The organism is Flavobacterium algoritolerans (genome assembly GCF_030010385.1).
In the GTDB taxonomy this organism is placed as follows: domain Bacteria; phylum Bacteroidota; class Bacteroidia; order Flavobacteriales; family Flavobacteriaceae; genus Flavobacterium; species Flavobacterium algoritolerans.
Window position 1 is genome coordinate 288,358 of record NZ_JASCRZ010000001.1, and the last position, 57,671, is coordinate 346,028.

The following is a 57,671-nucleotide window of genomic DNA, read 5'->3' on the forward strand; positions in this document are numbered from 1 at the left end:
CTGCAGAGCGACCAAAGGAAGCTCCTGCGGGAACTGTAGAAAAACTAACGGGTTTGCAAAAACTTGCAATGAAAAGCGGGAAATAGCTCCTGAAATTCGTACTTTTGCAGTAGAACTACAACGTTTTCGATATGAACTCAACTATAGAAAGCAATCCGTTATTAGACCGATTGCCAAAGCACTTAAAACAATTCATTAAGCCTCAGGATTATAGCGATTATACGCCCATAAATCAAGCGGTTTGGCGTTATGTGATGCGCAAAAATGTAGATTACTTATCAAAAGTGGCGCATAGTTCCTACTTGGAAGGCTTGAAAAAAACGGGAATCGAAATTGACAATATACCGAGCATGTATGGCATGAACCGTATTTTGACCGAAATAGGTTGGACTGCAGTTGCCGTGGATGGATTTATTCCGCCTAATGCTTTTATGGAATTTCAGGCCTATAATGTGCTTGTAATTGCTTCTGACATTCGCCAACTTGAACATATAGAATACACGCCTGCGCCGGATATTATTCACGAAGGTGCCGGTCATGCGCCCATTATTGCCAATCCGGAATATGCGGAATACCTGCGTCGTTTTGGTGAAATAGGCTGTAAAGCGATTTCTTCGCATCAAGATTACCAAATGTATGAAGCTATCAGACTGCTTTCAATCTTGAAAGAAGCTGAAGATACATCGCAAGCCGATATTGATGCTGCTGAAAAAGCAGTGGAAGATTTGCAGAATAATATGGGTGAATTATCAGAAATGGCGCAAATTAGAAACCTTCATTGGTGGACTGTGGAATATGGTTTGATTGGAACTATCGACAATCCAAAAATTTACGGTGCCGGACTCCTTTCGTCTATTGGAGAAAGTGCGTGGTGCATGACGGATAATGTAAAGAAAATACCTTACGATATATCAGCGGCGAACCAAAGTTTTGACATTACAAAACTGCAACCGCAACTTTACGTTACTCCAGATTTTGCTTATTTAAGTTTGGTTTTGGAAGAGTTTGCCAATAAAATGGCGTTGCGTACAGGAGGATTATCCGGAATTAATAAACTGATTCATTCCAATGCTTTAGGAACAATTGAATTGAGTACCGGAATTCAGATTTCGGGCGTTTTCACCAATGTTATTGAAGAAGAAGGAAAACCCGTTTATATCCAAACAACCGGAAAAACAGCATTATCTTACCGTGAAAAAGAATTAGTAGGCCATGGAACAATTAAACATGCCGAAGGTTTTGGAAGTCCTATTGGAAAACTTAAAGGTATAAATCTAGCGATTGAAGACATGAGTCCAAGAGATTTAAGTGCTTATTCTATCACTGAAAGTAAAACTGTAACCTTAGAATTTGAAGGTGATATCACCGTAAAAGGGGAAATTATTACCGGATCCAGAAACTTACACGGAGAGATTATTCTAATCAGTTTAAAGAATTGTACCGTGACACACGGAGAAACTATTTTGTTTCAACCGGAATGGGGAATTTACGATATGGCTGTTGGTAAAAAAGTGATTTCAGCATTTTCAGGACCTGCTGATGTGAATAGTTTTGATTTGATTTCGCATATTCCAACAAGCAAAACCATCAAAGCGAAACATACCGCGGAACGTGATGATTTAGAGGTTTTATACCAAACGATTCGAAACATAAGAGAAACAAAGGATACCGAAGCTTCTTTAGCTCCAATTTTTGATAAATTACACACCAATCATCCAAACGACTGGTTGTTATCTGTTGAAATCGCAGAGCTTTTGAAGGACCGAAACGAACCTCAATTGCTACAGGAAATAATGGTTTATCTGGATCAATTGAAAGTAAAAAGACCCGAAGTAGCCCATTTGATTGCTGGTGGTTTGGACTTGATTTTCGATAAAGAGAAAGCTTAGGTTTTTTCTCGGAAAACATAAAAAGAATTAAACACGACCCGAGCAAAGCGAACGGACGAAGTAATTGCGCTAATTTCCACGAATTAATTTGTGGAAATTAGCGCAATTTGTGTTTAAAATTTTATCTAAAGTTTTATTTGCTTACCAAAATCTTTCTCGCTTTCGATAACCTTTCCTTCGTATTGCAATTTCCACCCCATGGTATTGGTCAGAATCAATATTTTAGATAATTCGCTTATCAAGCGATTTTGAGCATTTGTTTTCAAAGATGATTTTTCTATTTTCTTCGCCAGATTAGCTTTTACCGATTTGTTGATTTTATTGTAATCATCTCCCGTAAACGGATTCAATTTGCTTTGCTCGACATCATAAAATTGGATGTCAGGACTGATTTTTATTTCTTCTTTTGGAATACTTACAATTGTGATGGTTTTATTCTTTTCATCGATATCGTATTTCATTTTGTGCAAATCATATGCTACAGTCACATCGGCATTGACGACAACCAAGGCTTTTTTCTCGAAAGAAAGCATGTCCAACAAATATTTTTGCTGATTTTTGTAGGTGATGACTTCCGAAAAATGACCTTCAGTAACGACCAATTTTCCAACGTTTAGAATTTGTTGCTGAATGAGATTTGTGTTGTACGTGATGTCTTCATCATCGTTTTTCTTAAAATCACAGAATTTGAACAATAAAAATATTCCAACAATAACTCCTATTCCAATAAGTATTCTTCTAAGCATAATTAAAATTTCATGAATGAATATTGATTCTCCAATTTAGTGATTTTTTCTCTGACTTTGGTCTCGAACTTTAAATGACTTTCAGAATTTGGGTTAAAAGGCTTGTGCGAAAGGCTTTTTTGGATATTCTCCACTTCATCCATCACAGCAAAAGCAGTTTCAGAAATGGAAGTTTCCTTGAAACGTTTCCAGATATAGTCGATTGCCACTTGATTGGGATGCAACATATCTTCGGCATAAAAACGGTAATCCCGAAGTTCATCCATCATGATTTCGTAGCTGGGAAAATATTCAGTACTCAGTTTACAGTGCTCAGTATTCAGAACATCGTGAATTGCAGAAATTAAGTTGGCTTTACTCCATTGATTTTCTACAAAACCGTCTTTAATGTGGCGCACCGGCGAAACCGTAAAAATAATAGTGCAATTAGGATTTACCGCATGAATTAGTTTTACTGTATTTACAATACTATTTTTTATTTCTTCAACAGAGAGTAATTCTTTATTGAACTGTTTTTGAGGTACTTTATGGCAATTCGCCACAATAGAATCGCTTTCTATATTACGATAAACCCAAGAGGTTCCATACGTGATGACGAAATGTGTTGATTCGGTTATTTGTTGATTTGTTGATTTGATTATTGTGTTTAATGATGCTAATAATTCCTCTTTATTTGAATTACTCAAATCTGAATGTACATCAAAACAATGCCACCGTTCATTGTGAAAAAAAATATCGTTTTCTGTAAATTGCTTTCCGAAAACAGCAAAATCAATTAACTTTTCAATCGCTAACGGATGAAACAAAATCCCAACTGGATTACAGCTGCTTTTAAATTTAAAATAGTCCAATTTCTCCGCCATATTTACCGCAAAACAAGAACCTAAAGACATAATAGTAGCATTATAATCTATTGGATAATCACTTTTAGGAATGGGAATTTGGGTTCTGAATTGCATTGCTATTTTATTTACTACAAATTTGAATAATTTTAGCGAATTAAATGAGGTTTAGTTCTTTTTTCATTGGTATAAAAAACCCTTTCAGAGTTTTAAACTTTGAAAGGGTTCTCATAAAATTAGATATTTTATTAGTAGAAATATTCTGTTTTCAAATACCCCGTATTTCCATTAGCTAAAATTGCTGTTTCCGAAACCCGTTCTGTTGGATAATTCTCAGAATCGTATTTAAAAGAGCTTTTATAAAAATTAGCTACCGATAATGCTTGGTCTCCATTTGTAGTAGTTGCAATTACTGTATTTATTAAACTGTTATTAGACGATATGGTCTCCATATGGTCCAATAAATTTTTATATCCTAAAATATTATACAACGGATTATTTTTAGCATCATAGTCAAAAGCTATACTCTCACTTGAGGTGATTCCTACTGGCATAGTATCTAAAATCCTTTCATTTTTGATCAAATTTTCGTTCTCAAAATACAATGTTCCATGAAATTCTTTTACTTGCTGATTACCTGAAATCCTGAATCTTTCATAAGAAACCGTTTTATCTGTATTATGAATGTAATTTATTCTGTAATTACCAAAAGATTCAACTTTAACTAATTTACCCACAAGGTAACTGTATTCAATGGTCTCCGAAAGCTGATTTGTTTTATTTAGTATTACCCTTTTTGTAATTAAACCATCCGTATACGTGAAATCAGTATGTTTCTCAGCACCGTCAATACTAACTATTTCAGTTCCATTATAAGTATATACAGTTGTTTCTGAAGTCCCATTTTCTGAAGTTTCAACAACTTTCTTTAGCAATTTTAAATTATCGTCATTATCATTTGAACACGAATAAAGTGTCAATAAAAAAATTGATAATACCCAAAAAATATTTTTTGTTTTTTTCATTATAATAAATAAATCGATTAACCTTCCTCAAACCTTGGGGTGCTACATCAATCAAACCTAGAGAAATAAAGTAAAAACGACAATATTCATCGTTACAATCCCTATATTTCAGTTAAACTACTATTTTTAAACTTAAGAAAGGCCTTGTAAATAGTGTGTTGAACAAAAAAACAAACCCTTTTAGAACATCTGTCCTAAAAGGGTTTTTATTATAAAAAATAAATTTGTTCTACTTTACAAAGTCAATCGCTTTTTCCAAAGCTTGTTGAATTCCTGCAACATTTTTTCCTCCAGCTGTAGCAAAAAACGGTTGTCCGCCACCACCACCTTGGATAAATTTACCCAATTCACGAACAACTTGTCCAGCATTTAGGTTTTTTTCCGCGACTAATTCTTTAGAAACATAACAGGTTAACATTGGTTTTTCTTCATCGGCTGTAGCTAAAACCAAAAATACATTATTCCCTAAATTCCCCAATTCATAAGCCAAATCTTTTGCTCCTTCTGGATTCAAATCGACCTGTTTAGCTAAGAATTGAACGCCGTTTATTTCCTGTATTTCAACAATTAAACTCGCTTTCATGTTTTTCACTTTATCTTTTACCAAAGCCTCGATTTGTTTGGACAATTTTGCATTTTCTTCTTGCATCGAATGAACGGCTTTCAAAATATCCTGAGGATTTTTCAAGGCTGTTTTTACTTCATTCAATGTGCTTTCATACGATGCGAAATGTGCTTTTACCGCATCACTTGTAATGGCTTCAATACGACGAATTCCCGCAGCAACCGCTCCTTCAGAAACGATTTTGAAATGCCAGATTTCAGCTGTGTTTTTCACGTGGATTCCTCCGCATAATTCCATGCTTTCGCCAAATTTAATCGCACGAACCTCATCACCATATTTCTCTCCAAAAAGCGCCATCGCTCCTTCTTGAACCGCTTGCGCAAAAGGAATATTTCTTCTTTCGATAAGTGGCAATTGCTCCTGGATTCTTGCGTTTACAAAATCTTCTACTTGTTGCAATTCAGTTTCCGTCATTTTAGCAAAATGCGAAAAGTCAAAACGCAAATAGTTTGGATTTACCAAGGAACCTTTTTGTTCTACGTGAGTTCCAAGAATACTTCTCAAGGCTTGGTGCATCAAGTGTGTAGCCGAGTGATTTCTGGAAGATAAACTTCTCAAATCCTGATTTACTTTGGCCACAAAACCAGCGTTTACATTTTCCGGTAATTTTTTTGCAAAATGCAAAATCAGATTATTTTCTTTTTTGGTGTCGATGATTTCGATGGTTTCATTTGCAGAAACCAACGTTCCTTTATCACCTACTTGCCCTCCTCCTTCTGGATAAAAAGGCGTGTTATCTAAAACAATTTGGTATAAAACACCGTCTTTTTTGCTGTCAACTTTACGGATACGAGTGATTTTTACGTCACTTTCTGATTGATCGTACCCTACAAATGTTTCTATATTTCCAGGAATTAAAACAGACCAGTCTTCGGTAGAAACTTCTGATGCAGCGCGGGAACGATTTTTTTGTTCTTGCATAGCAGCATTAAAACCAGCTTCGTCCAGTTCGAATCCTTTTTCTCTAAGAATCAATGCCGTTAAGTCAATTGGGAATCCGAAAGTATCGTATAACTCAAATGCTTTTGCTCCAGAAACAGTTGAACCTTTAGTTTCCGCAACAACATTTTCAAGTAATTGTAATCCTTGATCTAATGTTCTCAAGAAAGAAGCTTCTTCTTCACGAATCACATTGGTAACCAATTGTTGTTGCGATTTAATTTCCGGGAAAAATTCCCCCATTTGATTCGCTAAAACAGCAACCAATTGATTGATGAAAGGTTCTTTGGTGTTCAAGAACGTAAATCCGTAACGAATCGCACGACGCAAAATTCTACGAATTACGTAACCAGCACCCGTGTTTGATGGTAATTGTCCGTCGGCAATAGCGAAAGCTACCGCACGAACGTGATCAACCACTACACGAATAGCGATATTGGTTTTCTCCTCGACTGCGCTCGGAGTGACAGAATTATCAAGATATTTATATCCTGTAATTTGCTCTACTTTTTCAATAAGCGGTGTAAAAACATCGGTGTCATAATTCGAAGTTTTTCCTTGCAATGCCATACACAAACGCTCAAATCCCATTCCGGTATCAACGTGTTTTGCAGGCAGTTTTTCCAGAGAACCATCGGCTTTACGGTTGAACTCCATAAATACATTGTTCCAGATTTCCACAACTTGCGGATGGTCATTGTTTACCAAACTTTTTCCTGAAACTAAAGCTTTTTCTTCTGCAGAACGAATGTCAACGTGAATTTCTGAACATGGACCACACGGACCTTGATCTCCCATTTCCCAGAAGTTGTCTTTCTTGTTTCCAAGAATGATTCGGTCTTCATCGATCAATTCCTTCCAAATGTCCCAAGCTTCCTGATCGAACGGTACGTTTTCATCCGGATTTCCTTCGAAAACGGAAACGTATAAGTTTTCTTTAGGAATTTTATACACTTCTGTCAAAAGTTGCCAAGCCCAGTTGATGGCTTCTTTTTTGAAATAATCACCAAAAGACCAGTTTCCCAACATTTCAAACATAGTGTGGTGATACGTATCAAAACCTACATCTTCTAAGTCATTATGCTTTCCTGAAACACGAAGACATTTTTGCGTATCGGCAATTCTGGTACTTTTTGGAGTTCCGTTCCCCAGAAAATATTCTTTGAACTGCGCCATTCCTGAGTTGTTGAACATCAGTGTTGGATCATCCTTTAGAACTATGGGTGCCGATGGAACGATTAAGTGTCCATTTGATGCAAAAAAATCCAGAAATTGTTTACGTACGTCTTGTGATTTCATTTTTATTGTTTGTTCGGTTATTTGTTAATTTGGTTAATCGGCTGCATCGCATAAACGAATAACCAAATTAACGAATTAACATTTTTTTGCCCCAGATAGCAGTGAAAAGCTTCGAGATTTATAGATTTATTTTTTCTTGAGGTGGCAGAGCGACTCCCGAAGTCTCGAGATAAGATCCTGCTGGCTCATTAGAAAAAAAGATTTATAAACGAGAACTTGTAACGAATAGCTGGAATAGGCACATTATTTTATTTATTATTGAAAAAAGGGTGTAACAAATGAAACATTTATTAAATTTGTTCGTCTAACCTTTTACAGTGTGCAAAAATAGGGTATTTTAAAATATGTCGAAAGTAAAATATTATTACGATTCCGAAAATCTAGCCTATAGAAAAATAAAAACACGAAAAAGAAGAAAACTTGGTGTTATTATTCTGTTTTTATTGGCATCGGCATTGTTTGGTTTTTTGAGCTTCATTGTTTTATTGAACACTCCTTATTTTGAAACGCCGAAAGACCGTTTGCAAGCACGTGAAATTGAAAATTTGAGATTGAATTATGCGCTGCTGAACAAAAAAATGGATCAGGTAAATGGCGTTATTGAAGCTATTGAAAATCGAGATAATAATTTATATCGTGTGTATTTCAACAAATCAGCGATTCCGGATTCTATTCGAAAAGCGGGATTACCAGGAATAAGCAGGTATAAAACACTAGAAGGTTATGACAATTCCCAGTTGGTAATCAATACCACAAAAAGAATTGATGTCCTTAGCAAGGAATTAGCGATTCAGTCGAAATCATTGGATGTTATTTTGAAATTGGCAGATGCTAAAAGTGATTTTTTGTCTGCCATTCCTGCCATTCAGCCAGTACGAAATGAAAATTTAAAACAAGTGGCCTCTGGTTTTGGATACCGAACGGATCCTTTCACAAAAGCAAGGAAAATGCATGAAGGCATGGATTTTACAGCTAAAACAGGAACACCCATTTATGCCACAGGTGACGGAGTTGTAGCAAAAGCGGACAATACTGCCTCAGGATTTGGAAATCATATTGTTATTCGGCATGGATTTGGATACGAAACTTTATACGCGCATTTGAGCAAATATAAAGCTAGAGCGGGACAACGCGTAAAACGAGGCGACATTATAGGGTATGTGGGAAGCACGGGAAGATCCGAAGGGCCGCATTTACATTATGAGGTTCACAAGGATAAAAAAGTGGTGAATCCGCTTAATTTTTATTACGGAAATATTTCGGCTGTAGAATATGTTGTGATTGCACAATTAGCAAATCAAGAGAATCAATCATTAGATTAATGCTCTAGAAAAGTGATCAGGTGTAGGAGAAAAAAGTCTACAGGTTGCAGAATTAAAAGTCAAATAAAAGAAACATGCATATTGAGCTTTCTAAAGATAAAAGATATTACAGTATTGGCGAAGTAGCCAAAGCATTTGACGTGAATGCATCGCTGATTCGTTTTTGGGATAATGAATTTGATATTCTGAAACCAAAAAAAAATGCGAAAGGCAATCGAATGTTTACTCCAGAGGATATCACTAATTTACAACTGATCTATCATTTGGTCAAAGAAAGAGGTTTTACGCTAGAAGGTGCCAAAACCCATTTGAAAGAAGGACAAAAGAAGACTTTGGATAAGTTTGATATCATTAGAAAATTAGAAACGATACGCACACAATTAACAAATATTAAAAACGAATTGTAGTCAATATGACTAAGTACTAATTAAAATTTTCAAACAATTAAACAATAAACTTAAATTAAATAAACATGAAAAGATTTTTGCCTTGGATTATCGGAGCAGTTGTAATTTTTGTAATTTACAGCTGGGTTAAAGGAATTAATAATACCGCAGTAACGTTAAACCAAAATGTAGAACAATCTTGGGGTGATGTTCAAACGGCGTATCAAAGAAGAAATGACCTTATTGGAAATTTAGTAAATACAGTAAAAGGTGCCGCTGACTTTGAAAAAAGCACGTTGACAGCAGTTATCGAAGCACGTTCTAAAGCTACTTCTGTAAAAATTGACCCAGCAAATATTACTCCGGAACAATTAGCTGAATTCAACAAAGCACAAAGTGGTGTGAGCAGTTCATTGTCACGATTATTAGTAACTGTTGAAGCATATCCTGAATTGAAAGCCAACCAAAACTTCTTGAAATTACAAGACGAATTGGCTAGTACTGAAAATCAAATTCTAACAGCGAGAACGCGTTTCAACGAAGCTGTTAAACCATATAACTCTCATATTAAAACGTTCCCAAATAGCTTATTTGCAGGATTGTTTGGATTCAAAGAGAAAGCATACTTTAATGCAGTTGAAGGTGCTGATAAACCAGTTGAAGTAAAATTCTAAAGTTAGATTATTTAGACTTCTAGATTTTTAGAAGTCTAAATAAATCAAATTTAAATTCAAGAAACAACCTTTAAAATATTTCAATGTCAAAAGTAGAAGATTTTTTAACCAAAGAAGAAGAACAAGAAATTGTTGAAGCTATTCGTATGGCTGAAAAAAATACTTCTGGCGAGATTAGAGTTCACATAGAAAAAACAACTTCCTTGGATGCGTATGATCGCGCCTTGGAAGTTTTTCATGAACTGAAAATGGATGAAACTGAGCTCCAAAATGGCGTTTTGATTTACTTAGCCGTAGAAGACAGGCATTTTGTAATTTGTGGTGACAAAGGTATTAATGATGTCGTACAAGATGATTTTTGGAATTGTACCCGCGATATTATGGTGGCTGAGTTCAAAAAAGGGGATTTCAAGCAAGGTCTTGTTGATGGAATTACCAGAGCAGGCGAACAATTGCAAAAATATTTCCCTTGGCAAGAAGGCGATACAAATGAATTATCAAACGAAATATCTAGAGGATAATGCTATTACAAAAAAAGAGTACCCTAATTTCCCTAAAGCTGTTTGTATGTTTGCTATTCACACAAATTGGCTTTGCGCAATTTACCATTCCTGAAAAACCAACTTTACAAACTTCTGTTTATGATTATGCTAATGTTCTAAGCGCAACAGAAAAAGCACAATTAGAAGAAAAACTAATTAAATATTCAGATTCTACTACAACCCAAATTGTGGTGATTACCATAGAAAGCCTTAAAGGAGAAGATATTGGTATCCTTACTCCAAAATGGGGACATGCTTGGGGAATTGGTGGAACTGCAAAAAACGATAATAGTGTACTTATTTTATTGGCAAAAGCCGAAAGAAAAATATGGATTTCACCAGGATATGGCCTTGAAGATCGATTGACTGCCGGTATTGGTGGAGAAATTACACGAAACATTATTATTCCAGAATTTAAAGCGGGAAGTTATTACAAAGGACTCGATAAAGGAACGGACGCTTTATTTGATGTTTTCAAAGGAAAATATAAAGGAGAGCGAGTAAAAAAAACAACCAAAGATAAAGGATTCCCCATTTTACCCTTAATCGTTATTGTCATCATTATACTGGTATTGATATCCCGAAACAAAGGCGGTGGCGGAAATTCCGGTAACAGAGGCGGCGGTATTGGCCCAAGTTTATTGGATGTCATTATTCTAAGCAGTCTTGGAAGAAACAGTGGCGGAGGTGGTTTCGGTGGAGGTTCATCTGGTGGTGGATTTGGCGGAGGCGGTTTCGGCGGTGGATTTGGCGGTGGAGGCTTCTCTGGTGGTGGATCTGGCGGAGATTGGTAATATTCATTCCCCATCTTAAAAAAATAATTACATCCGAAATTCAAAAAAACATAAATCAATTACAGTAAAATGCTTTCACATAAAGCCAAATACGCGCTAAAAGCCCTCTTATATTTAGCGCAACAAGAAGAAACCCATGTTTCTCGAACTATCGAAATTGCCGAGGCGGCCTCTATTCCAAAAAAGTTTTTGGAACAGATTTTATTGGATTTAAAACGCGGACATTTCGTAGGAAGTAAACAAGGTAAATTTGGCGGTTATTATCTTCTAAAATCTAAAAACGACATTACTTTAGCCGATATTCATAGGCTTTTTGATGGTGCAATTGCTTTACTTCCTTGTGCATCATTAAATTTTTATGAACGCTGTTCTGATTGCATCGATGAATCGGAATGCCTATTACGACACGGATTGATTACCATTAGAGAAGAAACTTTAAAGGCAATGGAAGGCATCACTATTGCTTCATTAGTAAAAAAATAAAAAAATATTTTTTAAACTCTACTAATTTTATAGAATTAATTATATATTTGCCCCAGATTTAATACATAATTAACAATCCAAATTTAAACGTATGAAAACGTACCAAAGTAAGTTTGCTTTATTAAATAAGCAACCCGGAAAAAATCAACTAATTGTAATTGAAAAAAAGAGCTCTCAAATGATGTGTATGTGTTAGTTTAAAAAAATTTAAATTAAATTCTACTAATTACATATACTTAATATAAATGAAAAATTCTATAAAAAAAACACTTACTCTATTATCCGTTTTAACTTTCTCAATATCATTTGCACAAAACATTGAAGGTGTAGTTACAACAAACCAAAACATTCCGTTAGAAGCCGCAAATATTGTTATAAAAGGAACAACTTCTAATACAATTTCTGATTCTAGCGGAAAATTTATAATAGACACAAAAGGAAAACTCCCTTTAACTCTTTTAGTTCAAAATGTAGGATACAAAACTGCAGAAATAGAAATTACTTCTTTAGCAATACCTTCATTGCAAATAACGCTTATTGAAGAAAATGCTTTGGTAGAGGTGGTAGTTTCCTCAAGACGCCGAATAGAAAAAGTACAAGATGTGCCAATCGCAATATCAGTAATAACAGGAAAACAGGCAGAACAAACTGGAGCTTTTAACGTTAATCGCATAAAAGAACTTGTTCCATCAGTTCAATTATATTCTTCAAACCCAAGAAATACAGGTATTAATATTCGAAGTCTAGGCTCTCCTTTTGGACTTACAAATGATGGAATTGATCCAGGTGTTGGTTTCTATGTTGATGGTGTTTATTATGCTCGTCCAGCCGCAACCACATTAGATTTTATCGATATCGAACAAATTGAGGTATTGCGTGGTCCGCAAGGATCATTATTTGGTAAAAACACAACTTCTGGAGCCTTTAACATCACTACTCGCAAACCGAGTTTTACTTCAGGTGCTGACTTTGAAGTGAGCTATGGAAATTATGCATTCCTACAAGCCAAAGCATCTGTTACAGGAGCATTAGGCAAAAAAATTGCAGGTCGTATCTCTTTTTCCGGTACGCAACGTGATGGTCTAATTGATAATGTCGCAACAGGAAGACCTACAAATTCCCTCAATAATCAAGGAATAAGAGGACAATTACTTTATACACCTTCTGAGAGAACCAATATTATATTAGCTGCAGATATTACTACGCAACGTCCAGATGGATATGCTCAGGTAGTTGCTGGTGTAGCGCCTACACAAAGAGCGCCTTATCGTCAATTTGATGCTATTATTGCTGATTTGAATTACCAACTTCCGAGTTTGAATGCGTTTGATCGTAAAATTGACCATGATACGCCATGGCGTTCCGGACAAGATATGGGAGGTATATCTCTTAATGTTGATACAAAAATTGGAAACGGAACACTTACGGCAACTACCGCTTGGCGTTTTTGGAATTGGGATCCATCAAACGATAGGGATTTTACAGGATTACAAGTGTTAGCAAAATCGCAAAACCCAACCAGACAAACACAAATAACACAAGAAGTACGTTATGCAGGTCAGCTTACCTCTAAATTAAGTGGTGTTGTAGGTGTCTTTTTTATTGACCAGACATCACAAACAGATGGTACAGAAGAATCCGGTAATGCACAGTGGAGATTTGCACAAAGTACCACCAGTAATTTATGGAAAACACCAAATCTATTTGAAGGTTACGGTATCAAAACCGATGCCCGCATTAGAGCTACCAGTGCAGCAGTATTTGGTCAGTTGGATTGGGCTATAACAGAACGTCTACACGTTTTACCAGGTTTGCGCCATAATTTTGACAAAAAAGATGCTGATTATAACCGTACAACATACGGAGGCCTTCAAATGAGTGATCCAGCGTTAATTGCTTTGAAAAAATTAGTTTATACAGATCAATCATTTTCATCTAACACTGACAACACTGACTTTTCTGGAAACATAACCGTTTCTTTTAAAGCTACTGACAAGATTAATGCGTATGCAACTTTTGCGAAAAGCTACAAACCTGTTGGAGTAAACGTAGCTGGATTACCTACTCTTGCCGGACAGCCAATTCTTGAACTTGCCGTAATTAAACCTGAAGAAGTAAATCATTATGAAATTGGTGTAAAAACATCACCGTTTAAAAACTCAATATTCAATTTAACCTTCTTTAATACCGATATCAAAGATTTTCAAACAAATGTACAGGCAGCAGAATTAGGTGTAAACCGTGGCTATCTTGCCAATGCAGATAAAGTACAGGTAAAAGGGGTAGAACTGGATGCGAGTTTTGTAATCAGCAAACATTTAACCATCAATGGAGCAGCAACCTATACAGACGGTAAATATGTTAAATTTACAAATGCACCTCTTCCATTAGAAGAAACAGGAGCGGCAGTATCCTTTAAAGATGTTTCCGGAACTACTTTACCGGGTGCTTCGAAATGGGCAGGATCTTTAGGAGGAGAACTTTCAGATAAAGCAAAATTCTTTGGAAATGCAGGAAAAATATTCCTTGGAATCGATTCTTATGCCCGTTCTGAATTCTCTTCAAGTCCATCTGCATCAAAATATTTAATAGTTCAGGGTTATGCCCTATTTAATGCTCGTTTAGGTTTCCGTGCAACAGATGGTTTGTCTGTACAATTCTGGGGACGTAACCTTTTAGATAAAGATTATTACGAACAACTATTGCCTGCAGGTGGAAATTCAGGACAATATGCAGGTGTATTAGGCGATCAAAGAACGTATGGAGTTACATTGAAATATTCATTATAATAGTCTACGGTTTAAAAAACATAAAACTAAAACAGCATTATAAAACTTAGGTTTTTATGTGCTGCTTTTTTTATTCAATACAGCTTTATTCAGTAATAGATTACGGCAAAACATTTTAAAATAAATACAACCCATAGATTTAATAGAGTTTTTGTAAATTTGCCAAAATTGAAATAAAACTCCGTGAAAACCATTAGAATCATTTTCTTTTTATTTGTATCAGTTCTCTGTCAAGCGCAAACAGAGAAAAACATAGATCATCAAAGCATTCTTTGGACACGATACAACAATCAATTGGTATTAAATGAAAAATGGTCTTTGCATAGCGAGTTTGACAATAGAGTCTTTTTAAAATCAGTAAAAGAGAATTTATATGTCATACGAATTCAAGGACGCTATAAAATCAACGAACATTTAGAAGCAGGAATTGGCTTTGCCCATTTCTCTGTTGCTACACAAGAACCTGAAGTTTCCTATGATTTTAAAATACCGGAATACAGAGGACAACAAGATCTTACTTGGAAACTAAACGTTAATAAAGTAACATTACTGCAACGATTTCAAGCAGAAGAACGATTCATTCATAATGCCAATAAAGAATCATTGTTACCCGGCTCTACATTTACATGGAGATTCAGATACAGACTTCAAGCCGATTACATTTTTTGGAAAAAAGAAAATCAATTTTTAAAAACTATTCTTTCAGATGAAATAATGTTCAATGCGGGAAAAACTATCATCAAAAACACTTTTGATCAAAATAGGATTTATGCTGCGTTACAATATGGCATAAACAAAAACATTGCATTAGAGTTGGGTTATCTAAACAGTTTTCAACGCCGAACCAATGGAATTGATTATTTCAATAGAGATATTATCCGATTCAGTATTTTTCATAAAATAAAACTCCAAAAAAAGGTTTAGAATAGCATTTATAACCTTTCACTACCATGAATAATTAATGATTTTTTTTAATTTTAAACATTGATTACCAATACATTAACTAAGTATTTTGAATTTCCGGCGTAACTTTAATAAAAAGATATAGCCATGAAAAATTTTGCAATTAAACTCGTTTGGTTTACTACCATTTATGTTTTTGTATTTGCCGGTTTATGTCAAACTAACGTAGCTTTGCCGGTAATAATGACCTTATATTGCGTTGGCATACCATTAATCTTGTTTATGGTTTATACCGTACTACATGATGATTATACAACCACAAAAACATTTAAAGATTGGTACGGTGATCATCCAATGGAAACTTTGGAAGAAGATGAAAATTAGGAATATTATAGTTTTATTAAATAACAAAAAATCCCGATTGCTCGGGATTTTTTATTCTTATCAATTACTGATTTAAATTTTCATTAGACAATATTGAAATTTATCTTACTTTGCTTTTTAAAACAAAATAATGCAACCACTTTGGGAAAAATCGTTTCATGTAAACCCCCAGCGTTTCTTTGCCACCAATATAAACTTCAAATTTATCTGACTCAACTGCTTTCACAAATTTTTTGGCAAAAACACTTGTTGGCATTCCGTTTTGAGTTGCTTCATCATCTATATTTTGTTTAGATCCATCTGCAGTCAAGGCATTTTTAGCTACATTAGTTTGAATAAATCCAGGGCAGACTAGCGTCACACTGATATTGTCTTTTTGATGTTCCATTCTCAAAACATCAAAAAAACCATGTAAAGCATGTTTTGCACCACAATATCCTGAACGATATGGCGAACCAAATTTCCCCATCAAACTGGTTATGGTTACAAAATGGCCTTTCTTATTCTTGATAAAATGAGGTAATAATGCTTTTGTTAAGGCAACCGTCCCGAGATAATCTGTTTCGATGAGTTTTTTATCTACTTCAAAATCGGTTTCTACAATCAGCGAGCGCTGGCTAACACCGCCATTATTGATAAGCAGATCCACTTTTCCAAAGGCGGCAATGGCTTTTTCTGCATGATTTTTGGTGTTGTCAAAATCAACCAAATCAAAAGGTAAAATGGCGACTTCTGTGTTTGAACATTTAGATTTTACCGTTTCTAAAGCATCACTATTTCTAGCCGAAAGAATTAATTTGCAATTTTTACCAGCTAATTCATACGCTAAAGCCTCTCCTATTCCGCTTGAAGCGCCTGTAATCCAAACTACTTTGCCATTTATTGCATTCATATTTTTTCATAAAAATAAAAAAAGTTTATCGAGCTTTTGCAAACTCAATAAACTTTCTATTTTAATTTAGAAATAAAAACTATTTCTCTCTGATATAAATATCGATTGGCACTCCTGAAAAGTCCCAGTTTTCTCTAATTTTATTTTCCAGATAACGTTTGTAAGGTTCTTTTACATATTGTGGCATATTGGCAAAAAAAACAAATTGTGGTGTTGGTGTTGGCAACTGCATGCAATATTTAATTTTTACATATTTCCCTTTTGTAGCTGGTGGTGGGTATGCTTCAATCACTTTCAACATAAATTCGTTGAATTTTGAAGTAGCAATACGTTGTTGTCTATTTTCGAAAACTTTTACTGTAGCTTCCAAAGCTTTCAACAAACGTTGTTTTGTCAAAGCCGAAACAAAAAGAATAGGCACATCCGTAAATGGCATTAATTCTTCTCTGATTTTAGCTTCATAATCACGAGTTGACATCGTTTCTTTCTCTACTAAATCCCATTTGTTCACTAAGATGACAACACCTTTACGGTTTTTCTCAGCTAACCAAAAAATACTTTGATCCTGACCTTCAAAACCACGAGTAGCATCAATAATCAAAATACAAATGTCAGCATGCTCAATCGCACGAACGGAACGCATTACCGAGTAAAACTCTAAATCTTCCTTTACTTTTGCTTTACGACGGATTCCCGCAGTATCCACTAAGTTGAATTCGAAACCAAAACGGTCAAATTTTGTATCGATAGAGTCACGGGTTGTTCCCGCAATATCAGTAACAATATATCGGTCTTTACCAATTAAGGCATTGATAAAACTTGATTTTCCAGCATTAGGACGACCTACAACTGCAAAACGAGGTAATGCAACTTCTTCTTGCGTTGGTTCTGGTTTCACTGGAAAAGCATCAATCAATGCATCCAATAAATCTCCTGTTCCACTTCCTGAAATACTGGCAAACGTATAATATTCTCCTAAACCAAGGTTGTAAAACTCTACCGCATCTTTCTCACGCATCGCATTATCCACCTTATTTACAGCAAGTAAAACCGGTTTTGTTACTTTACGCAACAATCTCGCAACAGCATCATCCATTGGAGTAATGCCTTCTTCAACATCAACTACAAAAATGATAACATCTGCTTCATCAATGGCAAGTTCCACTTGTTTACGAATTTCGCCTTCAAAAACATCATCCGACCCACGTACGTAACCACCTGTATCAATTACAGAAAACTCTTTTCCGTTCCACTCGCTTTTACCATAGTTTCTATCTCGGGTCACCCCAGATACTGAATCTACAATAGCTTCTCTTCTTTGTATCAGCCTATTAAAAAGGGTTGATTTCCCTACATTAGGTCTTCCTACTATCGCAACAATGTTATTCATAATATAAATTCAAATATTTTGCAAAGGTACTCTATTATTTTGTAATCTAAGCTATCCGTTTTTTGCGTGAAGGATAGTAGTGAAAATCCTTTGTTGCAATTCTTTTTGCAACAAAGATTGTAACGTATAGCCTGACCCTTGTGGTCACGCCCAAATTATATTATTGATTGTATCCGAATCGTTTTAACATATTTGTATTGCTTTTCCAGTTTTTATTCACTTTCACCACCAATTCAATATGGATTTGTTTACCAAAGAATTTCTCTAAATCGACACGGGCTTCCATTCCTACTTTTTTCAAAGCGGCACCTTTATGCCCGATGATGATTCCTTTTTGGGTATCGCGCTCCACCATAATCAAAGAACGGATTCTAATGATGTTTTCATCCTCAAAAAACTCTTCGGTAACAATTTCTACTGCGTATGGGATTTCTTTGCTGTAATTCAACAAGATTTTCTCACGGATGGTTTCATTCACAAAAAAACGCTCCGGTTTATCTGTCAATTGATCTTTTGGGTAATAAGCAGGTGATTCCGGCAACAATTCAATGATTCTTCCAAAAACTTCCGGTACATTAAAATTCTGTAAAGCCGATATTGGAAAAATTTCAGCATTAGGAACTTTGGCAGTCCAGAAAGCCACTTGTTCTTCCAGTTGCACCTGATTTGAATTGTCAATTTTATTCAATAATAATAAAACAGGGATTTTGGCATGGATAATTTTATTAAAAAACGCTTCGTCTTTCAACTCTTGTTCTCCAATTTCCACCATATAAATCAGCACATCAGCATCTTCGAAAGCTGACTTCACAAAATTCATCATTGATTCCTGCATTTCGTATGCGGGTTTGATGATTCCAGGTGTATCTGATAAGATCATTTGAAAATCTTCTCCATTTACAATTCCCAGAATTCTATGACGTGTTGTTTGTGCTTTTGATGTGATTATTGATAATCTTTCTCCAACAAAGGCATTCATAAGTGTTGATTTACCAACATTTGGATTCCCGATGATGTTTACAAAACCTGCTTTATGTGACATTTCTATTATAATTTATTCCGCAAAGGTAGTCATATCAAGTCAATAGACGAAATAAAACATTTTTTAAAATTTTCGTTGGAAATACAGAAATTCGTCGTACATTTGCACCCGAAACAACGCGGGATAGAGCAGTAGGCAGCTCGTCGGGCTCATAACCCGAAGGTCACAGGTTCGAGTCCTGTTCCCGCTACTAAGAATTTTATTGAAATTACAAACGCACATCGCGGGATAGAGCAGTAGGCAGCTCGTCGGGCTCATAACCCGAAGGTCACAGGTTCGAGTCCTGTTCCCGCTACTAGAAAGCTTCAGAGAAATCTGGAGTTTTTTTATGGAATAAACTTGAGGATGCAATAGCATCAACAACAACCATACTACAATTAATTATAGTTAGTACGATTACACCTATATTTGTTTAAAACAGAAGTAGCATTCTACCACACTAAACTAACTATATAGAGATTGCTTTTTGTAACAAAGTCACACATATATAAAAGTCACCTTTAACTGCAACGGAGGACACAACGACTACTATCAAAATGAAAATAATAAGCTGGAATTGTAATATGGCTTTTCGAAAAAAAGCGGAGTTTATTCTGAAAGAACAGCCAGACATTCTAATTGTGCCTGAATGTGAACATCCGGACAAATTAATTTTCAAAAATGATATAGCTAAGCCAACAGATTTATTTTGGTTTGGAAAAAATCAAAACAAAGGACTTGGAATATTTTCGTATTCAGACTTTAAGATTAAACTTTTAAGTATTCACAATCCTGAATTTAAATATGTACTACCCTTATCCGTAAGCAACAATGAAATTGAGTTAACTATTTTTGCGATATGGGCTCAAAAACCCCAAAATCACGATTGCTATACAGAACAAATTTGGAACGCAGTTCATTTTTATAGCGACTTGTTGAATAATGAAAATGTAATTCTTGCGGGGGATTTTAACAGTAGTTCAATTTGGGACAAGCCAAAAAGAATTTACAACCATACTAACCTTGTTAACTTTTTAAAAAATAAGAATATCTATAGCGCCTATCATAGTTTCCATAGTCAGACACAAGGAAAAGAAATAGCTTCAACTCTATTTATGCACCGGAAAATTGACAGACCATATCACATTGACTTTTGCTTTGCATCCAAAAATCTAATTGACAAAATTAAAAGTGTGAAAATAGGAGAATATGAAAATTGGACTAAATATAGCGACCACAAACCTGTAACTGTGTCATTTGAAATATGACAATAGAAATAACAGATGTTTTGAGTTAAAGTGTGATCTATTGGAATTATCATTTCGCATCATATTTCCTTCAAAGTCGAAAATTGAAAGATTACATGTCAAAACAATCTAAACAAAAAAAACCTGTGAAGCAAGCTTCACAGGTTTAGACAAACTAAGTTTATTAAAACAACTAAATATGCAATATCAAAGAGTAGTGCAAACTCTTTACTATTTCTAAATTAATCTTCAGAAGCGATAGCTGTATTTTTACCAGTACTCACTTCTAATAAAACCGCTACTCCCTTATCATTTATCATTGTCATATTCAACGTGTCCAAAACCGCTAAATTTCTAGATGTTAATCCATTAAACATATTGTAAGAAATATTCATTTCTTTCAATTTATCTAATTTCTCAAGCTCGAAAGGTATCTGCCCAATCATTTTATTATCAAACAAACTAAGATTTTCAAGTGATGTCATGTTTACTACTTCACTACTTAATCCTCCTGAAAGTTTATTACTGTTTAAAAGCAATGTTTTTAGCGTTTTTATTTCATATAATGAGGTCGGAATTTGCCCTACTATTTCATTATTGAATAACGAAAGTGTTTCTAATTGATTCAAAGCTCCTATTTGCGTTGGTAATTCTCCTGAAATGGCATTCATATACAATTCTAAATCTTTCAAATTACTCATTTCACAAATAGAAGAAGGAATTGTTCCTGATAGTCTATTGAAAGAAAGATTCAATACTTTCATTTCTTTTAATTTCCCTATTGAAGAAGGAATTATTCCTGATATTTGATTTTTGTGTAAATCCAATTTTTGTAAACTTACTAAGTTTAAAATTTCTTCAGGAATTTCACCAATCAAATTGTTATTGTCCAAGGCAATAGAAATCACTTTATCGTCTTGCAACGTAACACCATGCCAAGTAGAAATAGGCGATGCTAAATCCCATTTTACTTTCCACTGATCTCCATTTGTAGATTGATACAGTTTTACTAACGCATCTTTCTCAGATTGAGACACATCTGCAAACATTGAAAATGAAAACAAAAGGGTTAAAAATAGAGTAGTTATATTTCTCATAACGTTAGATTTATTTCTTTAATACACATAAAACTACACACTACGAAGCCAATCAGCAAATAAAATCGATGAACTACACTGTTTTGTAATTTTTATAGAGTTATATCTTACAAAGATATTCAATTTTCTTAATTAAATATTAATTTGTTAAATTTGATTTATTAATCTTTAAAACCAATTTTATGGAAATCAATTTTCTGGCACTTTTTGTTGCTGCGTTATCTACACTTGTAGTAGGATTTGTTTGGTACAATCCAAAAGTTTTTGGAACCATTTGGATGAAAGAATCCGGTATGACCGAAGAAAAAATGAAAGGAGGAAATATGCTCTTGACATTTGGACTATCATTACTGTACGCCTTTTTCATAAGCTTTATAATACAAATGCTGACAATACACCAATTTGGCGCATTAGGAATGGTGGGAGGAGATCCAAGTATCGCAAAACCTTCTTACGAGGCTTTTATGGCAGATTACGGAATGGCATTCAGAACTTTCAAGCACGGAGCTTTACATGGTTTTATGACTGGACTATTTTTAGTATTACCAGTTATAGGAACTAATGCATTATACGAAGGAAGAAGCTTCAAATACACTCTGGTAACAGGTGGTTTTTGGATCGTATGCTTTATGATTATGGGAGGAATTATTTGTGCCTGGAAATAATTTCCAAAAAAATAAAATAAATTTCGTCTTGGCATTCTTCAAGACGAAATTTATTTTTTTTATTGGATTCCCTCAATAGCTTTGGCTAAATCTAAATCCTTATCGGTAACTCCGCTTGCATCATGTGTTGTCAGCCTGATTGTGACTTTATTATACACATTGAATAATTCCGGATGGTGATTTCTTTTCTCGGCCATAACTCCTACTTGCACTATAAAACCTAATGCTTGAGTAAAGTTTGAAAAAGCAAATTTTTTCTCAATTCCATTATTATCAAACTGCCAATCTTTAAGCGCCTTTAACTCTGGTTGAATTGTCTCTGCTGAATAGGTTTCCATAATGTACTTTTTAATTTATATAAAGTTAGTTAATTTCGAGACATTGAGAAATACTTTAACTTTATTAACTAATTTTGAAAAAAAATTACTCTTCAATTTTGACTACACCTTATTCTTTTAAAATTTATAGTGAGACAGCGCAACTTCCTTCAAACTGGGACGACTTAGCTGTTTCAACCATTTTTTTATCCAAAAAATACTTGGAGATTTTAGAGAAATCATCTCCAGAAAATATGGTGTGTCATTTTATTGGACTATTCGAAAATGAAACTTTAGTAGGGATTGCTCTCTCTCAATTTTTAGATTTAAACCTACTGGAATCTTTTGGAGATCGAGACAAATGCATTAAAACTACTGTTCGAAATTTAGTTTTCAGAAATTTCGGCTCTCATGTTCTTGTAATTGGAAACAACATGCTGACCGGGCAAAATTCTTTTGCGTTATCAGAGTCTATTGATAAAAAGAAAGCGTTGCAAACCCTGAGATCAGCAACAACAGCATTGAAAAAAATGTTTCAGTCCAAAGGTAAAAAGATTCATATTACCACCTATAAAGATTTTCACAAAGAAGACATTACGAACTTTGGCATTCCGGAATTCGAAAATGATTATCAGTTTTCGACACAACCGAATATGGTTTTTCACATCAATGAAAACTGGAAATCTGAACAAGATTACATTGACTCACTTTCAAAAAAATACAGAGATCAATACAAACGAGCCCGAAAAAAAGCAACCGTTATTGAGAAAAGAAAAATGCATTTGGAGGATATCATTGCTCTGGAAGATACTATTTATGACTTGTATCTTCATGTTGCCAAAAATGCGCCTTTCAATACTTTTTTTCTGCCTAAAAACCACTTTAGAGTTTTCAAAGAAATCTTTAAAGACAAGTTTCTTTTTTATGGCTATTTTATTGATGAAAAATTAATTGGATTTAATACTTTAATAAAAAATGGTGCTGTAATGGACACTTATTTTCTTGGGTATGACGAAAGTATACAACGCGAAAAAATGCTGTATTTGAATATGCTGTATGATATGATCGCATATTCCATCAATAAAGGCTTTAAGGAAATTGTGTTTGCAAGAACGGCATTGGAAATTAAAAGTTCTGTTGGCGCAAAACCTATAAAAATGTATGGATTTATAGCCCATAGCAATCAAATAGTCAATTCGTATATGCCTAAAATATTTAGATATCTCGAACCTGAAACCAATTGGCAGGAACGAAACCCTTTTAAATAATCCCGCTGATTAAATTCGGAATAGCTACTTTCATTTGTTTGGGTAAAATTTCAATATTCAGATTTGTCTCGGTACCGCAATATTCCCCATCAATTTGAAAACTAACTGGAACATTTGTCCTAACCATTGCTTTATCTGTAGAAATTATTTCAACATCTTCTGAATCTAAAGGCATATTCCCTGAAATAATTTTCCCAAGTACTACCAAATCTAAATTTTTCAAAATAACTAATTCAAACTTTCCATCATCCATAACGCCATTAGGATTGATAGAAACTCCTGTACCATATTTTTGAGAATTCGCAATCACAATCATTCTTGCTGTACATTTAATTGTTTCAAAATCGCCTGTTATTGTTGCAGTAAAAGGATCGTCTAAATCAATCAAAGTGGTAACTGTTTGTATTGCGTATCCCCATTTTCCTCGAATACTACTATTTTCATAGTTCTTAATCATTTCTGCATTTACGCCTAAGTCGCTCAAATGGATACTTTTTTTCCCATTGATAGAAATCATATCTATTTCCATGTAGTCGTTATGAAATGCAATTTCTAAGTTTTCTTCGATTGTGGATGGCAAATTTAAATCTACAGCTAAACCATTGGCAGAACCAGCCGGTATAATCCCAATAATAACGTCATGGTTTTCCATAGCTTCAGCAACTATTTTTATTGTTCCATCACCACCGGCAACAATAATTCGTTCCGGATTATAGGTTTCATAGAGCACTTTTATATTCTCAATATCAGAGGCTCCCGAAGTATTATAAATTACAAGATTTAAATTCTCGTTTCCTGCAAAAATTGTTGTCGCATCAATCAACTCTGATTTATCAACATCACCAGAGATTGGATTTACAACCAGCATAATATTATTTTTCAAACTTTTTCTTCTTTTATTGATTAAAAACAATTAATTTCAACAACACTCAAAAGTACTACAATAAATGAAACCAATTTTAAAATTATATCGCGGCTATGCTAATGAACAGGAATTGATTGTGATGGGGCATGTTTTTAAGCCAACAACAATTCAAGAGTATAATTTTCAAAAAAAGAATCTGAAAAACGCTACTTCGGTAATTAAAATGTTTCAAATAAAAACACAGGCAAACGCCGATGTATACTTAGAACACAACAATGCCAAAATTCATACCAAAACATTAATCGACGGTTATTTTAAATTCTGTGTTCCATTAGACCAAAACACTAATTATGGATGGATTGATTATGAAGTAAGTATAGTTTACAAAAATGAATCCATAACAACCCGAGACAGCTACATACGTCCCCACAAAGGAAATTTAGGAATCATATCTGACATTGACGACACTTTTTTAGTTTCGCACACGCTGAATCCTTTGAAAAAATTATATGTTTTATTATTTAAAAACGTAAACAAGAGAAAAATCTATGAAGATGTTGTGACTCATTATCAGGCGTTAAGCACCGCAGGAAGGGAAAACAAAGAGGAATTCAATGCTTTTTTCTATGTTTCCAGCAGCGAATGGAATTTGTATCGTTTTATCACAAAATTCACCGAAATTCATCAGCTCCCGAAAGCAGTTTTATTATTGAAGGATATTAAAACAAGTCTCACTGATTTTTTCTTGACCGGCAGAGGCAATCACAATCATAAGTTTGACAAAATAAAACACATTTTAGAATTTTACCCCAATTTAGAATATGTACTTCTTGGAGATGATTCGCAACACGATCCATTTCTATACGAGGCCATTTGTAAAATTTTTCCAGTAACCGTAAAAGCCGTTTATATTAGACAAACCGGAACAAGCAAAAAAGAAAAAGTAACTGCGGTTTTGAAAAATTTAGAAACCTTGAAAGTTTCTGTTTGTTATTTTCAGAATAGCAGCGAAGCCATTGCACACTCTAAAATGATTGGGATTATTGCATAAAAAAAGAGTTCCAAAATTGGAACTCTCTATTTTTATAAATTATCTATTTCTTCCTGAACTATTTCCCAATCAGAGAGAAGTTTGTCCAACTCTGCTTTTTTCTTATTGTATGCTGTGAAAAATTTAGCGTCTTCAATGTGTTTATCATAATTAGAAGCGAGCATTTTATCATCTTGCTGAATGTCCTTTTCTAATTGTTTGATTTGACTCTCCACCTTGCTCAACTTATTCTGTAACGCTTTCCCTTTTTTCTGATCTTCATAAGAAGCTTTGTTGCTTTCTTTAGGTGCAGCTGCTTTTTGGGCATCTTTTTTCTCCACTTCACGCATATTTTCCATATTGCGTTGCTCTAAGAAATAGTTGATATCGCCTAAATATTCTTTTATTTTTTGGTCTTTGAATTCATAAACCAAATTTGACATTCCCTGCAAGAAATCCCTATCGTGAGAAACCAGCAATAGAGTTCCACCAAATTTTTGAAGTGCGGCTTTCAAAACATTCTTAGATTTAATATCCAAGTGATTCGTAGGCTCATCCATCAGCAAAACATTGATTGGTTGCAAAAGCAATTTACATAGCGCTAAACGGTTTCTTTCTCCTCCAGAAAGGACTTTTACCTTTTTTTCCACATCATCACCACGAAACAAGAAAGAACCCAGCATATCGCGTACTTTCATTCGGTTTGTATCTGCAGCTGCATCTTCCATGGTTTGCAACAAAGTGATTTCGCCATCCAGATATTCGGCTTGATTTTGCGCAAAATAACCCAGCTGTACATTATGTCCTAACTTGATATTTCCTTTATACTCGAATTCGTCAACTATAGCTTTAATGAAAGTCGATTTTCCTTGTCCGTTTTGTCCAACGAATGCAATTTTACTTCCACGCTCCACTAACAAACTGATATCTTTCAAAATCGTTTTATCACCGTAACTTTTAGTCACGTTTTCGGCTTCAATTACAACTCTTCCCGGTTCTTTTGAAACTGGAAAAGTAATATTCATCACCGAGTTGTCATCTTCATCAACTTCGATACGTTCTACTTTATCTAATTTTTTGATTAACGATTGTGCCATCGAGGCTTTAGAAGCTTTGGCGCGGAATTTTTCAATTAATTTTTCCGTTTCTTCAATCTTTTTGGCTTGGTTTTTTTGCGTTGCTAATTGCTTCTCCCGAATCTCATGACGCAATTCTAAATATTGAGAATATGGTTTATTAAAATCATATGCTTTTCCTAGGGAAATTTCGATCGTTCTGTTCGTAACATTATCCAAAAACATTTTATCGTGCGAAACAATCACCACAACTCCAGGATAATTTCGAAGGAAACTTTCTAACCAGATGATACTTTCTATATCCAAGTGATTCGTAGGCTCATCCAGCAACAAAACATCATTGGCCTGCAATAATAATTTGGCCAATTCAATACGCATTCTCCAACCACCCGAAAAAGTTTCGGTTTGATTATCAAATACGTCTCTTTTAAATCCTAAACCAAGTAAAATTTTCTCCGTATCTCCAACATAATTATAACCGCCCAATAAATCAAAACGATGGGTATAATCAGATAAGTCTTCTATGATTTGACTGTATTCATCACTTTCATAATCCGTTCTTGTAACTAACAAGTGATTAATCTCTTCGAGTTTTTTCTCTACAATTTTAATCTCTGTAAAAGCTTCGTATGCTTCTTCCAAAACTGTTCTTCCTTGTTCAAAATCAATATCCTGACGCAAGAATCCCATACGAAGATCTTTCTCTTGAGAAATAACACCTGAATCAGGAGCAAAATCTTTAGCCAACATTTTAAGCATGGTAGATTTTCCCGCTCCGTTCTTCCCTACAAGACCCACACGGTCTCCGGCACCCAATCGAAAGGTAACTTCTTCAAACAAATAAGTACCACCAAACGAAACGGATAAATTGTGTATATTAAGCATGTATTGTTATTTTATTCCTTTTCGAATGTGTAAATTTGTAACTCTAAGAAAGGAAAAATTAAATTTTTTGCAAATGTTAAAAAAAGGATCCAAATTATATAGCATTTTAACAGGAACTTGTCCTAAATGTCAGAATGAGAGTATGTATTTGGACAAAAATCCGTTACATTTCAATAAAATCTTGAAAATGCACGAAAATTGCAGCCATTGTGGTTTAAAATATCAAATTGAACCTTCCTTTTTTTATGGCGCAATGTATGTCAGTTATGGATTGAATGTCGCTGTTGGAATAGCAGCTTTTTTAATCTCATTTGTAATCTTTGGCTCCAGCCTAAAAGTGGCTTTTATTGCTATAATTGCATCACTTATTGTCTTATTCCCATTTGTCTTGCGCTGGTCTAGAAACATATACATCAATATGTTTGTTTCGTATGATCCAAAAACGAACCGAAAATAATATTACTGTTGCCCTTTAGGCAGAAATCTTTTAATGTCAATTTCCTTATTTAGTGGAACTTGATGTTCTATATTTTCAAATAATGCTTTTGCCATTGCCGGTCCCAGCATAACGCCTCTGGTTCCCAAACCATTTAGAATATGTATGGATTCATAATTTCTATGCGTTCCCACTAATGGTCTTCTGTCCTTCACCGTTGGTCGAACGCCAGCAAAATGCTCGACAATTTCAAAATCACACGTAATAATTTCCTTTATTCTATCTACTAATTCTGTTTTTCCTTCCTCAGTAGGCAAATCCGTTTTATCTTTCCAATTATATGTTGCGCCAACTTTGAATAAATCATTCCCAAGTGGCAAAATAAACACACTCGTATTCACAATTACATCTAAATCTAACTCAGGTGCTTTAATAATAAAAAGCTCTCCTTTGGTCCCGTCTAAAGGCAACTGATTAAAATAAGGATTGGCATGCATTCCAAAACCTTCCGCAAAAATGATATGTTTGGCGTGAATATTTTTATATTGAATACCGTCAGAATTAATTATTAAAGCATCATAATTAAAAGATTCTTCTTGAAACAAATTGTTATGCTTTAGATACTCTCTGTATTTATTTAAAAGCAAAGCGGTGTCTACATAGCCCGTTTGTAAAACTTCGCCATAACCATAAGGAGAATCAATTCCTATGTACTTTTTAGAAATCAACTCTGTTGACAAAAAAGGAGCAAGTGCAACTTTATCCGAAGCGGCAAACCAATTATTCTGTTCTTCAACGGAAAAGAATTTTCTTAAAATAGGACTTTTGAAATCAACCTTACAATTTAGTTTTTCTTCTAAAATAGTATAAAATTCATTCATTAAAACTAATTGCTCTTGAGCCTGCCACACCTCGCTAAAACGTTTTAAAATAACAGGATTATACAAACCTCCAGCAATTTTAGATGAATTTTGAGAATTATTATCCAATACTAAAATAGATTTATCATTCCGCAAAGCAATCTCTGCGAATGAAATACCCGCTAAACCAGAACCTATAATTAAATAATCAATCATTTGAAATTATACCTTTTAAATAAGTGCAAAGTAAACACATTAAAACAAAAAAACTCTTACCATTATAGTAAGAGTTTTTTAATATACTTTAAAACCAGTATTAATAATTCCACATATCTTGTTCGAAATTGCGAATTTTTTCTTTTACTCTTTCCGATTCTAATAATTGATTTTGAGCGTTATCTTTCATGTATTCTTCAATAGTTCTATCGCCGTATACATTTTCTTCTTTGTAAATGACACTATTAAAACGCCTCGAGTTTAATATTTGATCAAATGAAACTGGCATCGCTGAATTTTTATCATTGAACGCTTTTGCTTCATGCAAAACATCTCTTGCAGCCGGGAAGAATACCCAGAACAATTCGATATAATCCTTTTCATCACTGTTCATTGTATAAACATCCGGAGTTACTGGACAAATTCCCAATAAACGATACTTCAATTCACTCTGACGTTTGTCAAAATACCAGTATCCTTTAATTTTATATTGGGTTACATCCTGAGCAGCTAAGTCTTGTCTTAAAATATACTCACTAGATATTTGACTTCCCGCATTAATTTGTTCTCTACCTGCGTCAGTAGTATCTATACGAGTCAATGAAGTTTGAATGTCTTGCAACGATTTTTTGGTATTAAAATAACTATCGGTATACACCTCAGTAATTTTACCATTTTTCAAAGCTTTGGTAAGTACATCATACAAAGACCTTCTATCAGAACCAATATTTGAAGTATCAATAGGAAAATACAAAGCAAAATTAATTTTTTCACTTAAGTCAATAATTTCCCATGTAGTCTTACCCATTAAAACATCTCTATCATGCACATAACCATAGACTAATGGTTTATCATTGTCTGAAATGAGCTGTGCCGCAGTTTTAAGTCCTATTTGGTCAGGAGTTTTTGCATTAAGCAAATTAGACTGTCCAAAAGAAGCGAAACTTCCCGTAATAGAAACAATAGCGATTAAAAAATTTCTTACATTCATCATGGTATCATAATAAGATATTGAAGTAGGTCAAATATAAACTTACTTATTATTTATTGTATTTCAAAAATTACTGGAGCAGTTCTTGGCAATAAATAGCTACCTGCACCTACAAGTTTTGTTTTTATTTCAGAAATAGTAACTTGATCCCCTCTTCCTGCTTTAGAGAGAACGGCTTTACATTGTGCATTCAATCTATTTCCTTGAACAACTACAGTAGGCTGTCCAGTCACTTTAAGATTAAATCCAACAACATTTAAACCAACTTCAAAATCAAAATCTTCCAATTTAGCTCCAATAGTAGCAATTTCAAGGTTTGATTTAGGTCCTTTTACTACACCTGACTCTCCTCTAATAGTTCCTGTTGGTCCGGGAATTCCTTTGACTCTAAATACTTTTTTATCAGAAGCGACTTTCCCGTCTGCCATTTTTCCTGTAACATTAATGACAACCTCATTTCCTCCTTGAGGGCTCATATTATATTTCCCATTTCCAACTTTAGTCAAACCTGCAGCAGATGCATTAACATCTTTATCTGAAATTCCTGCAAATGAAATAGATATTGGATTTACAACTCCTCTATATACTACATTCATTTTATCAGCAGAAATTGTAGCAGAATTTGGTCTTGGAACTACAACGTATTTCCCAGAAAACTTTAACGGAATTGTTTTTCCATCTTCAACAAAAGTAAATTGACCTCCAATTGTTTGTTCCCCTACTCCTCCAGCAGTTAAAGCAATTTTCGCCTGTCCTGTTGCAGGATCTAATCTTGCTCCTGTCACACTTTTTGGTTTCGTATTTTCGTCATAACGTCCTAAAACAACTTTTCCTGTAACCTGTTCTCCTTGGAAATAAGCATTTTTATCTAAAACTACAATTGCTTGGTAATTACTATATGAAGCAGTTTCAACTGCCGCTTTTCCTAAAGCAATACTATAAACATCTGATTCTGCTTTATTAATATCATTTTGCCAAGTAGAAAGTTTTGCTACTGATGCAATAGCAGGAAATCCTTTGAAGTGATAAGACAAAAATTTATCTTTTAAACCTTCTTTATTTTTAACATCGGAAATGTCGAACTTACTTTCAATTTCACTGATAACTGAACCATATTTTTTATCTGTTCCTAAAGCAACTTTCATGTCTGCTTTGTATTTAGTGATAGTTGCAATAATTTCATTCCCTTTTTTACCATAACCTTCTCCAGTGAACCAATCGTCGATATTGTCCCCTTTATCCATTTCTTCATAAGGTAGTTTTCCAGTTTCTGGATCAACTTCATACCCTTTTGTCGCTTGCTCTTTCAAAGAAGCGATATAATTATAGAAATTATCAGTTATAATTTTAACATTGTGAGCCGTTTGTGCTGCTATTGCGAATTCACCTTTAGCTTCAGCTGCTTTAGTATCTAAAGCAACTAGCATTTGCTCATTAGTTTGTTTTGAATTTACATTAGTACTTTCAAATTTTTCATTCATTAATCCGAAACCTGATATCACTTCTTTTGAAACATTCATTGCCAACATAGCGATAAAAACCAAGTACATTAGGTTAATCATCTTCTGTCTAGGGGTTAGTTTTCCTCCTGCCATATTTTCTACTAATTAGTTTGTTGTTTTTATATCGTTTGAAACTAATTATCCTTTATTACCCATTGCAGAAAGCATACCGCCATAAACATTGTTCAATGAAGCAATATTAGCAGTCATAGATTGCATCTGTTCTTTCAATTTTCCTGCATTTTCAGCAATTTCTTTATTTGCTTCAGCATTTCTTGAAGCACTTTCTAATTGCACTTTGTATAAGCTGTTTAAAGATTCCATCTGTGCCGCAGCCATAGATAATTCCTCACTGTATTTTTTTGTTGCAGAAATAGAATCTACTGTAGGAGCAATACCTTTAGCAGCTGATTCAAAATTTTTGATACTATTACCTAAGCTTGCCATTAATTCTCCGTCAATTTTGGCGTCTTTTAACATTGCGTCCAATTTTTGAGACAACAATCCTTGAGTATCAGCAGGAGCTTCAACTTTTTTCTTTGGTTCTGCTTTTACTCCATTTGCCAACTCTGGATAAACTAATGTCCAATCTAGTTCATTATCAACTGGTTCAAAAGCAGAAAGTGCAAAAATAAAAGCCTCTGTTAATAAACCTATTGAAAGCATCAAAGTACCTGTTAATGGACCCAATTCAAAATGAGTAATTTTAAAAAGAGCGCCAATGATAACAACTGCTGCTCCCATACCGTATGCAAAATTCATTGCTTTTTTCCCTAATAATGCCATAATAGTTTTTTTTTAATTTAATAGATATAGATTTGGTTTCTTTTATTTATTTCTTTTTTACATTACCAGTGGTTTGAAGTCCCATATAATCTTGAACAGTTCTAAAACCAATATAACTTCTGGCAGAATCTGCATATTCATGATCACGAGTACTCACTTGAAGGAAGTAAGCAACATCTTTCCATGAACCACCACGAACCACTTTTCTTTGATTTTTATAATCCTGAACATTAGGGTTCATTGAAGAAACATATTCATAAGCATTTGGATCATAAGATGAATCAGTCCACTCAGAAACGTTTCCGGCCATGTTATAAAGATTATAACCATTTGGCTCATATGATTTTGCTTCTACAGTATACAAAGCTTCATCAGCCGCATAATCACCTCTGTTAGGTTTAAAATTCGCCAAGAAACAACCTCTGTCATTTTTAGTGTAGGGACCACCCCAAGGATAAGTAGCGGACTCTAAACCGCCTCTTGCTGAATATTCCCATTCTGCTTCTGTTGGCAATCTGAATGAGTTTATTAAATCGTGACCTTTCTTTTTAGATTTTATGTAGGTATTTTTATTTAAAGTTCTCCAAGCACAAAAAGCTTTTGCCTGAGTCCATTTAACTCCTACAACTGGATAATCTCCGTAAGCTTTATGCCAGAAATAATCATTGTGCATTGGCTCATTATAAGAATAAGCATAATCTTTAATCCAAACCGTTGTGTCAGGATATACTTTCACTTCTTCAGTTCTGATGAAATTTTTTCTATTTCCTACTTTAGCTTTTGCAGCTGCCTGGATGTCCATCCAAGAGTAACGGAATTTTAATTTATTTACATCGATAGTTCTTAATCCATTGTATGAAGCCTCTATTGGCAAATACATTGAATCCATTACTTCGGCGTAATATTCATCAGGATACAACTTAGTATCTTTGATTAGTTTCACTTTTTTGTTCAATTTTCTTCCTGCATAAGGATCATCTGCAGTTCCTACACTATAATAATTATCATACATGTATTTATCATAAGCTGTCATCTTTTCAGGATCTGAATCATTAAAAGCAAAATCAGCTATACTTCCGGCATTTTTACCTTTACCCTTTGGATCTCCTGTACCAGGAGTTTGCCCACTCATATCAGCAAGAATAGCTAATCTAACTCTCATAGTAGAATCTTTTACCCATTCTACAAATTGACGGTATTCACTATTGGTAATTTCCGTTTCATCCATATAAAATGAACGAACAGTAACAGTTTTTGTAGGAGCATCTTCCACATTAGCTAAATCACCATCTGATTTACCCATAATAAAAGCACCACCAGGAATCAAAGCCATTCCATAAGGCTTTTCAGGATGCCATTTACCTCCATTAATACCAACTAACTCTCCTTTATCGCTTGATTTACCACAGCCGATTAAAAGGGCCAAAATTGACGTATATGCAATGAACTTCTTCATATAAATTTGGTTATCTATTCATTATTTTTAAGTGTGTAAACCTATTTATTATTTATTAATAAAACAATATTTTTGTTATGAAATTAATTTGAGCTCAAAAATAATGTTAAATAAAATACAAAAAAAATATTTTGTCGATAAAATGCAAAAATAATCGATAAAATACATAAAAATTGATTTTTTTAGATGTTTTATAATGTTAAGCTTATAAAAGCCATTATTTTTTGAACAATTTTCAAAGATAGAATGCAAATGTAAAATAAAAATTACAAAATATTCTTTCGTTGTGCTTTCCACCATCTTTCAGGCAATTCTTGGTTGCATGCCAATAAATATTCTTCATAGGAACATGGTAATAACGTATTTCTTTTTAGTTTATTATTAACATTTGAAATAAATGGAATTTCTATCCACCATCGATCCGTTTTATCACTTTTATAAAAAACAAGTTCCTCTTCTTCTAACGGAACAATATATTTTAAATAATTTTCTTTGCTACCAAAAGGATACTCATTAGAACGATAATGAAACCCTTCTATGAAATACCAAATGATCTGCGCTATGATGACCGATTCTTGTGTCGAATTATTATGATTGAATATTCCAAATGACGATACTTTATCACTTATTCCGGCATATCGTGACAAAGAACAAATCTCTTTTCCATTAAAACCATTTGGTGCAAACGAAATAAAATTTCCTGAATCAGATGATTTAACTGAATTCAAATCGACACTCACTAAATCGGCATCTCTAAAAACAGGCTCCGAAATAGAAATATTATTAGAAACTTCTCCTAATCTATAGGCATCAAAAAATAGCTTTTCTATCAAATCTATTTCTTCCTGCGAATTAAAATACGTTTGATACCCAATATTACAGTAATTGAAAAGATTATTAGGTTCGTCTACAACTATTTTTGTTAAATAAGAAGATGCTGAAACTTCTTCTTCGTCCTTACCAAAATCAAATTTATTATCAATGGACACTAAATTGACCATTTGTTCCAAATCATCGTAAGCTCTGTAGAGCGCGTACGTCAAATCTTGAGAACCACCAATAACTATAGGAGTTATTTTTTTCTTGATTAAGCTTGCAACCACTTTTTTTAAGGCAAAATAAGTGTCTTCAGCAGAATTTCCTGCCAGAATATCGCCTAAATCAGCAATAGAAGCATCCCAATTTCCTGGAAACAATCCGTAAAGCTCTTTTCTAAGTGGTATTAAATCTACATCCGAAACAGCTTTTTTGTCTCCTCGATTTTCTAAAACGCCTATTACAGCAATTTTAATCTTATTTAAATCCGGAAACTGTTTTTCTGTATGCAGCACAATTTTACTTCCCAATTGCTGAGAAGTCAATCCGTTTATATAAGCAAGGATTTCATCATCTACGGGTTTCAGAAAATCAAATTCCATTTTATTTCTTTTTTTTCCTCTCCCCGACCCTCTTCATTAGGAGAGGGAAGGTAAGAATGGAATGTGTTTATACTTATTTCTTCTTAACAGCTGCTTTCTTAGCTGCTGGTTTTTTTGTCGCTGTTGCTTTCTTTGCCGGTGCTTTTTTTGCTGGTGTTTTCTTGGCAATCATTTCCTGAACTTCGGCTAATGTCAATTTTGTGGCATCAACATCTTTACTTAATTCAATTTTAATTTTACCTTTAGTAATTACCGAACGTCCCCAACGGGCTTTTTCAACTAAAATTCCTTCTTCTTCCCAATTATGCAAAACCTTATCAATATTCTTTTGCAATTTATCTTCAATCAAGGCTTCAATATCCGATTGAGAAAGATTATCAAAGTTATACTTTTTACTCACATTAATAAACAAACCGTTCCATTTGATAAAAGGACCAAAACGACCCACACCTTTCTGTACACCTTCTCCTTTATAAACTGCTATTGGCGCATCGGCGGCGGCTTTTTCATCAATTAATTCCTGAGCTCTTTCAAAATCTACATCTAGAGGATTTTCTCCTTTTGGCAACGAAACAAAAGCGGCTCCGTGACGAATATATGGACCATAACGACCATTACTCACCTCAACTTCTTCTCCATTATATTCTCCAAGATTTTTTGGCAACAAGAATAAATTCAAAGTTTCCTCTAAAGTGATGTTTCCAATATTTTGATCTGCCATTAAACTGGCAAATTTTTTCTCTTCATCATCAGCAGCTCCAATTTGAGCCATTGGCCCAAATTTCCCTAAACGCACCGAAACTGGTTTCCCTGTTTTTGGATCAGTTCCCAGAATTCTTTCACCGCTTTCTCTATCTGCATTCGCTTCTACATCTTTCACAGTTGGGTGAAATTTATCGTAGAACTCTTGCATCATTTTTGTCCAAACGATATTTCCTTCTGCAATTTCATCAAAATCCTGTTCCACTTTTGCAGTGAAATTATAATCTAAAATGTTTCCAAAATTCTTAACCAAGAAATCGGTAACAATAGTTCCAATATCTGTAGGAACTAATTTCCCTTTATCAGAACCTGTATTTTCTTTCAGTAACTTCTCTCCTACTTTCCCGGATTGTAAAGTCAATTGCGTATAATTACGTTCCTGACCGTCAAGATTTCCTTTCTCTACATAATTTCTGTTGATAATGGTAGAAATTGTTGGCGCATAAGTAGAAGGACGACCAATTCCCAATTCCTCTAATTTTTTTACCAAAGAAGCTTCCGTATATCTTGCTGGTGGTCTAGAATATCTTTCGGTTGCTGAGATATAATTGTTTTGTAATTTTTCGTTGACTTTCATGGCAGGCAACATTCCTTCTTGCTCCTCTTCATCGTCGTCATGACCTTCTAAGTATACTTTCAAGAAACCTTCAAAAAGCAAAACTTCTCCAGATGCCGTGAATATTTCACCGTGATTATTTGCTTCAATTTTCACGTTAGTACGTTCTAATTGTGCATCACTCATTTGCGAAGCCAATGTTCTTTTCCAAATCAAATCATACAAACGCGCTTGATCTCTGTCGATATCTACCGTATGTCTTGACATATCCGTAGGACGAATCGCCTCGTGCGCCTCCTGTGCCCCTTTACTTTTATTGACAAAAGTTCGAGGTTTAGAGAATTCTTTTCCGTAGGACTTGATGATTTCAGCTTCAGCAGCTTCCATTGCATCTTTAGATAAGTTCACACTATCCGTTCTCATATAAGTGATAAGTCCGGCTTCGTACAAACGCTGTGCGAGTTGCATGGTAATTCCAACAGGCAAATACAATTTACGGGCGGCTTCTTGTTGCAAAGTCGAAGTGGTAAAAGGTCCAGTTGGTGATTTTTTGGTAGGCTTCGTTTCTAAATCGGCTACCTTATATGTAGAACCTATATTTTTATTTAAAAAATCTTCGGCTTCTTTTTTAGTATTGAAATTTTTAGGCAGTTTGGCTTTGAATGTTTTTCCAGATTCGTTAGTAAATTCAGCCACAACAGAATATGTTGCAATGGCTTTAAAATTCTGAATTTCTCTTTCACGCTCTACAATCAAACGAACAGACACTGATTGTACACGACCCGCAGAAAGTCCCCCTTTAATTTTTCTCCAAAGTACAGGCGACAATTCATAACCAACTAATCTGTCCAAAACACGACGTGCTTGTTGTGCATTAACTAAATTATAATCGATTTCTCGTGGATTATCAATTGCTTTTAGAATCGCAGTTTTAGTAATTTCGTGAAAAACAATTCGCTTAGTTTTGGTTTTGTCTAATTTTAATTCTTCGGCTAAATGCCAAGAAATAGCCTCACCCTCGCGATCCTCATCACTTGCTAACCAAACCATTTCGGCTTTTTTTGCTAATCCTTTTAATTTAGTGACCAACGCTTTTTTATCGGCAGAAACTTCGTATTTTGGTTTAAAACCATTTTCCACATCTACACCAATTTCTTTGGAAGGTAAGTCAGCAATATGCCCATAACTGGACTCTACTTGAAAATCACTTCCTAGAAATTTCTCGATTGTTTTTGCCTTTGCAGGGGACTCAACTATAACTAAATTCTTTGCCATTGCTCTATTTTTCTGGGACAAAAGTATCTAATTTTTTTAAATATTGGGCTTTAGATTTTATTTTTGAATTATTTCACAATCATTAATAGTTAAGTTATTGCCATACTCGACTGTTTTTTAGCCTCGATTATAGTGAAAAGCCCGGAGCAAAAAAGTAAAAGTTTCTTGTTCTAAAAAAGCGACCAACGGAAGCTCTTTTCAGGACTTTGGAAACTTTACTTTTTTTGTGAGTCCAGAAGGGTCGGGATTGTAACGGAAAGCGGGACACGAGCAAAGCGAACTGACGAAGTAAATAGCTCCCCAGAAAAAATGCCTTAAAATAGTGTTAATTCTTAATCTGACATCTTGTCATATTTATTTGAATTGCGTTATCTTTGTGCTTTGAAAATACATGATGGAAAAGATTATTGAAGAAAGTAAGCAAGGTGAAAGTCTTGTTCTGGAGAATAAACCTGAGAATACAAAAAAACTATTTATAGAAAGTTACGGTTGTGCGATGAATTTTTCGGACAGTGAAATTGTAGCTTCTATTCTATCCGGAAACGGATACAATACAACGCAAGTTCTGGAAGAAGCTGATTTAGTTTTGGTCAATACTTGTTCCATTCGGGACAAAGCGGAGCAAACTATTCGTAAACGTTTGGAAAAATATAATGCTGTAAAACGTATTAATCCAAAAATGAAAGTGGGCGTTTTAGGCTGTATGGCGGAACGATTGAAAAGTCAATTCCTTGAAGAAGAAAAAATCGTTGATCTTGTTGTGGGTCCTGATGCCTATAAAGATTTACCAAACCTTTTACTGGAAGTAGAAGAAGGTCGTGATGCGATTAACGTGATTTTGTCGAAAGACGAAACCTATGGTGATATTTCGCCGGTTCGATTGATGAGTAACGGAATTACCGCTTTGGTTTCAATTACTCGTGGTTGCGACAATATGTGTACGTTTTGCGTGGTGCCTTTTACCCGTGGACGTGAGCGCAGTCGTGAGCCTCAAAGTATCATGAAGGAAATTCAAGATTTGTGGGACAAAGGGTTTAAAGAAATTACACTTTTGGGACAAAATGTGGATAGTTTCCTTTGGTACGGTGGCGGATTGAAGAAAGATTTTGAAAATGCTACCGAAATGCAAAAAGCTACGGCAGTTGATTTTGACCAATTACTGGAAATGGTAGCTGTTGGTTTTCCTAAAATGAGAATCCGATTTTCGACCTCTAATCCACAAGATATGCACGAAAGTGTTTTGCACGTTATTGCAAAACATCCTAATATTTGCAAACACATTCACTTGCCGGTGCAGTCCGGAAGCAATAGAATTTTGAAAGAAATGAACCGCTTGCACACGCGTGAAGAATACATGACTTTGATTGACAAAATCAGAACTATTATTCCAAACAGTTCGATTTCACAGGATATGATTGCTGGTTTCCCTACAGAAACCGAAGAAGATCATCAAGACACTTTGAGTTTGATGGAATATGTGAAGTATAATTTTGGTTATATGTATTCGTATTCCGAACGTCCGGGAACATTGGCAGGAAGAAAAATGGAGGATGACGTTACCGAAGAAACGAAAGCAAGAAGATTACAGGAAATTGTCGATTTACAACAAAAACACGCTTGGTTCCGCTCTGAGGAATTCATTGGACAAACGGTAGAAGTTTTAGTTGAGAAAGTTTCAAAAAAATCGACAGAAGAATTTTCAGGAAGAAATTCACAAAGTATTACGGTAGTTTTCCCAAAGGAGGACTACAAGATTGGAGATTTTGTGAATGTGAAAATCACTTCTTGTACCAGCGGAACTTTGAAAGGAGCAGCAGTTGGTTTGAGTGAGATGAATTGATTTTTTTTACCACAAATTTCGCAAATTTTCACAAATTCATTCAATTAAAATATCTAACATGACTGAGTCTAATGAGTATTATTATAAAAAAAAACGAAAACTACGAAATAGTTGGTCTTTGTATGGAAGTACATAGAATACTCGGACCTGGTTTACTTGAAATTGTTTATAAAGATGCTTTAGAAATAGAATTCAGAAACCATAATATTCCATATGAAAGAGAAAAAGAGTATAATGTGGAATACAAAGGAATTATTTTGCCTCATAAATTTTATGCCGACTTTGTGGTTTATAGCGATATTATTCTAGAAGTAAAATCAATAAAAGAAATCAGTAATGATCATCTTGCACAGACATTAAATTATATGAAATTAGCCGACACTCCCATTGGAATAATAGCAAATTTCCAAAACAAATCGTTAGTTCACAAAAGATTAATAAATACCTAAAATAATAAATTTGCGATAATTTGTGTAATTTGTGGTTGAGAAAAAAAATATGGAATCAGTTCAAAACATAAAACAACGATTTGAGATTATCGGGAATGACCCGAAGCTCAACCGTGCGATAGAAAAAGCCATTCAGGTAGCTCCAACTGATATTACCGTTTTAGTAGCGGGAGAAAGCGGTGTGGGAAAAGAGAATATTCCTAGAATTATCCATTCGCTTTCGCACAGAAAACACGGAAAATACATTGCCGTAAACTGCGGAGCCATACCTGAAGGAACGATTGACAGTGAACTTTTTGGTCATGAAAAAGGTGCTTTTACCGGCGCAACCAATACACGTGAAGGTTATTTTGAAGTAGCTGACGGCGGAACTATTTTCCTAGACGAAGTAGGTGAACTGCCTTTAACTACTCAAGTGCGTTTGTTACGTGTTCTTGAAAATGGCGAATTTATAAAAGTAGGTTCTTCTCAGGTTCAAAAAACAGATGTACGAATTGTAGCCGCTACCAATGTCAATTTATTTGATGCTATCGAAAAAGGGAAATTCAGAGAGGATTTATATTATCGTCTAAGTACGGTGGATATTACTTTGCCCCCTTTACGCGATCGAAAAGACGATATTCATTTGTTATTCAGAAAATTCGTTGCTGATTTTGCCCATAAATATAAAATGCCGCCTTTAAAACTGGACGAAAACGCTATCCAATTATTGCAGAAGTTTCGTTGGAGCGGTAATATTCGTCAATTGCGAAATGTAGCCGAACAAATCTCTGTTTTGGAAACTAATCGTGATATTTCAGCCGTGACTTTACAATCATATCTGCCAGTTCTGGGAAACAATTTACCATCTGTGATAAAGGATAAGAAAAGCGAAAGTGATTTTAGTACCGAAAGAGAAATTTTGTACAAAGTACTTTTTGATATGAAAAGTGATTTGAACGATTTGAAAAAATTAACTTTGGAATTGATTCAAAACGGCGTGTCTAAAGTTCAGGAAACCAATCAGCATTTGATAAAAAAAATATATGGTTCGAAAGAAAATGATAGCGAAATAGATTTTGAAGAAGAACCAAGACCAGCCTTAATCACTTCTAAAAACAATGAAGAGTTGTATCAAGAGCATGATGATAATTATCTTTTTGCAGAAACAATCGAAGAAGAAGAAACGTTGCGTTTAGAACAAAAAGAAATCGAAATGATTAAGAAATCATTAGAGAAAAATAAAGGAAAACGAAAAGCTGCAGCAGATGAACTAGGCATTTCTGAAAGGACTTTATATAGAAAAATTAAGCAATTTGACTTGTAGTTTTTACCCAAAAAATACGAAGACACCAATGCTTAAATTCAAAATGAATATCTTTGCCCCAAGCTTTAGCGAACCGGGAAGCAATTTTTTAAAACAGAAAATGAAACATATAAAACTAATTCTTCTTTCAATAATTATAATGAGCATCAATAGTTGCTCGGTTTACAACTTTACCGGAACGGGTAAAATTGATGCCGAAACATTTCAAGTTGGCTTTTTTCAGAATAATGCTGAATTGATTGAGCCTGGTATTGACAGAACATTTACATTAGAACTTCAGGATTTAATTCAAAATCAAACCAATTTAAACTTGGTCAAAAATGGTGCTGATTTGACTTACGAAGGAGAGATTGTAGATTATAGAATAAGTCCTATGACAGCTACTGCAGATCAGCGAGCAGCTCAGAACCGATTAACGATTCGAGTGAATGTTCGTTTTACTAATAAGAAAAAAGAAACAGATGATTTTGAAAAACCATTCACTTTCTTCTACGATTATCCTGCAGAACAGCAATTGACAGGAGCAACTTTAAACAGTGCTTTAAAGGAAATTTTTGAAAGAATTACACAAGACATCTTTAATGAGTCACTCGCAAAATGGTAAATGGGTTTAAATTCGATAATTTGTTGATTCAGTTAATCGAAGAACAAGCAAACGAATAACCAAATAAACGAATACCCTTTATGAACGTAACCGATTATACTTATTTGATTAATAAACCTGATGCTATTCATGAAAAGCAAACGGAAGCTTTGGAAAAAGTACTCGTTGAGTTTCCTTATTTTCAAAGTGCCCGAGCGATTCAATTAAAAGGTCTTTACAATCAAAATAGCTTTAAATACAATACTGCTTTAAAAGTTACTGCAGCACATTCAACTGACCGATCTATTTTATTTGACTTCATTACTTCGGATACGTTCACTTCGATTCAAAAAGGTCTTTACGATAAAAAAGCATTAGAAATTCTTGACATAAAAGTAGTCGACAGTGAAATTATTGTTACTGAAGAAAAAACGGAGTCTAAAATAAATTCTTTAGAAAGATCCATACTTACTTCAATAAAAGAAGCTTCTGCTATCGATGTTGATGATGCTTCAAAAACTACCGAAGAGAAACTGGCAATTGGAAAACCTTTAGATTTCTCTAAAAGCGAGCAACATTCCTTTCAAGAATGGCTTCAACTTTCCCGCACTGAACCTATCCAAAGAGAGAAAGAAAGTGCTATTAATTTACCACTTCCTATAATAGATGAAGATAAAAGAAAGAAATTAGAATTAATCGATAAGTTTATTGAAGCCAGTCCAAAGATTTCTCCGGTAAAACATGGAGTTGCTTCCACTGTTACTTTTGACTTAAATGCAGCCGACAATTCTTTCTTGATGACAGAGACTTTGGCCAGAGTATATTTAGAACAAAAAAAATATCAAAAAGCGATTCAAGCTTATGAAATATTAATTTTGAAATATCCAGAAAAAAGTAGTTTCTTTGCAGACCGCATATCGGATATTAAGATTTTACAACATAATAATAATTAAACAATGAGCACATTTTCAATTTTTTTAGTTTTAATAACTATAGTTTGTTTTCTATTAATCGTAGTTATCATGGTTCAAAACCCTAAAGGTGGAGGATTATCATCTACAATAGGTGGTTCTCAAATGTTAGGTGGAGTACAAAAAACAACTGATTTTTTAGACAAAAGCACATGGACATTAGCAACTATACTAATTGCACTTATACTACTTTCTAGCTTAAGCTTTACAGGAACATTAAGTGATACTGATTCTAAAATCATCGAAAACACAGGAAGTGCAGCGCCAGCTACAAACACGCCAGCAGCTCCTGCTCAAAACACTCCTGCTGCAACAAATCCAGCAGAATAAATTATTACAACATATTCTAAATGCCAGCCTGTCAAAGCTGGCATTTTTTATAAGAAATTATGTCAGTTTCATTAGGATGGCACAATTTCTGAAATCTCTTTAACCGTAATAAAAATAAATACTAAAAAAATATACAATCATGGCTTTAAACATTAAACCACTTTCAGACAGAGTTCTTATCGAACCCGTTGCAGCTGAAACAAAAACTGCTTCAGGAATTTTTATTCCAGATACAGCAAAAGAAAAACCACAGAAAGGAACTGTTGTTGCTGTTGGAAACGGAACAAAAGAACACACAATGACTGTGAAAATTGGTGATTCTGTGCTTTACGGAAAATACGCTGGAACTGAATTAAAACTAGAAGGAAAAGATTATTTGATCATGCGTGAAGACGATATTTTAGCAATAATATAATCGAATTAACAAATAAACGAATTAACAAATAAAATTAAAATGGCAAAAGATATAAAATTTGATATTGAAGCACGTGACGGTTTAAAACGTGGTGTTGATGCATTGGCAAATGCAGTAAAAGTAACTCTAGGACCAAAAGGTCGTAATGTAATTATTGGAAAAGCTTTTGGTGGACCAAATGTTACTAAAGATGGTGTTACCGTTGCAAAAGAAATTGAATTGAAAGATCCATTGGAAAACATGGGTGCTCAAATGGTAAAAGAAGTAGCGTCAAAAACTAATGATTTAGCTGGAGACGGAACTACAACTGCAACTGTTTTGGCACAAGCTATCGTAAAAGAAGGTTTGAAAAACGTTGCTGCAGGTGCAAATCCAATGGATTTGAAACGCGGAATTGACAAAGCGGTTGAGGCTATTGTAGCTGACTTAGCGAAACAAGCAAAAGTAGTAGGAAGTGATTCTGAAAAAATCAAACAAATTGCTTCAATTTCTGCTAACAATGACGAAGTAATTGGTGAGTTAATCGCTACTGCTTTCGCAAAAGTTGGAAAAGAAGGTGTTATCACTGTTGAAGAGGCAAAAGGAACTGATACTTATGTTGATGTTGTTGAAGGAATGCAATTTGACAGAGGATATCTTTCTCCTTATTTTGTGACTAATTCAGAAAAAATGGAAGTAGAATTGGAAAATCCTTACATCCTTTTGTATGACAAAAAAGTTTCTTCATTAAAAGAATTATTACCAGTTTTGGAACCAGTTGCTCAATCTGGAAAACCATTATTGATTATTGCTGAAGATGTTGATGGTGAAGCATTATCTACATTGGTAGTAAATAAATTACGTGGAGCCTTAAAAATCGCTGCTGTAAAAGCACCTGGTTTTGGAGACAGAAGAAAAGCTATGTTGGAAGATATCGCAATCTTAACTGGTGGAACTGTAATCTCAGAAGAAAGAGGATACACTCTAGAGAACACAACTATCGAAATGTTAGGAACTGCTAAGAAAGTGACTATCGACAAAGACAATACAACGATTGTAAGCGGTGCTGGTGAAGCTGATATTATCAAGAATCGTGTCAACCAAATCAAAGGTCAAATGGAAGCTACCACTTCTGATTATGACAAAGAAAAGTTGCAAGAACGTTTGGCTAAATTAGCTGGAGGAGTTGCTGTACTTTATGTTGGTGCTGCTTCTGAAGTAGAAATGAAAGAGAAAAAAGATAGAGTTGATGATGCACTTCACGCAACGCGTGCTGCTGTTGAAGAAGGAATTGTTGCCGGTGGTGGTGTTGCTTTATTGAGAGCTAAAAATGCATTAAGCACTCTAAAAGCTGACAACGCTGATGAAGCAACAGGAATTCAAATTGTATCTCGTGCAGTGGAATCTCCATTGAGAACTATTGTTGAAAATGCAGGTCTTGAAGGTTCAGTTGTTGTTGCAAAAGTTGCTGAAGGAAAAGGTGATTTTGGATACAACGCAAAAACGGATGAATATGTTGACATGCTTAAAGCAGGTATTATTGATCCTAAAAAAGTAACTCGTGTAGCGTTAGAAAACGCAGCTTCGGTTGCCGGAATGATATTGACTACTGAATGTGCTTTGATTGATATTAGAGAAGATAATGGCGGTGGAAACCCAATGGGTGGAGGTATGCCAGGAATGATGTAATACCATCAATCCCTTATAAATAAAAAACCGTCTCGATAAAAATTGAGACGGTTTTTTTTATGATAAAAAATTATTAATTATTCTTGAGTTTTTGACTTTCTGCTGAACTTATAAATTACCGGTAAAACAGTAATCCCAACTAAAGCTATAACAATTATTTCGATGTGTTCTTTCAAATCAATTTGATAATTTTCAAGTAGAAAACCATATAAATAATGTCCTGCGAAAATCAATGTGAATGACCAAATGAAAGAACTTAAAATGTTATAAAACATAAACTTCTTTTTGTCCATAGAAACAATTCCAGCTACTATTGGTGCAAAAGTCCTAAATATTGGCAGGAATCGAGCAAAAATAATTGCTTTGCCTCCGTATTTTTCAAAGAAATCTTTTGATTGAACTAAATATTTTTTCTTAAACCAAAAACTATCTTCCTTATTATACAAGTAATAACCGCTTTTTGAACCAAACCAATATCCAACAACATTACCCAAGATACCTGCTAAAGCCACAAGTGTTGATAAAAGAACAACATTCGCAAAATCATTTTCAATGAATAAAATGTTTTCTATTAAATCACGGCTGTAAATCCCTGCCAAAAACAACAAACTATCTCCTGGTAAAAAGAACCCCGCAAAAAGACCTGTTTCTGCAAAAACAATAAATAAAACTATATAAATACCCAATTTAATTCCATTAACATCAAAATGAATATAAAAAAGCGGGTCAATCAAATTCTTCCAATCAAAATCGTTCATTCTACGGTGTTTTATGCTAAAATTATTCGTGCGTGAAAGTACGGATAATATATCTTAACCACAATTTATGCTACTATTTTAAAGTTTTATTAACTATTTAAATTAGCCGAATTAACTTTCCATTGCCAACAATCAAATATTGTTTTTTTTATTCGGGATTCTAGCGCTTTAAAAACATGGCTTTTTATAGTTAACCACCATAATTTCATTCAAAAAAACATTCAAAATATGGCATTAAAAAAACCAAAGCTTTCACTTTGGTTTTCTTTAAAATTATTTTCGTTCATATTGGCAACAAGTATGAAGCTTTTCATAATCTTCCTTTAATGCCTTGACTTCATCTGTATCGTGACCAACTTTTGCAATCGCTTTTTGAATCGTAAGAACATCCGTTTTCTGTTCGTTTGCAATCAAATATAAAGTGCCACAATCCATATGCCAATCGGCAAATTTCACTCCCGAGACACTTAATGCCGCTTTTTCAATTCTCTTTTTACACATTTCACAATTCCCGCTCACATGAAATTCAACTTTAGCATTTTTATTTTTCACTTCTTGAGCCTGAACTGTAAATCCAACAAATGTCAGTAACAGTACTACAATTATATTTTTCATAATTTAATTTTTTTAAGACTATTTAATTTTAAAACGTAAACCCGCATAATACATTTGTCCAAAAACTGGACCATAAACTATTGATGCATCAAAAGTAGGACCAAATGGATTTTCATTACCCAGAATAACATTATCTTGTTTGTAATTTCCAATATTTTCTCCGCCAATATAGATTTCAAAAGTAGAAGAAAAAGTTCGTGTAACTTGTATATTCATCACAGAAAATGATGGCGAAAATTCTGGCAGCCTATCTTCTTCAGGATTTGTTGATGTATTGGGCAATTGTTGTTTGCCGAGCCAATTGAAAGTATAATCAAACTTCCATTGTTTTCCTTTATCCAAAATATGGGTTTCATATCCTAAATTCCCAAACAAACGATGTTTTGCCTGCAATGGCCTTTGATACGTTCCTGACAAATAATCCGCTTGAATATCATAGTACTTGTAGGCTGTCCTCAAATTAAAATGTTTGGCTAATTCATAATTAAACTCTACTTGCAAACTATTAGCATACGATTTCCCAATTAAGTTGTAAAACAAAACCTGTTGCGGACTTTGCATCACATCAACAACTGCCTGATTTTGAAAATCGGTTCTGTAGAAATCAAACCCAACATCAGCGTTCTTACCAAAAAGTAAAAAACCCTGCATAAAACTCAGCCCGTAATTCCATGCAATTTCAGGATTCAAACCGTATATTTTTCCATTGGTATCCAAAAAATCAAAGGTTCTTGAACTTGCCAAAAGCTGTTGATTTTCGGCAAAAACATTAGCGCTTCGTTTCCCTCTTCCTGCTGAAAATCGCAAAACACCTTTCTCCCAAGGATTATATCTCACGTGCAATCTTGGCGTAGCAAAAGTCCCCAAACGATTATGATTGTCTATTCTACCGCCAAGAACTACGCTAAAATTATCCGTGTTATCATATGTATATTCGAAAAAAGCGCCAACCGAATTATCAATCCTGCTGTAATCATTTGCATTGACAAACTCGCCGTATTTATCATAGGTAAAGTTCAGACCCGTTGAAAATTTATGTTTCGTATTATTGATAATCGAATTAAAAATCAGGTTCGAATAATAACTTTTTTGTTTGATATTATATTGATTTAACCCAAAATAAGAATTTTGATCATGACTGTTAAAAGCATTTTGAAAACCAATACTCTGATACGGCATATCAGGAAAAACATACCCTAATTTAGTGGAAACATCAAGCCGTTCCGTATTGATTTCGGAGCCCCAATAATTCGTTGTCCCCTTATCTCTATCAGGGTCAAAATTTAATTCTCCTGTTTGTTTTTGATCATTCATATAACGGAAGTTGATGAAACTCACCCACCCTTTTTCGGCATTGGTATATTGCCAACGGTTCAAAACATTGATTTGTTTTGCCAATGGATTGTCCAGAAAACCATCGTCATTCATATCGTTTTTTGAAACCCTCGTGTTTCCGTGAACAAACAAGCTGCTACTCCATTTCTCAGAAATTTTCTTGTTGAAATGCGTGTTTAATTCGAATCGGGAATCTGTTGAACCATACGCATTCAGAAAAAATGGAATATCGCTGATGGGCTTTATCAATTCGGTATTAATTTGTCCCGAAATACTTTCGAAACCATTAACTACACTTCCGGCTCCTTTGGTGATTTGGATGCTTTCGACCCAAGTTCCCGGAGTGAATGATAATCCGTAGGCTTGAGAAGCACCACGCACCGAAGGAATGTTTTCCTCTGTAATCATCAAATAAGGACTCGTTAATCCCAGCATTTTTATTTGTTTCGTTCCCGTCAAAGCATCCGAAAAATTAACGTCGATTGAAGGATTGGTTTCAAAACTTTCTGCCAAATTACAACAAGCAGCTTTGAGTAGTTCTTTGCTTGTCAGTACTGTAGTATTAGCCGTTAAGCTATATGATTTTTTTAAACTTTTACTGTTGCCTTTTACTTTTATCTCCTGCAAAGTATCTTGAGCAAAAGAATTAAAAGCGCAAAAGAAGAACAATAAAAGTATTGAAATTTGTTTTTGCATGATTGATTTTTAATGTTTGAAAAATGTAAAATCACAAAGCTGTGATTCAAGTTTTATAGAAACATTAAAACTACGCGTAGAAAATATATTGGTGGTATAATTTAAAAAAAGGAGGCGCATTTGCATCGCAGTAATACGAAAGAAATGGACTATTTTTAAAATTTGAAACAAATGAAAACACAGAAGCATTCCATTCATTCATTTGAAATATAAAATCAGGATGAAAAGAGACTGTTTTTTGAATTAAATCATCTGTTTTCTTTTGAAATTTAACCTCTTTGTCTTTGCAACAATGTGATTCTTTTTCAACAACCCCACAACAATCCTTTTCTAATTTTTGGTCCTGAACTGGCGTTTTAAGAGTTACCGAAGTAATCTCACTTCCACAATAACGAACATTAAATGCTAATCCCATATTGGAAACCAATACGAAAAAAGCCAAAAGTATACTTATATGTTTGTTAAATTTCACCTTACAAAATTAGTGATTTTATCACATCAAAAAATTAAATTCCTAAAGAATTTACAACTCAAATTCTTGTCCCATTAAAGGAATTTTACAGTCAAAACCGTATTTTTCATGAATTTTTATACGAAGCTCATCCATAGGCTCATTTTCTCCATGCACAAGAAAAACTCGTGTAGGCTTATTTTCCAATTCTGACAACCAGTTAAGCAAATCTTTTTGATCTCCATGTGCTGACAAACCTTGTATTTCCAAAATATTAGCTTTTACAGGATAATAGCGACCATGAATTTTAATTTCTTTTGCTCCTTCCAGTAATTTTCTTCCACGTGTTCCTTCGGCTTGATATCCCACAATAATTACGGTAGTTTCCGGAAGGCCAATATAATGTTCGAGATACCCCAATACTCTTCCTCCAGTTACCATTCCGCTGGCAGCAATAACCACTTTAGGCTGTTCATCAAAAATAACCTGCATGGTTTCTTGATAATCAGAAACCAATGAAAACATTTTACTCATTTCGGCACATTCCTCCAGCGATAGCTTGTGCCATTTTTTATTATTCGAAAAAATATTCAGTGCATTAATTCCCATTGGAGTGTCAATAATATATGGAATATTAGGGATTTTATCCTCCTCTCTGAGTTGCCACAATAAGTACATGATGGTTTGGGCACGCTCTACGGCAAAACTCGGAATAATGATGGTTCCGCCTTTCTCAACGGTATTATTTATATAAGTTTCCAATTCTAATTTAGTATCTGTTTGAGGATGCAGTCGATTGCCATAGGTGCTTTCGAGAAAAACATAATCGGCTTTTTTAGGTTTGGTTGGCGGATACATCAATACATCATTATCGCGACCAATGTCTCCGGAAAAAACCAACGTTTTATTTTCAAGTGTCAACGCAATGCTGCAAGCACCTAGAATATGTCCAGCATTTGTATAAACAGCTTCAATTTGGGCATCCAAAGAAACTGGTTCATTGGTTTTAATTACTCTAAAAAACGGAAAAACTTTTTCAGCCTGTTCTACCGTATAAAGTGGTTCGGCAATTTCATGTTTGGAATATTTTCTTTCATTAGCATTTTTAGCTTCTTCTTCCTGAATTTTCGCACTATCCAGCAGGATGAGTTTAGTAATGTCTTTTGTGGGACTCGTGCAATAAATTTTGCCTTCAAAACCTTGATTTACCAATCTTGGCAACCAACCGCAATGATCTAAATGGCCGTGAGTAAGCAAAACAAAGTCTATCGTGGCTGGTAAAATAGGTAAAGGTTCCCAATTGAGTTCCCGTAAAGGCTTGATGCCCTGAAACAATCCACAGTCTATCAAAATCCGAATCCCATTACTTTCAATTAATGTTTTTGAACCGGTTACTGTACCTGCTCCACCAATAAATTTAACTTTCATATGATTTGAATTTAAAATTAAACAATCCTGTATTATTTTAAATATAACTGCACAATTCCGTTGCTTCTTTTAATACGTTTTTTATCCGGTTTGGACTCAATCCTATTTTTTCTAAACAATCGGAATGGTTTATTATTTCTTTTACCAAAATCACGTCTAATATCAATAACTTATCTTTTTCGGCTATTGATAAAGTAGTTAAGCAAGTTACCGGATAAAGATAATGTGTGTCATTTTTTGTTTTTAGATTATTGTCTTCAGGATAATTCCAACTTAATAAATTCAATCCGGAGCATTTTGCAAAATCGACAGCATCAGTCGTAAACCTGTTATTTGTGACAATCCAACAATTTGAAATACTATCTTTTTTTTCAAAAATGGCATGCTGTCTTTCCTTCAAATCATTGAAACGAGACAAAATATACATGGGAACTTTCACATCAGAAGCAGCTTCCCTGCCCACATGATATTTACATTCAATCATTGAAATTTGCTCATTCTTCTTTACTAAAACATCAATTTCATGCAGCACACATTTACCTTGCAAGCTTATATTTGTTACCGTTTGATACTGTTCCGAAGCAAAAAGACGGGCGATATATTTTTCGAAAAAGAAACCTGCCGGACCTAACAGTCGTATTGCTTCTCTTAAATTATAACGTGCCGCATGGGAATTAGCCGTTTTTTTCAATAATGAAAAAGCCATTTTGTAGATTTGTTTCGTAGAAATACCCTCATACATTTGTTTTTTTATAGCATAAAGTATGTCATCGACCGCAATAGCACTTGCTCCCGATTTTAAAAGTGACTTTTTAAGTTTATCAGAATTAAATTCGACAATATCCCCAGAATGTTTGACAATTTTCATATCCTTATTGATTTGATAAACAAACACTTAAATCAACATAAAGATAAAGAAAAAAGACTACTTATTTTGTTTTTGATAATAAAATCCCGGAACAAATAATAAGACAAAAATAGGCTGAATCAAAAACCTGCGAACGTAAAATAAGACCCAATTACTATTTTCATTCGCAAAGTAGACTATGTAGAAAAAAGCAACAATTAAAATCATGAAGAAAAAATAATACAGGACGAAGGCAAATTTAACCATCGCGACATCCTTGAAAATGACATAAATAATACCCAATGAAATAACGGTATTTAATGTGTAACGGAACAATAGTCCTAAAAATAATTGAGTTGAATTGAAACTTGGTAGCCTTAACTTGGCAAAATCTTTTTTGAAAAAATCCAGAAAAGGATCATAAAACAACTGATTTTCAAAAGCACGAACAACCACTAATAATACAACCAAAAGAAGGAATTGTACAAATCTCAGTTTGTTATTTAATATCTTTTGAAGCATATCTTGAAAATTTACGAACCCAAATTAACCACAAAATAAAAACTACACCATAAATATACAAAGGAAAAAGGACTCCGTGTAAAAACGGCTCTTGTTTTGGAAAATAAAAAATCAGTGCACTTAAAGCAGCTATTCTCAAAATATTCAACACATAAATAAGAAGGCTTCCGCCAAAGATAAAAAGCAGCGTTGCTTGTAGCTTCCCCGAAAAAGCTAATACAAATGAAATAAACAAAATAATTACACTAATTGCATTACAGCCTTCTACAATACGGGCAACATATTTTTGATTATAAAACAGCTTCATATAAGGATGCGCAGCACTTTCTTCAATTGAAGATCCATTATTGAACAATTGCAACACTTGCTCCGTATTTTCACTCACCATTCTGGTAATAGAATCTATTTTATTTTCCTCAAAACCATTAAGATAGCACTGATACAAAAAAGTCAGTGCTATATAACTTGAAAAAAAGGTTGCCAAAAAAAGCAAAAACGGTTTGTAGAGAATAAAATATTTTTTCAAAATCTATTTTTTAACAAATTTATGTAATTTTTGAAACTGGCTTTAAATACTTTTGCATAAATAAAAATTAAAAACATGACATTTCAAGAATTACAACCAAAAGTAACCGAAATCACTTTAAATACAACGCTGTCAAGAGACGAAAAACTATTGTCTATTTGTGAGCTTCTTAGCGACTCCATTTCCTATTACAATTGGGTTGGATTTTATTTTGCAAATCATGAATCTAAAACATTGCACTTAGGACCGTATGTTGGAGCAGAAACAGATCATACTGTAATCCCTTTTGGAAAAGGAATTTGCGGACAAGTAGCAGTTTCTAATGAAAATTTTGTAGTTCCTGACGTTGCAGCGCAAGACAATTATATCGCTTGTAGTTTTACCGTAAAATCAGAAATTGTAGTACCACTTTTTGTAAACGGAGAAAACATAGGACAAATTGATATTGACAGCCATGTCTTGGATCCTTTTACTAAAGACGATGAATTATTTTTGGAATTTGTAAATACAGAAGTAGCTAAATTGTACTAAAATAATTACATTTGACAGCAAATAAAAACATCTTATGTCAACTAATCTATTTGCTGCAATATTATTTTTGGTATCCACTTTCTCATTTTCACAAACTCCAAAAGACGGAAAAATATTTTTAGATTCAACATGGAATGAGACTACTGAAGCAAATCATAAATATTATAGAATAATTAAAGATTATTATTCTGATAAAGAAAGCTATAAAATTTATGATTATTTTAAATCAGGAGTCTTACAAATGGCCGGAGCCTCAAAATTCAAAGATCGTTTACAAAAAGAAGGTCCGTTTGTTTATTATTATGAAAATGGTAACAAAGAATCCATGGAAAGTTATATAAACGGTTCGCAAACTGGAAAACAATATAATTGGTATCAAAATGGACAAAAAAAATCAGAGACTGAATATTTCATAGATAACAACAGTAGAACTCCTAGTTATAAAATAATTCAATTTTGGGACATCAATGGCAACCAAAAAATAATTGACGGTATTGGTGAATATGAAATAAAAACTGACAATTTCTATGAAACTGGAAAAATTGTTAATGGTTTAAAACATGGAACATGGGAAGGTATTGTTGATTCCGAAAAGTATAGCTATACCGAAAATTATGTAGAGGGAAATCTTATATCTGGAACAAGCACAGATTCTAACAATATTAAATATAGTTATACTTCAATAGCTACTATGCCTGAACCCAAAAAGGGGATAAAGCATTTTTACAATTTCATTAGCAATAATTTCATCAAACCTAGCGAAGCTAAATTATATAAAGTATCGGGCATTGTATATTTAACATTCATTATTGAAAAAGACGGTAGAGCGAGTGATATTAAAGTCGTCAGAAAATTAGGTTTCGGAATTGATGATGAAGCTATTCGAGTAGTAAAAAGTTATAACCAATGGAGCGCTAGTAAAACAAGGGGAATGAACAGAAGTGTATTGTATTCTTTACCAATATCAATAAAATAATTTTCAAAAGAGTTAAATGCTATTTTGAAAATTGGATGATACAAAACACTAATGTCATCTAAAACTTGTCGGTTTGAAAATAAAGATTATCTTTGCACCCGTCTTACAATAGATGTACGACATACATAAAAATCATTAAACAAATATTGGAATGTATTTAACTAAAGAGATTAAAGAAGAGATCTTCGCTAAACACGGAGAAAAAACAAACACTGGAAAATCAGAAGCGCAAATTGCTTTGTTCACTTTCAGAATTAGCCACTTAACTGAGCACTTGAAAAAAAATCGTCACGATTATAATACAGAGCGTTCATTAGTATTGCTTGTAGGTAAAAGAAGAGCTTTGTTGGATTACTTGAAGAAAACAGAAATCAACAGATACCGTGAAATTATCAAAGTATTGAATATCAGAAAATAATCAATATAAAAGAGGTGCGAAAGTGCCTCTTTTTGTTTTTATACACAATAATAAAAAAAGTTTGGTTTTTCATTGGGTTTTAGGCATTAACTACGCAAAACAACAACTACAACACAACTAGAACCCATGTTTAACTAATAAATTAAATTTATGATTCCACAATTATTTGTAGAAAGTATCGATTTAGGTGATGGCAGAAACATCACAATCGAGACAGGTCGTTTAGCCAAACAAGCGGATGGATCTGTAGTAGTAAGAATAGGTAAAACTGTTATTTTAGGAACAGTAGTATCTTCAAGAAAAGCAAGTCCAGGTATCGACTTTTTACCTCTTACGGTAGATTATCGTGAAAAATTTGCTGCAGCAGGACGTTTCCCTGGTGGTTTCTTCAAAAGAGAAGCTCGTCCAAGTGATAACGAAGTGCTAACAATGCGTTTAGTAGACCGTGTATTGCGTCCACTTTTCCCAGATGATTATCACGCAGAAGTTCAAGTGATGATTCAATTAATGTCTTATGATGAAGATGTAATGCCTGATGCATTAGCAGGTTTAGCCGCTTCAGCAGCATTAGCTTTATCTGACATTCCTTTCGAAACTTTAATTTCTGAAGCTAGAGTTGGAAGAATTGATGGTAAATTCATCATCAATCCAAGTCGTGCACAATTAGCATTATCTGACATAGATATGATGATTGGAGCTTCTATGGATTCTATCGCAATGGTAGAAGGTGAGATGAAAGAAATTTCAGAAGCAGAAATGCTAGAAGCAATTAAATTTGCACACGAACACATTAAAAATCAAATTGCTGCTCAACTACGTTTGCAAGCTGCTTTTGGAAAAAAAGAAGTTCGTACTTACGAAGGTGAGAAAGAAGATGAGGCTATTTACGCTAAAGTAAAAGCAGCATCTTACGATAAAATCTATGCTATTGCAAGTAAAGGTTCTTCTAAACAAGAACGTACAGCTGCATTTGCAGAAGTAAAAGAAGAAGTAAAAACATTATTTACAGAAGAAGAATTAGCAGAAAATGGCGATTTAGTTTCTAAATATTTTTACAAAACTAACAAAGAAGCGGTTCGTAATGTAACCCTAGATTTAGGAACACGTTTAGACGGAAGAAAAACTACCGAAATCAGATCAATCTGGAGTGAAGTAGATTATTTACCATCTGTACACGGATCAGCATTGTTTACACGTGGAGAAACACAAGCTTTGGCAACTGCAACTTTAGGAACATCTAGAGAAGCAAACCAAATTGACTCTCCATCTGAACAAGGTGAAGAAAAATTCTACTTACATTATAACTTCCCTCCTTTCTCAACTGGTGAAGCTCGTCCTTTAAGAGGAACTTCAAGAAGAGAAGTAGGCCACGGAAACCTAGCTCAAAGAGCATTAAAAAATATGATTCCTACTGATTGTCCTTATACAATTCGTGTAGTATCTGAAGTTTTAGAATCAAATGGTTCATCTTCTATGGCTACCGTTTGTGCTGGAACATTAGCTCTTATGGATGCTGGTATCCAAATGATTCGTCCAGTTTCTGGAATAGCAATGGGGTTGATTACTGATGGAGAACGTTTTGCTGTATTGTCTGATATTCTTGGTGATGAAGATCACTTAGGAGATATGGACTTTAAAGTAACTGGAACTTCTGTAGGAATTACAGCTTGCCAAATGGACATCAAAATCGACGGTTTGAAATACGAGATTATGGAAGCTGCTTTAGCGCAAGCTCGTGACGGTCGTTTACATATTCTTGGAAAATTAATCGAAACTTTAGCTGAGCCAAAAGCGGATGTTAAAGCATATGCTCCAAAAATCATTACAAGAACAATTCCTGGTAACTTTATTGGTGCTTTGATTGGACCTGGTGGAAAAGTAATTCAAGAATTACAAAAAGCCACTGGAACAACTATCGTAATCAACGAAGTAGACGAACAAGGAGTTATCGAAATCTTAGGAACAGATCCTGCTGGAATTGAAGCAGTATTGGCTAAAATTAAGTCAATCACTTTCAAACCACAAATGGGAGAAGCTTACGAAGTAAAAGTTATCAAAATGCTAGATTTTGGTGCAGTTGTAGAGTACCTTGACGCTCCAGGAAACGAAGTATTACTTCACGTTTCTGAATTGGCTTGGGAAAGAACAGAGAATGTTGCCGATGTAGTAAACATGGGTGATGTATTCATGATTAAATATTTAGGTTTAGATCCTAAAACTCGTAAAGAGAAAGTATCTAGAAAAGCCTTAATGCCAAGACCTCCACGTGAGGAGAAAAAAGAGTAATCAATTCTTAGTTTACTAAAGGTTTATTTATAAAAAATCCCGTTTCATGAATTTGAAACGGGATTTTTGTTTTTAAATTAAATTATTTTTGAAACTATTGTAACTTTTTTGAAACTCCATACGTATAATCATTTGTACACTTAAAAATTGAGGAGACAAAAAAAAACATGAGACAACTAAAAATCACCAAGCAGGTAACCAATCGTGAAACTGCTTCATTAGACAAGTATTTACAAGAAATTGGAAAAGTTGACCTTATTACCGCTGACGAAGAGGTAGAATTAGCACAAAAGATTAAAGCCGGTGACCAGAAAGCATTAGAGAAATTGACAAAAGCCAATTTACGTTTCGTGGTTTCGGTAGCAAAACAATATCAAAATCAAGGATTAACACTTCCCGATTTGATTAACGAAGGAAATTTAGGATTGATAAAAGCTGCACAACGTTTTGATGAAACACGTGGTTTCAAATTCATATCGTATGCCGTTTGGTGGATTCGTCAATCTATTTTACAGGCATTGGCTGAACAATCTCGTATCGTTCGTTTGCCTTTAAACAAAATTGGTTCTATCAATAAAATCAACAAAATGTACGCTTTATTAGAGCAATCTAACGAGCGCCCACCATCTGCTGAGGAAATTGCAAAAGAACTTGACATGACCGTAAATGACGTAAAAGAGAGCATGAAAAACTCTGGTCGTCACTTATCAATGGATGCACCTCTTGTAGAAGGAGAAGACTCTAACCTTTATGACGTTTTACGTTCAGGTGAATCTCCAAATCCAGACAGAGAATTAATCCACGAATCATTGCGTACCGAAATTGAGCGTTCATTAGAAACATTGACTCCAAGAGAGGCTGATGTAGTTCGCTTATACTTTGGTCTTGGTGATCAGCACCCAATGACTTTAGAGGAAATAGGAGAAACTTTCGACCTAACTCGTGAGCGTGTGCGTCAAATCAAGGAAAAAGCAATCCGTAGATTAAAACACACTTCCAGAAGTAAAATACTAAAAACCTATTTAGGATAAAACAGTCAAAAGTCATAAAGTCAAAAATCATAAAGT

At 34.2% G+C, this 57,671-nt stretch carries 54 protein-coding genes and 2 tRNA genes; 30 read left to right on the top strand and 26 right to left on the bottom strand.

The window, feature by feature from the left end:
* Positions 1-131 precede the first annotated feature (131 nt).
* On the top strand, positions 132-1,889 hold the full coding sequence (locus tag QLS65_RS01195) for an aromatic amino acid hydroxylase (RefSeq protein WP_282714705.1): 1,758 nt from the start codon (positions 132-134) through the stop codon (positions 1,887-1,889).
* A 125-nt stretch (positions 1,890-2,014) separates the two neighbouring features.
* Here the strand turns inward: QLS65_RS01195 and QLS65_RS01200 are convergent, their stop codons facing one another.
* The 4 genes from QLS65_RS01200 to alaS all read right to left on the bottom strand — a co-directional run bounded on the left by QLS65_RS01200 (position 2,015) and on the right by alaS (position 7,365).
* Complete coding sequence (locus QLS65_RS01200; RefSeq protein ID WP_282714706.1) at positions 2,015-2,635, bottom strand: DUF4230 domain-containing protein; 621 nt, start codon at positions 2,633-2,635, stop codon at positions 2,015-2,017.
* A gap of 2 nt (positions 2,636-2,637) precedes the next feature.
* Positions 2,638-3,594, bottom strand: coding sequence for a GSCFA domain-containing protein (locus QLS65_RS01205; RefSeq protein ID WP_282714708.1), 957 nt, complete (start codon positions 3,592-3,594; stop codon positions 2,638-2,640).
* A 131-nt stretch (positions 3,595-3,725) separates the two neighbouring features.
* Positions 3,726-4,502, bottom strand: a complete 777-nt coding sequence (locus QLS65_RS01210) for a hypothetical protein (protein WP_282714710.1) — start codon at positions 4,500-4,502, stop codon at positions 3,726-3,728.
* A gap of 229 nt (positions 4,503-4,731) precedes the next feature.
* Complete coding sequence (alaS, locus tag QLS65_RS01215; RefSeq protein WP_282714712.1) at positions 4,732-7,365, bottom strand: alanine--tRNA ligase; 2,634 nt, start codon at positions 7,363-7,365, stop codon at positions 4,732-4,734.
* 344 nt (positions 7,366-7,709) lie between these two features.
* Here alaS and QLS65_RS01220 point away from each other — a divergent pair, with 344 nt between their 5' ends.
* The 9 genes from QLS65_RS01220 (at position 7,710) to QLS65_RS01260 (ending at position 15,642) form a co-directional block, all read left to right on the top strand.
* Positions 7,710-8,687, top strand: coding sequence for a M23 family metallopeptidase (locus QLS65_RS01220; protein WP_282710594.1), 978 nt, complete (start codon positions 7,710-7,712; stop codon positions 8,685-8,687).
* Between the two features lie 74 nt (positions 8,688-8,761).
* Entirely contained in the window at positions 8,762-9,094 is a 333-nt protein-coding gene (locus QLS65_RS01225) for a MerR family transcriptional regulator (RefSeq protein WP_099714491.1), read from the top strand.
* A 65-nt stretch (positions 9,095-9,159) separates the two neighbouring features.
* A complete protein-coding gene (locus tag QLS65_RS01230) occupies positions 9,160-9,747 on the top strand; it encodes a LemA family protein (protein ID WP_099714490.1) in 588 nt (195 codons plus the stop codon).
* 83 nt (positions 9,748-9,830) lie between these two features.
* Positions 9,831-10,268 carry a TPM domain-containing protein gene (locus tag QLS65_RS01235; RefSeq protein WP_282714714.1) on the top strand — a complete coding sequence of 146 codons (438 nt, stop codon included), beginning with the start codon at positions 9,831-9,833 and terminating at the stop codon, positions 10,266-10,268.
* Positions 10,268-11,083: a TPM domain-containing protein gene (locus tag QLS65_RS01240; RefSeq protein ID WP_282714716.1), complete on the top strand. Its 816-nt coding sequence runs from the start codon at positions 10,268-10,270 to the stop codon at positions 11,081-11,083. Before QLS65_RS01235 ends, QLS65_RS01240 begins: the two co-directional genes overlap by 1 nt.
* Before the next feature lie 69 nt (positions 11,084-11,152).
* A complete protein-coding gene (locus QLS65_RS01245) occupies positions 11,153-11,566 on the top strand; it encodes an RrF2 family transcriptional regulator (RefSeq protein ID WP_282714718.1) in 414 nt (137 codons plus the stop codon).
* Between the two features lie 245 nt (positions 11,567-11,811).
* On the top strand, positions 11,812-14,355 hold the full coding sequence (locus QLS65_RS01250; protein WP_282714720.1) for a TonB-dependent receptor: 2,544 nt from the start codon (positions 11,812-11,814) through the stop codon (positions 14,353-14,355).
* A gap of 183 nt (positions 14,356-14,538) precedes the next feature.
* The gene (locus QLS65_RS01255; protein ID WP_282714722.1) at positions 14,539-15,279 is read left to right on the top strand and encodes a DUF2490 domain-containing protein; all 741 of its coding nucleotides are present in this window, start codon (positions 14,539-14,541) and stop codon (positions 15,277-15,279) included.
* Between the two features lie 126 nt (positions 15,280-15,405).
* Positions 15,406-15,642, top strand: coding sequence for a hypothetical protein (locus QLS65_RS01260; protein WP_121342751.1), 237 nt, complete (start codon positions 15,406-15,408; stop codon positions 15,640-15,642).
* Between the two features lie 100 nt (positions 15,643-15,742).
* Here QLS65_RS01260 and QLS65_RS01265 read toward each other — a convergent pair whose 3' ends face one another.
* The 3 genes from QLS65_RS01265 to era form a co-directional block, all read right to left on the bottom strand.
* Positions 15,743-16,534 (bottom strand): SDR family oxidoreductase, encoded by a 792-nt coding sequence (locus QLS65_RS01265; RefSeq protein ID WP_282714724.1) that lies wholly within the window; start codon positions 16,532-16,534, stop codon positions 15,743-15,745.
* A gap of 79 nt (positions 16,535-16,613) precedes the next feature.
* Positions 16,614-17,924: a ribosome biogenesis GTPase Der gene (gene der, locus QLS65_RS01270; protein ID WP_099714481.1), complete on the bottom strand. Its 1,311-nt coding sequence runs from the start codon at positions 17,922-17,924 to the stop codon at positions 16,614-16,616.
* Positions 17,925-18,084: 160 nt separating this feature from the next.
* Complete coding sequence (gene era / locus QLS65_RS01275; RefSeq protein ID WP_282714726.1) at positions 18,085-18,966, bottom strand: GTPase Era; 882 nt, start codon at positions 18,964-18,966, stop codon at positions 18,085-18,087.
* Between the two features lie 117 nt (positions 18,967-19,083).
* Here era and QLS65_RS01280 point away from each other — a divergent pair.
* From QLS65_RS01280 to QLS65_RS01290, 3 genes are all read left to right on the top strand, one after another.
* Positions 19,084-19,156 (top strand) — tRNA-Met (locus tag QLS65_RS01280).
* Between the two features lie 32 nt (positions 19,157-19,188).
* Positions 19,189-19,261, top strand: a tRNA-Met gene (locus QLS65_RS01285).
* 241 nt (positions 19,262-19,502) lie between these two features.
* Positions 19,503-20,213 carry an endonuclease/exonuclease/phosphatase family protein gene (locus tag QLS65_RS01290; RefSeq protein WP_282714728.1) on the top strand — a complete coding sequence of 237 codons (711 nt, stop codon included), beginning with the start codon at positions 19,503-19,505 and terminating at the stop codon, positions 20,211-20,213.
* Positions 20,214-20,434: 221 nt separating this feature from the next.
* On the opposite strand, the gene QLS65_RS01295 is transcribed toward QLS65_RS01290, so the two are convergent.
* A complete protein-coding gene (locus QLS65_RS01295) occupies positions 20,435-21,289 on the bottom strand; it encodes a leucine-rich repeat domain-containing protein (protein ID WP_282714730.1) in 855 nt (284 codons plus the stop codon).
* A gap of 182 nt (positions 21,290-21,471) precedes the next feature.
* Here QLS65_RS01295 and QLS65_RS01300 point away from each other — a divergent pair, with 182 nt between their 5' ends.
* Positions 21,472-21,954 carry a DUF1761 domain-containing protein gene (locus tag QLS65_RS01300; RefSeq protein ID WP_282714732.1) on the top strand — a complete coding sequence of 161 codons (483 nt, stop codon included), beginning with the start codon at positions 21,472-21,474 and terminating at the stop codon, positions 21,952-21,954.
* Between the two features lie 59 nt (positions 21,955-22,013).
* Here the strand turns inward: QLS65_RS01300 and QLS65_RS01305 are convergent, their stop codons facing one another.
* Positions 22,014-22,292: a 4a-hydroxytetrahydrobiopterin dehydratase gene (locus tag QLS65_RS01305; RefSeq protein ID WP_282710650.1), complete on the bottom strand. Its 279-nt coding sequence runs from the start codon at positions 22,290-22,292 to the stop codon at positions 22,014-22,016.
* 98 nt (positions 22,293-22,390) lie between these two features.
* On the opposite strand from QLS65_RS01305, the gene QLS65_RS01310 reads away from it, so the two are divergent.
* Complete coding sequence (locus QLS65_RS01310) at positions 22,391-23,539, top strand: 8-amino-7-oxononanoate synthase (protein ID WP_282715742.1); 1,149 nt, start codon at positions 22,391-22,393, stop codon at positions 23,537-23,539.
* On the opposite strand, the gene QLS65_RS01315 is transcribed toward QLS65_RS01310, so the two are convergent.
* Positions 23,532-24,422 (bottom strand): diacylglycerol/lipid kinase family protein, encoded by an 891-nt coding sequence (locus QLS65_RS01315; RefSeq protein ID WP_282714733.1) that lies wholly within the window; start codon positions 24,420-24,422, stop codon positions 23,532-23,534. The two genes, QLS65_RS01310 and QLS65_RS01315, sit on opposite strands and share 8 nt — an antisense overlap.
* Before the next feature lie 64 nt (positions 24,423-24,486).
* On the opposite strand from QLS65_RS01315, the gene QLS65_RS01320 reads away from it, so the two are divergent.
* Positions 24,487-25,455, top strand: a complete 969-nt coding sequence (locus QLS65_RS01320; RefSeq protein ID WP_099714475.1) for an App1 family protein phosphatidate phosphatase — start codon at positions 24,487-24,489, stop codon at positions 25,453-25,455.
* Positions 25,456-25,487: 32 nt separating this feature from the next.
* Here the strand turns inward: QLS65_RS01320 and QLS65_RS01325 are convergent, their stop codons facing one another.
* On the bottom strand, positions 25,488-27,395 hold the full coding sequence (locus QLS65_RS01325) for an ABC transporter ATP-binding protein (RefSeq protein WP_099714474.1): 1,908 nt from the start codon (positions 27,393-27,395) through the stop codon (positions 25,488-25,490).
* 73 nt (positions 27,396-27,468) lie between these two features.
* On the opposite strand from QLS65_RS01325, the gene QLS65_RS01330 reads away from it, so the two are divergent.
* On the top strand, positions 27,469-27,852 hold the full coding sequence (locus tag QLS65_RS01330) for a DUF983 domain-containing protein (RefSeq protein ID WP_282710653.1): 384 nt from the start codon (positions 27,469-27,471) through the stop codon (positions 27,850-27,852).
* A gap of 2 nt (positions 27,853-27,854) precedes the next feature.
* On the opposite strand, the gene QLS65_RS01335 is transcribed toward QLS65_RS01330, so the two are convergent.
* The 7 genes from QLS65_RS01335 to topA form a co-directional block, all read right to left on the bottom strand.
* Entirely contained in the window at positions 27,855-28,907 is a 1,053-nt protein-coding gene (locus QLS65_RS01335) for an NAD(P)/FAD-dependent oxidoreductase (RefSeq protein ID WP_282714736.1), read from the bottom strand.
* A 100-nt stretch (positions 28,908-29,007) separates the two neighbouring features.
* Positions 29,008-29,898, bottom strand: a complete 891-nt coding sequence (gene porN / locus QLS65_RS01340; RefSeq protein WP_282711266.1) for a type IX secretion system ring subunit PorN/GldN — start codon at positions 29,896-29,898, stop codon at positions 29,008-29,010.
* A gap of 53 nt (positions 29,899-29,951) precedes the next feature.
* A complete protein-coding gene (gene porM / locus QLS65_RS01345; RefSeq protein ID WP_282710657.1) occupies positions 29,952-31,493 on the bottom strand; it encodes a type IX secretion system motor protein PorM/GldM in 1,542 nt (513 codons plus the stop codon).
* Positions 31,494-31,538: 45 nt separating this feature from the next.
* Positions 31,539-32,186 (bottom strand): type IX secretion system motor protein PorL/GldL, encoded by a 648-nt coding sequence (gene porL / locus QLS65_RS01350; protein ID WP_282714737.1) that lies wholly within the window; start codon positions 32,184-32,186, stop codon positions 31,539-31,541.
* A 46-nt stretch (positions 32,187-32,232) separates the two neighbouring features.
* Entirely contained in the window at positions 32,233-33,642 is a 1,410-nt protein-coding gene (porK, locus tag QLS65_RS01355) for a T9SS ring complex lipoprotein PorK/GldK (RefSeq protein WP_282714738.1), read from the bottom strand.
* Between the two features lie 266 nt (positions 33,643-33,908).
* The gene (locus QLS65_RS01360; RefSeq protein WP_282714740.1) at positions 33,909-35,060 is read right to left on the bottom strand and encodes a formimidoylglutamase; all 1,152 of its coding nucleotides are present in this window, start codon (positions 35,058-35,060) and stop codon (positions 33,909-33,911) included.
* Between the two features lie 73 nt (positions 35,061-35,133).
* A complete protein-coding gene (gene topA, locus QLS65_RS01365) occupies positions 35,134-37,653 on the bottom strand; it encodes a type I DNA topoisomerase (protein ID WP_282714742.1) in 2,520 nt (839 codons plus the stop codon).
* A gap of 394 nt (positions 37,654-38,047) precedes the next feature.
* Here topA and miaB point away from each other — a divergent pair, with 394 nt between their 5' ends.
* The 8 genes from miaB to groL all read left to right on the top strand — a co-directional run bounded on the left by miaB (position 38,048) and on the right by groL (position 45,215).
* Entirely contained in the window at positions 38,048-39,493 is a 1,446-nt protein-coding gene (gene miaB / locus QLS65_RS01370; RefSeq protein ID WP_282714744.1) for a tRNA (N6-isopentenyl adenosine(37)-C2)-methylthiotransferase MiaB, read from the top strand.
* Between the two features lie 71 nt (positions 39,494-39,564).
* Positions 39,565-39,942 carry a GxxExxY protein gene (locus QLS65_RS01375; protein ID WP_282714746.1) on the top strand — a complete coding sequence of 126 codons (378 nt, stop codon included), beginning with the start codon at positions 39,565-39,567 and terminating at the stop codon, positions 39,940-39,942.
* A gap of 49 nt (positions 39,943-39,991) precedes the next feature.
* A complete protein-coding gene (locus QLS65_RS01380) occupies positions 39,992-41,248 on the top strand; it encodes a sigma-54 interaction domain-containing protein (protein WP_282714747.1) in 1,257 nt (418 codons plus the stop codon).
* A gap of 100 nt (positions 41,249-41,348) precedes the next feature.
* Positions 41,349-41,852, top strand: coding sequence for an LptE family protein (locus QLS65_RS01385; protein WP_282714749.1), 504 nt, complete (start codon positions 41,349-41,351; stop codon positions 41,850-41,852).
* A gap of 80 nt (positions 41,853-41,932) precedes the next feature.
* The gene (locus QLS65_RS01390; RefSeq protein WP_282714751.1) at positions 41,933-42,784 is read left to right on the top strand and encodes a tetratricopeptide repeat protein; all 852 of its coding nucleotides are present in this window, start codon (positions 41,933-41,935) and stop codon (positions 42,782-42,784) included.
* Between the two features lie 3 nt (positions 42,785-42,787).
* Positions 42,788-43,132, top strand: a complete 345-nt coding sequence (secG, locus tag QLS65_RS01395; protein WP_099714465.1) for a preprotein translocase subunit SecG — start codon at positions 42,788-42,790, stop codon at positions 43,130-43,132.
* Positions 43,133-43,271: 139 nt separating this feature from the next.
* Positions 43,272-43,547 carry a co-chaperone GroES gene (locus QLS65_RS01400; RefSeq protein WP_007137725.1) on the top strand — a complete coding sequence of 92 codons (276 nt, stop codon included), beginning with the start codon at positions 43,272-43,274 and terminating at the stop codon, positions 43,545-43,547.
* Positions 43,548-43,586: 39 nt separating this feature from the next.
* Complete coding sequence (gene groL, locus QLS65_RS01405) at positions 43,587-45,215, top strand: chaperonin GroEL (RefSeq protein ID WP_099714464.1); 1,629 nt, start codon at positions 43,587-43,589, stop codon at positions 45,213-45,215.
* A 77-nt stretch (positions 45,216-45,292) separates the two neighbouring features.
* Here groL and QLS65_RS01410 read toward each other — a convergent pair whose 3' ends face one another.
* The 8 genes from QLS65_RS01410 to xrtF all read right to left on the bottom strand — a co-directional run bounded on the left by QLS65_RS01410 (position 45,293) and on the right by xrtF (position 52,393).
* The gene (locus QLS65_RS01410) at positions 45,293-45,973 is read right to left on the bottom strand and encodes a DedA family protein (protein ID WP_099714462.1); all 681 of its coding nucleotides are present in this window, start codon (positions 45,971-45,973) and stop codon (positions 45,293-45,295) included.
* Positions 45,974-46,246: 273 nt separating this feature from the next.
* A complete protein-coding gene (locus QLS65_RS01415) occupies positions 46,247-46,588 on the bottom strand; it encodes a heavy-metal-associated domain-containing protein (RefSeq protein WP_282714753.1) in 342 nt (113 codons plus the stop codon).
* 18 nt (positions 46,589-46,606) lie between these two features.
* Positions 46,607-48,619, bottom strand: coding sequence for a TonB-dependent receptor plug domain-containing protein (locus QLS65_RS01420; protein WP_282714754.1), 2,013 nt, complete (start codon positions 48,617-48,619; stop codon positions 46,607-46,609).
* Positions 48,620-48,689: 70 nt separating this feature from the next.
* Complete coding sequence (locus QLS65_RS01425) at positions 48,690-49,091, bottom strand: HYC_CC_PP family protein (protein ID WP_282714755.1); 402 nt, start codon at positions 49,089-49,091, stop codon at positions 48,690-48,692.
* A 51-nt stretch (positions 49,092-49,142) separates the two neighbouring features.
* The gene (locus QLS65_RS01430; RefSeq protein ID WP_282714756.1) at positions 49,143-50,498 is read right to left on the bottom strand and encodes an MBL fold metallo-hydrolase RNA specificity domain-containing protein; all 1,356 of its coding nucleotides are present in this window, start codon (positions 50,496-50,498) and stop codon (positions 49,143-49,145) included.
* Between the two features lie 37 nt (positions 50,499-50,535).
* The gene (locus QLS65_RS01435) at positions 50,536-51,366 is read right to left on the bottom strand and encodes an ATP cone domain-containing protein (protein ID WP_282714758.1); all 831 of its coding nucleotides are present in this window, start codon (positions 51,364-51,366) and stop codon (positions 50,536-50,538) included.
* A gap of 57 nt (positions 51,367-51,423) precedes the next feature.
* On the bottom strand, positions 51,424-51,867 hold the full coding sequence (locus tag QLS65_RS01440) for an exosortase F system-associated membrane protein (RefSeq protein WP_282714760.1): 444 nt from the start codon (positions 51,865-51,867) through the stop codon (positions 51,424-51,426).
* Positions 51,845-52,393 carry an exosortase family protein XrtF gene (gene xrtF / locus QLS65_RS01445; RefSeq protein ID WP_282714762.1) on the bottom strand — a complete coding sequence of 183 codons (549 nt, stop codon included), beginning with the start codon at positions 52,391-52,393 and terminating at the stop codon, positions 51,845-51,847. Before xrtF ends, QLS65_RS01440 begins: the two co-directional genes overlap by 23 nt.
* A 75-nt stretch (positions 52,394-52,468) precedes the next feature.
* On the opposite strand from xrtF, the gene QLS65_RS01450 reads away from it, so the two are divergent.
* From QLS65_RS01450 to QLS65_RS01470, 5 genes are all read left to right on the top strand, one after another.
* Positions 52,469-52,924, top strand: coding sequence for a GAF domain-containing protein (locus QLS65_RS01450; RefSeq protein ID WP_282710681.1), 456 nt, complete (start codon positions 52,469-52,471; stop codon positions 52,922-52,924).
* 34 nt (positions 52,925-52,958) lie between these two features.
* A complete protein-coding gene (locus QLS65_RS01455; RefSeq protein WP_282714765.1) occupies positions 52,959-53,900 on the top strand; it encodes an energy transducer TonB in 942 nt (313 codons plus the stop codon).
* Between the two features lie 151 nt (positions 53,901-54,051).
* The gene (gene rpsO, locus QLS65_RS01460) at positions 54,052-54,318 is read left to right on the top strand and encodes a 30S ribosomal protein S15 (protein ID WP_035670202.1); all 267 of its coding nucleotides are present in this window, start codon (positions 54,052-54,054) and stop codon (positions 54,316-54,318) included.
* A 150-nt stretch (positions 54,319-54,468) separates the two neighbouring features.
* On the top strand, positions 54,469-56,604 hold the full coding sequence (locus QLS65_RS01465) for a polyribonucleotide nucleotidyltransferase (protein ID WP_282714767.1): 2,136 nt from the start codon (positions 54,469-54,471) through the stop codon (positions 56,602-56,604).
* Positions 56,605-56,771: 167 nt separating this feature from the next.
* Positions 56,772-57,635 (top strand): sigma-70 family RNA polymerase sigma factor, encoded by an 864-nt coding sequence (locus QLS65_RS01470; RefSeq protein WP_007137700.1) that lies wholly within the window; start codon positions 56,772-56,774, stop codon positions 57,633-57,635.
* The last annotated feature ends 36 nt before the right edge of the window (positions 57,636-57,671 follow it).

Coding starts and splice junctions, on each gene's coding strand:
- QLS65_RS01210 (WP_282714710.1), bottom strand. CDS start 4,502: ATGAAAAAAACAAAAAATATTTTTTGGGTATTATCAATTTTTTTATTG.
- QLS65_RS01415 (WP_282714753.1), bottom strand. CDS start 46,588: ATGAAAAATATAATTGTAGTACTGTTACTGACATTTGTTGGATTTACA.
- QLS65_RS01335 (WP_282714736.1), bottom strand. CDS start 28,907: ATGATTGATTATTTAATTATAGGTTCTGGTTTAGCGGGTATTTCATTC.
- QLS65_RS01240 (WP_282714716.1), top strand. CDS start 10,268: ATGCTATTACAAAAAAAGAGTACCCTAATTTCCCTAAAGCTGTTTGTA.
- QLS65_RS01465 (WP_282714767.1), top strand. CDS start 54,469: ATGATTCCACAATTATTTGTAGAAAGTATCGATTTAGGTGATGGCAGA.
- rpsO (WP_035670202.1), top strand. CDS start 54,052: ATGTATTTAACTAAAGAGATTAAAGAAGAGATCTTCGCTAAACACGGA.
- porK (WP_282714738.1), bottom strand. CDS start 33,642: ATGAAGAAGTTCATTGCATATACGTCAATTTTGGCCCTTTTAATCGGC.
- QLS65_RS01220 (WP_282710594.1), top strand. CDS start 7,710: ATGTCGAAAGTAAAATATTATTACGATTCCGAAAATCTAGCCTATAGA.
- QLS65_RS01235 (WP_282714714.1), top strand. CDS start 9,831: ATGTCAAAAGTAGAAGATTTTTTAACCAAAGAAGAAGAACAAGAAATT.
- QLS65_RS01450 (WP_282710681.1), top strand. CDS start 52,469: ATGACATTTCAAGAATTACAACCAAAAGTAACCGAAATCACTTTAAAT.
- QLS65_RS01455 (WP_282714765.1), top strand. CDS start 52,959: ATGTCAACTAATCTATTTGCTGCAATATTATTTTTGGTATCCACTTTC.
- QLS65_RS01410 (WP_099714462.1), bottom strand. CDS start 45,973: ATGAACGATTTTGATTGGAAGAATTTGATTGACCCGCTTTTTTATATT.
- topA (WP_282714742.1), bottom strand. CDS start 37,653: ATGGCAAAGAATTTAGTTATAGTTGAGTCCCCTGCAAAGGCAAAAACA.
- QLS65_RS01265 (WP_282714724.1), bottom strand. CDS start 16,534: ATGAATGCAATAAATGGCAAAGTAGTTTGGATTACAGGCGCTTCAAGC.
- QLS65_RS01205 (WP_282714708.1), bottom strand. CDS start 3,594: ATGCAATTCAGAACCCAAATTCCCATTCCTAAAAGTGATTATCCAATA.
- QLS65_RS01400 (WP_007137725.1), top strand. CDS start 43,272: ATGGCTTTAAACATTAAACCACTTTCAGACAGAGTTCTTATCGAACCC.
- porL (WP_282714737.1), bottom strand. CDS start 32,186: ATGGCATTATTAGGGAAAAAAGCAATGAATTTTGCATACGGTATGGGA.
- QLS65_RS01380 (WP_282714747.1), top strand. CDS start 39,992: ATGGAATCAGTTCAAAACATAAAACAACGATTTGAGATTATCGGGAAT.
- QLS65_RS01250 (WP_282714720.1), top strand. CDS start 11,812: ATGAAAAATTCTATAAAAAAAACACTTACTCTATTATCCGTTTTAACT.
- QLS65_RS01435 (WP_282714758.1), bottom strand. CDS start 51,366: ATGAAAATTGTCAAACATTCTGGGGATATTGTCGAATTTAATTCTGAT.
- QLS65_RS01470 (WP_007137700.1), top strand. CDS start 56,772: ATGAGACAACTAAAAATCACCAAGCAGGTAACCAATCGTGAAACTGCT.
- QLS65_RS01420 (WP_282714754.1), bottom strand. CDS start 48,619: ATGCAAAAACAAATTTCAATACTTTTATTGTTCTTCTTTTGCGCTTTT.
- der (WP_099714481.1), bottom strand. CDS start 17,924: ATGAATAACATTGTTGCGATAGTAGGAAGACCTAATGTAGGGAAATCA.
- era (WP_282714726.1), bottom strand. CDS start 18,966: ATGTCACATAAAGCAGGTTTTGTAAACATCATCGGGAATCCAAATGTT.
- QLS65_RS01245 (WP_282714718.1), top strand. CDS start 11,153: ATGCTTTCACATAAAGCCAAATACGCGCTAAAAGCCCTCTTATATTTA.
- QLS65_RS01360 (WP_282714740.1), bottom strand. CDS start 35,060: ATGGAATTTGATTTTCTGAAACCCGTAGATGATGAAATCCTTGCTTAT.
- QLS65_RS01320 (WP_099714475.1), top strand. CDS start 24,487: ATGAAACCAATTTTAAAATTATATCGCGGCTATGCTAATGAACAGGAA.
- QLS65_RS01375 (WP_282714746.1), top strand. CDS start 39,565: ATGAGTATTATTATAAAAAAAAACGAAAACTACGAAATAGTTGGTCTT.
- QLS65_RS01230 (WP_099714490.1), top strand. CDS start 9,160: ATGAAAAGATTTTTGCCTTGGATTATCGGAGCAGTTGTAATTTTTGTA.
- QLS65_RS01200 (WP_282714706.1), bottom strand. CDS start 2,635: ATGCTTAGAAGAATACTTATTGGAATAGGAGTTATTGTTGGAATATTT.
- QLS65_RS01290 (WP_282714728.1), top strand. CDS start 19,503: ATGAAAATAATAAGCTGGAATTGTAATATGGCTTTTCGAAAAAAAGCG.
- QLS65_RS01430 (WP_282714756.1), bottom strand. CDS start 50,498: ATGAAAGTTAAATTTATTGGTGGAGCAGGTACAGTAACCGGTTCAAAA.
- alaS (WP_282714712.1), bottom strand. CDS start 7,365: ATGAAATCACAAGACGTACGTAAACAATTTCTGGATTTTTTTGCATCA.
- QLS65_RS01305 (WP_282710650.1), bottom strand. CDS start 22,292: ATGGAAACCTATTCAGCAGAGACAATTCAACCAGAGTTAAAGGCGCTT.
- QLS65_RS01195 (WP_282714705.1), top strand. CDS start 132: ATGAACTCAACTATAGAAAGCAATCCGTTATTAGACCGATTGCCAAAG.
- QLS65_RS01330 (WP_282710653.1), top strand. CDS start 27,469: ATGTTAAAAAAAGGATCCAAATTATATAGCATTTTAACAGGAACTTGT.
- QLS65_RS01390 (WP_282714751.1), top strand. CDS start 41,933: ATGAACGTAACCGATTATACTTATTTGATTAATAAACCTGATGCTATT.
- porN (WP_282711266.1), bottom strand. CDS start 29,898: ATGAATGTAAGAAATTTTTTAATCGCTATTGTTTCTATTACGGGAAGT.
- QLS65_RS01325 (WP_099714474.1), bottom strand. CDS start 27,395: ATGCTTAATATACACAATTTATCCGTTTCGTTTGGTGGTACTTATTTG.
- groL (WP_099714464.1), top strand. CDS start 43,587: ATGGCAAAAGATATAAAATTTGATATTGAAGCACGTGACGGTTTAAAA.
- QLS65_RS01295 (WP_282714730.1), bottom strand. CDS start 21,289: ATGAGAAATATAACTACTCTATTTTTAACCCTTTTGTTTTCATTTTCA.
- QLS65_RS01300 (WP_282714732.1), top strand. CDS start 21,472: ATGGAAATCAATTTTCTGGCACTTTTTGTTGCTGCGTTATCTACACTT.
- miaB (WP_282714744.1), top strand. CDS start 38,048: ATGGAAAAGATTATTGAAGAAAGTAAGCAAGGTGAAAGTCTTGTTCTG.
- QLS65_RS01225 (WP_099714491.1), top strand. CDS start 8,762: ATGCATATTGAGCTTTCTAAAGATAAAAGATATTACAGTATTGGCGAA.
- porM (WP_282710657.1), bottom strand. CDS start 31,493: ATGGCAGGAGGAAAACTAACCCCTAGACAGAAGATGATTAACCTAATG.
- QLS65_RS01385 (WP_282714749.1), top strand. CDS start 41,349: ATGAAACATATAAAACTAATTCTTCTTTCAATAATTATAATGAGCATC.
- secG (WP_099714465.1), top strand. CDS start 42,788: ATGAGCACATTTTCAATTTTTTTAGTTTTAATAACTATAGTTTGTTTT.
- QLS65_RS01440 (WP_282714760.1), bottom strand. CDS start 51,867: ATGCTTCAAAAGATATTAAATAACAAACTGAGATTTGTACAATTCCTT.
- QLS65_RS01260 (WP_121342751.1), top strand. CDS start 15,406: ATGAAAAATTTTGCAATTAAACTCGTTTGGTTTACTACCATTTATGTT.